59 protein-coding genes, 2 tRNA genes and 4 pseudogenes (1 of these 65 running past the window's edge) are annotated in these 57671 nt (G+C 39.7%); 46 read left to right on the forward strand and 19 right to left on the reverse strand.

Annotated elements, in window-relative coordinates; translation table 11 throughout:
* Window positions 1–55: 55 nt before the first annotated feature.
* From tnpA to G5B32_RS04525, 22 genes and pseudogenes are all read left to right on the forward strand, one after another.
* Window positions 56–469, forward strand: a pseudogene (gene tnpA, locus G5B32_RS04420) (IS200/IS605 family transposase).
* A 221-nt stretch (window positions 470–690) separates the two neighbouring features.
* Window positions 691–911, forward strand: a pseudogene (locus tag G5B32_RS04425) (conjugal transfer protein TraG); the annotation flags it as partial.
* A gap of 94 nt (window positions 912–1005) precedes the next feature.
* Complete coding sequence (locus tag G5B32_RS04430; RefSeq protein WP_165290356.1) at window positions 1006–1530, forward strand: TetR/AcrR family transcriptional regulator; 525 nt, start codon at window positions 1006–1008, stop codon at window positions 1528–1530.
* An 11-nt stretch (window positions 1531–1541) separates the two neighbouring features.
* Window positions 1542–1952, forward strand: a complete 411-nt coding sequence (locus tag G5B32_RS04435; RefSeq protein WP_156307446.1) for a nuclear transport factor 2 family protein — start codon at window positions 1542–1544, stop codon at window positions 1950–1952.
* Window positions 1953–1985: 33 nt separating this feature from the next.
* Window positions 1986–2570, forward strand: coding sequence for a Crp/Fnr family transcriptional regulator (locus G5B32_RS04440; protein WP_156307447.1), 585 nt, complete (start codon window positions 1986–1988; stop codon window positions 2568–2570).
* Between the two features lie 61 nt (window positions 2571–2631).
* Entirely contained in the window at window positions 2632–3747 is a 1116-nt protein-coding gene (locus G5B32_RS04445) for a tRNA-dihydrouridine synthase (RefSeq protein WP_165290357.1), read from the forward strand.
* A gap of 205 nt (window positions 3748–3952) precedes the next feature.
* Entirely contained in the window at window positions 3953–4360 is a 408-nt protein-coding gene (locus tag G5B32_RS04450; protein WP_156307449.1) for a RidA family protein, read from the forward strand.
* A gap of 246 nt (window positions 4361–4606) precedes the next feature.
* Window positions 4607–5482 carry a helix-turn-helix domain-containing protein gene (locus G5B32_RS04455; RefSeq protein WP_165290358.1) on the forward strand — a complete coding sequence of 292 codons (876 nt, stop codon included), beginning with the start codon at window positions 4607–4609 and terminating at the stop codon, window positions 5480–5482.
* A 290-nt stretch (window positions 5483–5772) separates the two neighbouring features.
* On the forward strand, window positions 5773–6414 hold the full coding sequence (locus G5B32_RS04460; protein WP_165290359.1) for a hypothetical protein: 642 nt from the start codon (window positions 5773–5775) through the stop codon (window positions 6412–6414).
* 25 nt (window positions 6415–6439) lie between these two features.
* Window positions 6440–7342 carry an NAD(P)-dependent oxidoreductase gene (locus G5B32_RS04465; protein WP_165290360.1) on the forward strand — a complete coding sequence of 301 codons (903 nt, stop codon included), beginning with the start codon at window positions 6440–6442 and terminating at the stop codon, window positions 7340–7342.
* Between the two features lie 72 nt (window positions 7343–7414).
* Window positions 7415–7867: a DoxX family protein gene (locus G5B32_RS04470; RefSeq protein WP_156307453.1), complete on the forward strand. Its 453-nt coding sequence runs from the start codon at window positions 7415–7417 to the stop codon at window positions 7865–7867.
* Between the two features lie 12 nt (window positions 7868–7879).
* On the forward strand, window positions 7880–8515 hold the full coding sequence (locus G5B32_RS04475; protein ID WP_156307454.1) for a LysE family translocator: 636 nt from the start codon (window positions 7880–7882) through the stop codon (window positions 8513–8515).
* Between the two features lie 19 nt (window positions 8516–8534).
* Window positions 8535–8972: a carboxymuconolactone decarboxylase family protein gene (locus G5B32_RS04480; RefSeq protein ID WP_156307455.1), complete on the forward strand. Its 438-nt coding sequence runs from the start codon at window positions 8535–8537 to the stop codon at window positions 8970–8972.
* A 32-nt stretch (window positions 8973–9004) separates the two neighbouring features.
* Window positions 9005–9601, forward strand: a complete 597-nt coding sequence (locus tag G5B32_RS04485) for a hypothetical protein (RefSeq protein WP_156307456.1) — start codon at window positions 9005–9007, stop codon at window positions 9599–9601.
* Window positions 9602–9612: 11 nt separating this feature from the next.
* Window positions 9613–10050: an antibiotic biosynthesis monooxygenase gene (locus G5B32_RS04490; RefSeq protein ID WP_165290361.1), complete on the forward strand. Its 438-nt coding sequence runs from the start codon at window positions 9613–9615 to the stop codon at window positions 10048–10050.
* A 183-nt stretch (window positions 10051–10233) separates the two neighbouring features.
* Entirely contained in the window at window positions 10234–10902 is a 669-nt protein-coding gene (locus G5B32_RS04495) for a flavin reductase family protein (protein WP_093364784.1), read from the forward strand.
* A gap of 25 nt (window positions 10903–10927) precedes the next feature.
* Window positions 10928–11293 carry a nuclear transport factor 2 family protein gene (locus G5B32_RS04500; protein ID WP_156307458.1) on the forward strand — a complete coding sequence of 122 codons (366 nt, stop codon included), beginning with the start codon at window positions 10928–10930 and terminating at the stop codon, window positions 11291–11293.
* 99 nt (window positions 11294–11392) lie between these two features.
* Window positions 11393–12415 carry an alpha/beta fold hydrolase gene (locus tag G5B32_RS04505; RefSeq protein ID WP_165290362.1) on the forward strand — a complete coding sequence of 341 codons (1023 nt, stop codon included), beginning with the start codon at window positions 11393–11395 and terminating at the stop codon, window positions 12413–12415.
* Between the two features lie 38 nt (window positions 12416–12453).
* Window positions 12454–13302, forward strand: coding sequence for a sigma-70 family RNA polymerase sigma factor (locus G5B32_RS04510; RefSeq protein ID WP_165290363.1), 849 nt, complete (start codon window positions 12454–12456; stop codon window positions 13300–13302).
* Between the two features lie 35 nt (window positions 13303–13337).
* Window positions 13338–13922 carry an FMN-dependent NADH-azoreductase gene (locus G5B32_RS04515; RefSeq protein ID WP_156307461.1) on the forward strand — a complete coding sequence of 195 codons (585 nt, stop codon included), beginning with the start codon at window positions 13338–13340 and terminating at the stop codon, window positions 13920–13922.
* 2 nt (window positions 13923–13924) lie between these two features.
* Entirely contained in the window at window positions 13925–14281 is a 357-nt protein-coding gene (locus G5B32_RS04520; protein ID WP_165290364.1) for a nuclear transport factor 2 family protein, read from the forward strand.
* A 205-nt stretch (window positions 14282–14486) separates the two neighbouring features.
* A pseudogene (locus tag G5B32_RS04525) lies at window positions 14487–15314 on the forward strand (RteC domain-containing protein).
* Window positions 15315–16126: 812 nt separating this feature from the next.
* Here the strand turns inward: G5B32_RS04525 and G5B32_RS04530 are convergent.
* Window positions 16127–16199: transfer RNA gene (locus tag G5B32_RS04530), tRNA-Lys, on the reverse strand.
* Window positions 16200–16357: 158 nt separating this feature from the next.
* Between G5B32_RS04530 and G5B32_RS04535 the strand changes: the two genes are divergently transcribed.
* The gene (locus G5B32_RS04535; RefSeq protein ID WP_165290365.1) at window positions 16358–17545 is read left to right on the forward strand and encodes an MFS transporter; all 1188 of its coding nucleotides are present in this window, start codon (window positions 16358–16360) and stop codon (window positions 17543–17545) included.
* A 6-nt stretch (window positions 17546–17551) separates the two neighbouring features.
* Here G5B32_RS04535 and G5B32_RS04540 read toward each other — a convergent pair whose 3' ends face one another.
* The 5 genes from G5B32_RS04540 to G5B32_RS04560 all read right to left on the reverse strand — a co-directional run bounded on the left by G5B32_RS04540 (window position 17552) and on the right by G5B32_RS04560 (window position 27300).
* Complete coding sequence (locus G5B32_RS04540; protein ID WP_206366788.1) at window positions 17552–18301, reverse strand: LytR/AlgR family response regulator transcription factor; 750 nt, start codon at window positions 18299–18301, stop codon at window positions 17552–17554.
* A 48-nt stretch (window positions 18302–18349) separates the two neighbouring features.
* Window positions 18350–19672, reverse strand: a complete 1323-nt coding sequence (locus tag G5B32_RS04545; protein ID WP_165290366.1) for a RagB/SusD family nutrient uptake outer membrane protein — start codon at window positions 19670–19672, stop codon at window positions 18350–18352.
* A gap of 21 nt (window positions 19673–19693) precedes the next feature.
* Complete coding sequence (locus G5B32_RS04550) at window positions 19694–23026, reverse strand: SusC/RagA family TonB-linked outer membrane protein (protein WP_165290367.1); 3333 nt, start codon at window positions 23024–23026, stop codon at window positions 19694–19696.
* A 20-nt stretch (window positions 23027–23046) separates the two neighbouring features.
* Window positions 23047–25668 (reverse strand): zinc-dependent metalloprotease, encoded by a 2622-nt coding sequence (locus G5B32_RS04555; protein WP_165290368.1) that lies wholly within the window; start codon window positions 25666–25668, stop codon window positions 23047–23049.
* 168 nt (window positions 25669–25836) lie between these two features.
* On the reverse strand, window positions 25837–27300 hold the full coding sequence (locus tag G5B32_RS04560) for a sensor histidine kinase (protein ID WP_206366789.1): 1464 nt from the start codon (window positions 27298–27300) through the stop codon (window positions 25837–25839).
* Between the two features lie 634 nt (window positions 27301–27934).
* On the opposite strand from G5B32_RS04560, the gene G5B32_RS17435 reads away from it, so the two are divergent.
* Both G5B32_RS17435 and G5B32_RS04565 read left to right on the forward strand, forming a co-directional pair.
* Window positions 27935–28063: a hypothetical protein gene (locus G5B32_RS17435; RefSeq protein ID WP_262886424.1), complete on the forward strand. Its 129-nt coding sequence runs from the start codon at window positions 27935–27937 to the stop codon at window positions 28061–28063.
* 188 nt (window positions 28064–28251) lie between these two features.
* The gene (locus G5B32_RS04565; protein WP_165290370.1) at window positions 28252–28452 is read left to right on the forward strand and encodes a hypothetical protein; all 201 of its coding nucleotides are present in this window, start codon (window positions 28252–28254) and stop codon (window positions 28450–28452) included.
* A 68-nt stretch (window positions 28453–28520) separates the two neighbouring features.
* Here G5B32_RS04565 and G5B32_RS04570 read toward each other — a convergent pair whose 3' ends face one another.
* From G5B32_RS04570 to G5B32_RS04585, 4 genes are all read right to left on the reverse strand, one after another.
* Window positions 28521–29162: a DUF6904 family protein gene (locus G5B32_RS04570; RefSeq protein ID WP_206366790.1), complete on the reverse strand. Its 642-nt coding sequence runs from the start codon at window positions 29160–29162 to the stop codon at window positions 28521–28523.
* 90 nt (window positions 29163–29252) lie between these two features.
* The gene (locus G5B32_RS04575; protein WP_165290437.1) at window positions 29253–29639 is read right to left on the reverse strand and encodes an ATP-binding protein; all 387 of its coding nucleotides are present in this window, start codon (window positions 29637–29639) and stop codon (window positions 29253–29255) included.
* Window positions 29640–29642: 3 nt separating this feature from the next.
* Window positions 29643–30272, reverse strand: a complete 630-nt coding sequence (locus tag G5B32_RS04580) for a hypothetical protein (RefSeq protein ID WP_165290371.1) — start codon at window positions 30270–30272, stop codon at window positions 29643–29645.
* Between the two features lie 239 nt (window positions 30273–30511).
* Window positions 30512–30811: a hypothetical protein gene (locus G5B32_RS04585; RefSeq protein WP_165290372.1), complete on the reverse strand. Its 300-nt coding sequence runs from the start codon at window positions 30809–30811 to the stop codon at window positions 30512–30514.
* 473 nt (window positions 30812–31284) lie between these two features.
* On the opposite strand from G5B32_RS04585, the gene G5B32_RS04590 reads away from it, so the two are divergent.
* A complete protein-coding gene (locus tag G5B32_RS04590; protein ID WP_165290373.1) occupies window positions 31285–33300 on the forward strand; it encodes a BCCT family transporter in 2016 nt (671 codons plus the stop codon).
* A gap of 327 nt (window positions 33301–33627) precedes the next feature.
* Window positions 33628–33777 carry a hypothetical protein gene (locus G5B32_RS17250; RefSeq protein WP_317166084.1) on the forward strand — a complete coding sequence of 50 codons (150 nt, stop codon included), beginning with the start codon at window positions 33628–33630 and terminating at the stop codon, window positions 33775–33777.
* A 118-nt stretch (window positions 33778–33895) separates the two neighbouring features.
* Here G5B32_RS17250 and G5B32_RS04600 read toward each other — a convergent pair whose 3' ends face one another.
* The gene (locus G5B32_RS04600; RefSeq protein WP_165290374.1) at window positions 33896–34108 is read right to left on the reverse strand and encodes a universal stress protein; all 213 of its coding nucleotides are present in this window, start codon (window positions 34106–34108) and stop codon (window positions 33896–33898) included.
* A gap of 255 nt (window positions 34109–34363) precedes the next feature.
* On the opposite strand from G5B32_RS04600, the gene G5B32_RS17255 reads away from it, so the two are divergent.
* Both G5B32_RS17255 and G5B32_RS17260 read left to right on the forward strand, forming a co-directional pair.
* Complete coding sequence (locus G5B32_RS17255; protein WP_240898998.1) at window positions 34364–35053, forward strand: DUF389 domain-containing protein; 690 nt, start codon at window positions 34364–34366, stop codon at window positions 35051–35053.
* Window positions 35054–35136: 83 nt separating this feature from the next.
* Window positions 35137–35490 carry a hypothetical protein gene (locus G5B32_RS17260; protein WP_240898999.1) on the forward strand — a complete coding sequence of 118 codons (354 nt, stop codon included), beginning with the start codon at window positions 35137–35139 and terminating at the stop codon, window positions 35488–35490.
* A 68-nt stretch (window positions 35491–35558) separates the two neighbouring features.
* Here the strand turns inward: G5B32_RS17260 and G5B32_RS04610 are convergent, their stop codons facing one another.
* From G5B32_RS04610 to G5B32_RS04635, 6 genes are all read right to left on the reverse strand, one after another.
* Entirely contained in the window at window positions 35559–36236 is a 678-nt protein-coding gene (locus G5B32_RS04610; RefSeq protein WP_165290375.1) for a potassium channel family protein, read from the reverse strand.
* A 16-nt stretch (window positions 36237–36252) separates the two neighbouring features.
* The gene (locus G5B32_RS04615) at window positions 36253–37632 is read right to left on the reverse strand and encodes a TrkH family potassium uptake protein (protein ID WP_165290376.1); all 1380 of its coding nucleotides are present in this window, start codon (window positions 37630–37632) and stop codon (window positions 36253–36255) included.
* A 197-nt stretch (window positions 37633–37829) separates the two neighbouring features.
* Window positions 37830–39143 (reverse strand): mechanosensitive ion channel family protein, encoded by a 1314-nt coding sequence (locus G5B32_RS04620; protein WP_165290377.1) that lies wholly within the window; start codon window positions 39141–39143, stop codon window positions 37830–37832.
* A 147-nt stretch (window positions 39144–39290) separates the two neighbouring features.
* Window positions 39291–39932 carry a dicarboxylate/amino acid:cation symporter gene (locus G5B32_RS04625; protein WP_317166085.1) on the reverse strand — a complete coding sequence of 214 codons (642 nt, stop codon included), beginning with the start codon at window positions 39930–39932 and terminating at the stop codon, window positions 39291–39293.
* 492 nt (window positions 39933–40424) lie between these two features.
* Window positions 40425–41297, reverse strand: a complete 873-nt coding sequence (locus G5B32_RS04630) for a helix-turn-helix domain-containing protein (protein WP_165290378.1) — start codon at window positions 41295–41297, stop codon at window positions 40425–40427.
* Between the two features lie 434 nt (window positions 41298–41731).
* A complete protein-coding gene (locus G5B32_RS04635; protein WP_317166082.1) occupies window positions 41732–42340 on the reverse strand; it encodes an SCO family protein in 609 nt (202 codons plus the stop codon).
* Between the two features lie 189 nt (window positions 42341–42529).
* Between G5B32_RS04635 and G5B32_RS04640 the strand changes: the two genes are divergently transcribed.
* From G5B32_RS04640 to G5B32_RS17615, 11 genes and pseudogenes are all read left to right on the forward strand, one after another.
* Window positions 42530–43174, forward strand: coding sequence for an SCO family protein (locus tag G5B32_RS04640; RefSeq protein ID WP_165290380.1), 645 nt, complete (start codon window positions 42530–42532; stop codon window positions 43172–43174).
* Between the two features lie 179 nt (window positions 43175–43353).
* On the forward strand, window positions 43354–43569 hold the full coding sequence (locus tag G5B32_RS04645) for a hypothetical protein (protein ID WP_165290381.1): 216 nt from the start codon (window positions 43354–43356) through the stop codon (window positions 43567–43569).
* 93 nt (window positions 43570–43662) lie between these two features.
* Window positions 43663–44508, forward strand: a complete 846-nt coding sequence (locus G5B32_RS04650; RefSeq protein ID WP_165290382.1) for a FixH family protein — start codon at window positions 43663–43665, stop codon at window positions 44506–44508.
* A gap of 28 nt (window positions 44509–44536) precedes the next feature.
* Entirely contained in the window at window positions 44537–45409 is an 873-nt protein-coding gene (locus G5B32_RS04655; protein ID WP_165290383.1) for an MbnP family protein, read from the forward strand.
* Entirely contained in the window at window positions 45409–46530 is a 1122-nt protein-coding gene (locus G5B32_RS04660) for a cytochrome-c peroxidase (RefSeq protein WP_165290384.1), read from the forward strand. The genes G5B32_RS04655 and G5B32_RS04660 overlap by 1 nt, the downstream gene beginning before the upstream one ends.
* 5 nt (window positions 46531–46535) lie before the next feature.
* Entirely contained in the window at window positions 46536–47435 is a 900-nt protein-coding gene (locus G5B32_RS04665) for an MbnP family protein (protein ID WP_240899000.1), read from the forward strand.
* 15 nt (window positions 47436–47450) lie between these two features.
* Window positions 47451–48518 carry a cytochrome-c peroxidase gene (locus G5B32_RS04670; RefSeq protein WP_165290385.1) on the forward strand — a complete coding sequence of 356 codons (1068 nt, stop codon included), beginning with the start codon at window positions 47451–47453 and terminating at the stop codon, window positions 48516–48518.
* 10 nt (window positions 48519–48528) lie between these two features.
* Window positions 48529–49479 carry a transporter gene (locus tag G5B32_RS04675; RefSeq protein WP_165290386.1) on the forward strand — a complete coding sequence of 317 codons (951 nt, stop codon included), beginning with the start codon at window positions 48529–48531 and terminating at the stop codon, window positions 49477–49479.
* A gap of 23 nt (window positions 49480–49502) precedes the next feature.
* A complete protein-coding gene (locus G5B32_RS04680; protein ID WP_165290387.1) occupies window positions 49503–49997 on the forward strand; it encodes a c-type cytochrome in 495 nt (164 codons plus the stop codon).
* A 16-nt stretch (window positions 49998–50013) separates the two neighbouring features.
* Window positions 50014–50214: a hypothetical protein gene (locus G5B32_RS17535; RefSeq protein WP_165290388.1), complete on the forward strand. Its 201-nt coding sequence runs from the start codon at window positions 50014–50016 to the stop codon at window positions 50212–50214.
* Window positions 50215–50229: 15 nt separating this feature from the next.
* Window positions 50230–50598 (forward strand): annotated as a pseudogene (locus tag G5B32_RS17615) (superoxide dismutase); the annotation flags it as partial.
* A gap of 280 nt (window positions 50599–50878) precedes the next feature.
* On the opposite strand, the gene G5B32_RS04695 reads toward G5B32_RS17615, so the two are convergent.
* A tRNA-Arg gene (locus G5B32_RS04695) sits at window positions 50879–50953 on the reverse strand.
* 194 nt (window positions 50954–51147) lie between these two features.
* Here G5B32_RS04695 and G5B32_RS04700 point away from each other — a divergent pair.
* The 6 genes from G5B32_RS04700 (at window position 51148) to G5B32_RS04725 (ending at window position 57230) form a co-directional block, all read left to right on the forward strand.
* A complete protein-coding gene (locus G5B32_RS04700; protein WP_165290390.1) occupies window positions 51148–51780 on the forward strand; it encodes a peroxiredoxin in 633 nt (210 codons plus the stop codon).
* Window positions 51781–51841: 61 nt separating this feature from the next.
* Window positions 51842–52156 carry a thioredoxin family protein gene (locus G5B32_RS04705; RefSeq protein WP_165290391.1) on the forward strand — a complete coding sequence of 105 codons (315 nt, stop codon included), beginning with the start codon at window positions 51842–51844 and terminating at the stop codon, window positions 52154–52156.
* Window positions 52137–52394: a DUF6952 family protein gene (locus tag G5B32_RS04710; RefSeq protein WP_165290392.1), complete on the forward strand. Its 258-nt coding sequence runs from the start codon at window positions 52137–52139 to the stop codon at window positions 52392–52394. Before G5B32_RS04705 ends, G5B32_RS04710 begins: the two co-directional genes overlap by 20 nt.
* Window positions 52395–52734: 340 nt before the next feature.
* Complete coding sequence (locus G5B32_RS04715) at window positions 52735–55203, forward strand: PIG-L family deacetylase (protein WP_165290393.1); 2469 nt, start codon at window positions 52735–52737, stop codon at window positions 55201–55203.
* Window positions 55204–55217: 14 nt separating this feature from the next.
* Window positions 55218–55412: a hypothetical protein gene (locus tag G5B32_RS04720; protein WP_165290394.1), complete on the forward strand. Its 195-nt coding sequence runs from the start codon at window positions 55218–55220 to the stop codon at window positions 55410–55412.
* A gap of 105 nt (window positions 55413–55517) precedes the next feature.
* The gene (locus G5B32_RS04725) at window positions 55518–57230 is read left to right on the forward strand and encodes a sodium:solute symporter family transporter (RefSeq protein WP_165290395.1); all 1713 of its coding nucleotides are present in this window, start codon (window positions 55518–55520) and stop codon (window positions 57228–57230) included.
* On the opposite strand, the gene G5B32_RS04730 is transcribed toward G5B32_RS04725, so the two are convergent.
* On the reverse strand, window positions 57227–57671 hold the 3' portion of the coding sequence (locus G5B32_RS04730; RefSeq protein WP_240899001.1) for an N-acetylmuramoyl-L-alanine amidase. 488 nt of this gene lie beyond the right edge of the window; only the last 445 of its 933 coding nucleotides appear in the window; its start codon lies beyond the right edge, outside the window; it ends in the stop codon at window positions 57227–57229. The two genes, G5B32_RS04725 and G5B32_RS04730, sit on opposite strands and share 4 nt — an antisense overlap.

Consider the following 57671-nt stretch of genomic DNA (forward strand, 5'->3'; position numbering starts at 1 on the left):
CTTTTGTAAATATCTCCATTTTCATTGAGAAACATTCACAAAAAACTTCGCTACTATGTCTAAAAAATGTAATTACATCAGCACAAATCGTTCAAAACACTACTTAAAGTGTCATTTAATCTTCGTTTGCAAGTATCGTAAAAAGTTACTTGTCGGTCAGTTAAAAGATGATATGCGTTCTTTTCTCTTAAACATTACTTCTAATTCAGATTTTGAAATTGAAGTGTTTGAATCTGATTTAGACCACATCCATTTTCTTATTCGTTATATCCCTCGTGTTTCAATTACTTCTATTGTTCGCAAGTTAAAACAAGAATCTACTTATTACATTTGGCGTTAACCACACAGGTCATTCTTATTTAAACATTTTTGGAAAGAACATACTTTCTGCTCTGATGGTTATTTTGTTTGTTCAATAGGTGAAGCACCTCCTGATACTATTCGTCAGTATATTCTCAATCAGGGTTAGTCGCTTACATCCCACAGGCTAAAGACCTGTGGGTTTTACGCTCCGTTTTATAAAAAAGTTATCATGTATTGACAAGATAACTTTTTGATTACATATAGGTTGCTACAAAAACAAAAGCCACCCTTTAGCAAGAGAGGCTTTCTTGAAGTGAACTTACTGGTACGAAACTCGAACTCTTTTTTGGAAGATTAATAGTTATTAAACGTACTGAAAGATTATTTATCGTGGTGGATAACGAAAAGGTGTCTGCCGAAACCAAAGCCTACAAAAAGATACCGCAGATATTATCTTTTACCGATGAAGACGGCAACGACAATATGAAGCAGGTCATCGAAGCCAATTACAGGCAGGTCAAAGCGGACCTTGTACATATTGTGGAAAGTGAAATGGAGCGGATTAGAATGACCCCGATTTACAACATTTGATACAGCAAGATGGATAACGGCTAAAATAATGGGTATTCTAAAAAAAGTAAATAGACAGACTTGTCTGTTCATTTATTATTCTATACATTTGCTTTCATAAAGGATATAAACATGGATACCCCAAGAGAAAGAATTATTGATACCGCTTCACTACTGTTCCATCAACAGGGATATAATAGCACTGGAATTAATCAGATTATCAGTGAAGCCAATGTTGCCAAAGCAAGTTTTTACCAACACTTTAAATCAAAAGATGACCTATGTGTTGCGTTTTTAAATGCAAGACATGGATATTGGTTTTCTGAATTGATAACATACGTATCAAAATCGAAAAGCACCAAAAAAAGAATATTGAACGCCTTTGATTTCATTGTTTATATGAACGAAAAGGAAGGTTTTAGGGGGTGCAGTTTTTTGAACATCCTGTCGGAAATATCAAAAGAACAAGGTACTATACTTTCAGTTATACAGGCACACAAAAACGACCTTAGAAAATTCTTTGAAAAAGAACTTGGAGAGGAATTGCTATCCGCTCACATCTACCTGTTATTTGAAAGTTCAATTATAGAAAGCCAACTCTTTAAATCAAATGAGTTGGTCAAGAAATCAAAAAAAATCGTAAACAGCTTAATTTAAGCCTTAAAACAATGGAACAGAAACATCCTTTACCTCCATTTACTTTGGAGACAGCCAAGCAAAAAATCCAAATGGCAGAAGATGCTTGGAATACCAAAAATCCCGAAAAGATATCAATGGCTTATACCATTGATAGTGAATGGCGAAATCGAAACCTGTTTATCAATGGTCGGGAAGAAATTGTAAGATTTTTGACCGAGAAATGGGAAAAAGAATTGGATTACAAGCTCAAAAAAGAGTATTGGGCGCATACCGATAATAGAATTGCCGTTAGGTTTGAATATGAGTACAGAAACAAAGAGGGTAAATGGTTTAGAGCCTACGGAAACGAGAATTGGGAGTTTGATGAAAACGGCTTAATGAAAAAACGGTACGCTAGTATCAATGACCTCGAAATAAAAGAGGCTGACAGGTATTTATAATTACTAAATTGTGAACGAAAACGGAATACTTATATGGTCGAAAATACTTTATTAAAAAACATCTCGAAATATATAGATCTTACGCAGGATGAAATTTCAACTTTCGAGCGTTTTTGGACGGAGAAAACATTGGAAAAGGGGGACTATCTTTTGCATAATGGCGATACCTGTCGTTATGATAGTTATGTCGTTTCGGGAGCATTAAAAGCATTTTACATCAACGCTGACAATGGCAATGAGGAAATCTTGTTTTTCGCTATCGACGACTGGTGGGCTTCTGACTTAGATAGCTTTTCCAAACAGAAGCCCTCAATATACAACATACAAGCCATAGAAAGAACGACCGTTTTACAGATTAGCCACTATTCTTTTCAGCAGTTACTGGCTGAACTTCCCCGTTTGGAGCGGTACTTTCGGATAATATTAGAAAGTTATCTGGGCGCATTGCAAAAAAGAATTATCTATAACAATGTTCAGGATGCCGAAAGCAGATATTATGCCTTTTTGGAAAACTACCCAAACATAGCATCCAAAGTACCCCAATATCTGATTGCATCGTATTTGGGTGTATCAGCTGAATTTATAAGCCGCATTAAGAAAAAAAATAAACCGTCTTGACCTAGATCAATTTTTTCTCCATCATTTACCGTCAACTTTGCTTCATAATATTAAGAAGCAAATGAAACATCATCCTATTTTTCAGAACGCCATTACATGGCAAAGAGAATTGATCAACCGGACGGTAGTTGCCCCCATGTCACGCGTGAGCGCTACGGCGGACGGCTTGGCTACGCACGAAATGAAGGACTATTATTCCGCATTTGCAATTGGAGGATTTGCAGTTATCATTACCGAGGGTATCTACACTGATGTATACGGTAGCCAGAGTTATAACAACCAACCTGCACTTGTAAACGAAGCGCAAAGCGCTTCTTGGGAAAAGGTAACCCGTGCTGTCCATCAATCTCCCTCCCTTATTTTCGCTCAGTTGATGCACGCAGGTGCTTTATCGCAATATAGTGAGAACACCTTAGCTCCGTCTGCCCTAAAACCTGTTGGCACAAAGATGTCTTCCTACGGTGGCGAGGGGACATTTCCTACCCCTAAAGAAATGGACTTGACGGATATTGAAAGAATGAAACAGGGCTTTATCAATGGAGCTGTAAACGCTTATAAGGCAGGCTTTGACGGCGTAGAAATTCATGGGGCAAATGGTTATTTGTTAGACCAGTTCCTCACACCGGAACTGAACCACAGAAACGACCAATATGGTGGCACTATGCAGAACCGTTTCCGTGTTATTGCTGAAATTATTGCTGGTATAAAGGCTTCCGTGCCACAGAGTTTCATTGTCGGTTTACGGGTTTCAGAGGGGAAAGTAAATGACCTTACCTACCGTTGGAAACATGGTATTGAAACAGCTAAAGAACTGGCAGAAGAAATAAAGGTGAGCAAACCCGATTTTGTTCACGTAGCGGTGCAGACGGGCGAATGGGAACGGGACAGCTTTTTTGGAGACGGAATATCATTGGCATTGGTTATCCGGCAGGCAACGGGCATTCCTGTCATTGCCAACGGTGGTTTCCATAATGTTGAAAAGGCGGAAGTTGCCTTGAAGGACAACCACGCAACGCTGGTTGCTATCGGAAAAGCAGCCTTAGCAGATCCCCATTGGGTAATGAAAACCATGAACGGGTTACCCTTGATTCCTTTTCACCGTGAAATGTTATGGCCGGAGGCAACCCTTAGCCATACCCGGAAAATCGTCAAAGAATTAAATCTTGAAAATAGTTAGAAAGAGAACAATGAAAATGAACAGATTCTTGATAATTGGGACTTTACTTTCAGTATAGACATCACAGGAAAAACGTTCGCACAAAGGAACACATCTATAAATCAAATAAATAAAAAATGAAACCTGCTTGTGTCACCATCGAAAAAAGGATATATAAAAATCAACTCAAGCAAGCTTCATTGCCATTAAAAAACAAATTATTATCATGAAAATTTCACAAATTAAAATTACGCCGGACGCTTATGAACCATTCCGTCTGGCTCAGGGACATCGTGTAGGCGATCTGTTGTTTATTTCGGGACAGACCGCTATTGGCAAGGATGGAAAGCTTATAGGCATAGGTGACTTTGATGCACAGGCAAAAATGGCTTTTGAAAATCTGGACAAGGTATTGAGTGCTGGAGGTTCAAGTTTGAAAAACGTGGTTAAGGTCACTATCATGCTCCGTGACATGAAGAACTTTGAGAAGATTGTCGAATTGAGAGGCAAATACTTTACTCCCCCATATCCGGCAGATACTATTTTTGAAGTATCGTCATTGTTTTCGCCGGATGCATTGATTGAGATTGAAGCCATTGCTGTGGCGGATGCGCTGGCAGATTGGGAAAAGTAATACGAAAATAAAACCAGTCACAGTAAGGAGTGGATAAGTAGTATCTACTCCTTGTTTATTTTGGACATTTATATACAACGAAGTATAAATAACCATACATCATCAAATGATAATAATTGCGTATTTTAGTATTTTCTGATATACTAAGTTTGACATGAGAATAAACTTCACATTTCATAATTATTATTTTTCAATCTGGACGGAAAAGCATTCCCAGGATTATACTAATTTTTAGACATCTTCCTTATGATACAAAAACATTCAGATAACTTTGATCTGCTCAGATATTTAAGGTCTCAAAAAAATGATGGCCATATAGCGCCTTATTATCTGGCATCAAAAACGTGTCTTGAAGACTTGAAAATCACCAATCCCTTTAAAAACTACTTTTATACTATCGGTCTGTATTATGGTGAGGGAGCGCGCATCAGGATAGGCACTACCGATTATGATTTAACACGAGGAAGCCTGTTGACGATTGGCCCCGGAATGACCTGTCAATGGCTCAATACCAATTTTCCCTCAAATGACACGTTATTTTTTTATGATGATATTTTTGTAAATAATTTCAGCAGGTCGTTTTTCTATTCTCTCGAATTTTTTTGCCCCGATGAAAAGAGTGTGATGCAACTCACCGATAGGCAATTCGAGGAAATGCAACAGCTTTTCAGCACACTTCGGGCAATAGCTGATAAGCCCGAAGCAGTATCGGGCATACTATATTCAATCCTGATTATTTCACAGAAATATTTCTGGAACCTGTACCGGGGCAATAAAAAGGAACTCAACGGTAAAGAACATACCGTTGTAAAGTTTAGAGAATTAGTTTCAAAGAATTTCTCGCAGTATAAAGATGTTGCTTTTTATGCGGAACAGTTGCATATATCACCAAAATACCTGAGCGAAATATTAGTAGAATACACCGGGCTTTCGGCGAAAAAATGGATTGAGTTTCATATCATGCAGGAGGCCAAGTACCTGTTGAGCTTTTGGAATATGTCTGTCAAAGAGGTGTCGTTTCAACTTGGCTACACAGACTCTTCTCATTTTTCCCGGGCATTCAGAAGCTACGAAGGTCAGCTCCCCACTGAGTTCAAAAATACAATTGAAATTCCTGCATAATCGCGGGTTCTACATCAAAAACAGAAAAAACTACATTTTTTGCCGTCATACTTACAGTATTGACGGCTAGGCTCCTTCATATCTTCGTATGGTATTACAGAAAACGTACAATGAAGTTTAGATAAGATGCATTTCTTTCGTTACGAAAAGACAAGACAAATCACCAACGGAAGAAAATATCCTGAATAGGTTGTCACGTTTTCAGCACTTCATGTGTCCATATTTTAAACAGTGGTTGACTGTAATAATTATCCGACCACAGCCTAACAAAAAGAAATTTGAAGGGAACGATGAAAGAAACAACGAAAATAAAAAACTTGCTGGCCTGCCTGTTTTTCTGCATGTGGTGCTTGCACAGCGAGGCGCAAGTCCCTGTGGAAATCACTGCAGGGCATTCGAGTTACTATTATCAGCATATGTTTTCCGGCAAAATCAATGCGGAAAAGCCGTTTGGATTTTTTAACACGTCTTCTATTTTGCTTCCTTACGACAAAAAGCGGGGGATTGAAGTGATGAGCCAGTCGTATCTTACTTACGAAATAAATAATCGCTGGGCAACCGGTTTGGGTTCTATCTATGCACCGGGAAATCGGTTTGTGCCTTCGGCTTTTGTTTGGTATTTCAATAAAAAAAATGACTTATCGTATCTCATTTTTACGAGAATGGATGTTTGGTCTAACCCCAGTCTTGAGCTGTTCGGTTCTGTGGAATATCAAGGTAGCAAAAATCAGAATTTCAATCTTTATGCGCGTTTGCAGCTTCAATATATTACTTCAATGCATTGGAACGGGCACTTAAAGAGTGTTCAATATGCAAGATTAGGAGTGGACAATAAAGGTGTACAATATGGTTTGGGTGTAAACTTTGACCAATACGGGCCAAATACGGAACACTACAGCAACTTTGGACTTTTTGTGCGAAGAGTATTCTAACAGAACTTTTAAAATACAATTAAATATGAATATAGATAACATCAAAACTGAAATACCTCACAACAAAAGGAAGAGCATAACGGTACTTGGATTGGGTAATATGGGAGCCGCGATAGCCTATACATTTATCAATCAAGGTTATGATACGGTTGTGTGGAACCGTAATGCGGAAAAATGTAAACCACTAGTTGAAGCAGGTGCAGCGGGTATAGAAATACTTAGTGAGGCAGTTGTTGCCAGTAATCAGATTGTGATCTGCTTGTTAAACAATACGGCTGTGGATGAAGTACTCAAACAGGTAGCTGGTGCGGTTGCCGGAAAAGTATTCATCAATTTAACGAGCGGCACACCTGCTCAGGCTCGTGATTTTGCTGAGTGGGCTGAAAAACAGAACGCTTCCTATATCGATGGCAAAATATTGGCTGACCCAATAGACATCGGAACCGCCAAAGCACAGTTATTATTCAGTGGTAAGCCAACCGTTTTTGATGCGCAGTATCCGCTGTTGGAAAAGCTAGGTGCCATTACTTACTACGGAGAAGACGCAGGAGCCGCGGCTGTAGATTTTTTAGCGCAGGTAGCTATTGGCTATGAATTTTTAATAGGTTTTTTGCATACCCTTCAATTGGTGCATCAGGAAGGAGTGGATTTGGCCGCTTTTGCACATCGCGTTGCGGGCACGCTACAGGGCTATGGCCCGCTGCTGTCCCTAATGGTCAATGAAATTAAGTTGGGTACATACCAGCCCGACTTGGGGCCGCTTCAGGTTCAAGCCGCGATGTTTGATGACCTCATCAATCATCGAAAATCAAAAAATGTGGAAACTCTGCGCATGCAAGAAATCAAAAACCTCATGGACCGTAGAATAGCTGATGGGCATGGAGCGCAGGGATTTTCGAGTTTATTCGAACTACTAGGGAAACAATAGCAACTACCAGCATTGACCACAATATTTAAAGGGGATACAAACAAGATATAACTAGAATAAAAAAGGAAAATAATGAAACAGAAAATTTTTAATACGCACAATGATTATACAGGTCTGATCATTCGACTGACAATCGGTATCGTTATGTTTCCACACGGAGCGCGGGCTATGTTGGGCTGGTTTGGTGGCTTTGGGTTTACCCAAACTTTGGAGGGGCTGCAACAGATGGGACACCCATGGCTGGTGGGGCTATTAGTTATATTAATAGAGTTCTTTGCACCCATTTTTATAATAATGGGCTTTGCCTCCCGTTTTTGGGCAATTGCATTGGGTGGACTTTTTATCGGAATAATTTTATTTGGCGGACATCTCGAGCATGGCTTTTTCATGAACTGGTTTGGCGATAAGGAAGGTGAAGGATTCGAATATCATTTGCTGATGCTCGGCTTATGTCTGGCACTGTTCATTCAGGGAAGTGGAAAATATTCACTGGACAATTTGATATCCAAAAAACTCACAGCTTAAATTTAAACAACGATGATCCCGATTCATGAACTTTTGTGGTTTGCTTTGGCTGCCTTCCTGATGGTTATCAGCCCGGGGCCGAATATGATTTATCTTATTTCAAGAAGCATTACGCAGGGTAAAACAGCCGGGCTTGTTTCACTAGTTGGCGTTATCTGTGGTTTTTTATTTCATATCGTCCTGGCAGGATTTGGATTGACGGCTATATTACTGGCTGTTCCGTTTGCTTACGGAATACTGAAAATTTCGGGCGCTATTTACTTGTTGTATTTGGCGTATCAGGCCATTAAACCCAATGGCAAAACATTTTTTGAAGTGAATGAGCATATTGCCAAAGACAAGCCTCGAAAACTGTTCCTGATGGGCTTTTTTACCAACCTGTTGAATCCTAAAATGGCTGTATTTTACCTGTCTTTTTTTCCTCAATTTATCAAACCGGAATATGGCTCTATATTAGGTCAGAGTATGGCATTGGGTATTACACAGATTTCTATCAGCTTCACTATCAATTTTATTATTGTAATGACCGCTGCAAAAATGGCTTCTTTTCTTACAAGAAATCCACTTTGGGTAAGGACGCAAAAATGGTTTATGGCCAGTGTACTGACTTTTTTAGCCATAAAAATGGTGCTTTCAAAAGCTAAATAATGACAAACAAAAAATAAATATGGAAAACAGAATAGACATACAGCAGCTTGAGCCGGATGCATTCAAGGCAATGTTCGCTCTGGAAAATTACCTACACAATTCAGGACTTTCTAAAGCGCATTTCTATCTGATTAAAATTCGTGCTTCGCAAATCAACGGTTGCGCTTTTTGTATCAACATGCACACTACGGATGCATTAAAGCAGGGTGAAACCGCACAGCGAATTTTCCTGCTCAACGCCTGGAAAGAAACCGGATTATTTACCGAGGAAGAGAAAACAATTTTAGCCATAACCGAGGAAGTAACCTTAATCAGCCAAAACGGGTTAAGCGATGAAACGTACAGACAGGCCGAACAACTTTTTGATGGAAATCAAATTGCACAGATCATAATGGCGGTTGTTACGATAAATGCATGGAACAGGATTGTAATCAGCACCAAGAAAACGGTAGTATAAAAAGAATAATGAACTAAAAAAGATACTCAATTATGCAAACAATTCCTAAACCATTCAAAATCCTGGTATCTGTCCTTGTAGTTTCCAATGTCGTGTTGATGATTTGTATTGTCTACCTACATTTAAATAACAGGCCAAACTTTAATGCAGAAAGAATAAATATCAATGATGCTTCGGGAAAAAATCGTGTCGTTATTGCAAACACAGAACACATTCCCGAGCCCATTATTGATGGAAAAACGTATAAAAGAGCTTACGCCCCAGCAGGTCTTATATTCTATGACAAGAACGGCGACGAAAGAGGCGGTCTTGCTATTACCGATAATGAGCAGACTAACTTAAATGCCCTATCATTCGATTACCAGAATGCAGATGCCATTGGAATTCTCGCACAGGATAATAAAAGCGACAATTATTTCAGGGCTGGGCTGGTGATAAATGACAAAGACCTGTCGGGGAAACCCGGACATAATATCAACCGTATCAACCTGATAACGGAAAACGGGAATGCGGCTTTGGTAATGAAGGATCACAATGAAATACCGAGAATTATTCTAAAGGTTGATAGTGTGGGTAACCCGTCCATCGAAATGTTTGACAAAGATGGTAAGCTGAACTGGAAACAATAAACTCAAGTCTTATGAAACAGACATTAAAAACCATCATCCTTATCATCCCCATTCTTATGGCGGTGAATACTTTTGGTCAACATCAAAATCGATTAAAAATGGAACAGAATAACAGAGAAGAACGTACTGTTACGGAACATGTCGCTGTCATCGATAAAATCAGCATTCCCAAAAAAGCTATCGCGGAGTATTCCCAAAAATCGCTTTTCATCAGAAATACACTTCGGCAGCAGCCCGGCTTTGTAAAATATGAAATCTTTCAACAGACAGGCGATAGTGGAGACCTTCGGGTCATTACGGTTGCCACTTGGGCAGACCGACAGCGGATGGACGATGCCAGAGTGGTCATACGGGAGGCAATGCAAAAAGCAGGGATTAAAATGCCCGCCTTTTTAGAACAACATGGTATTACGATGGAAAGGGGTATCTATCAGATGGTCGAGGAGTGAGTCTTATAGATTTATACCAGACTTGATAATTATCTTCAAGAAAGTATAAAACAGTGATGTCTTAATGTCTATAAGAGAACTTGACCGGGTTCCGCAAGAAACGGATTTCAATAGATGCATGGTATCGTTAATTTTAAAAGAAACAGCAAAGCTGAGTAATGAAATCATAAAAGGTATTCTAACATGCACATTAAAAGTTATCCTTCCATTCTGTACTTCGGCACTCCGGTAGTACTTATCAGTACCAAAAACCCTAATGGTACAGATAATCTTGCACCGATATCTTCGATTTTCTGGTTGGGGTGGCGTTGTATCATTGGTCTTGGGGCTTCCTCCCAAACTGCCAAAAACCTTTTGGTAACCAAAGAGATCGTATTAAACCTGCCTTCGGTAAACGAGGCAAAGGCAGTGAACCTACTGGCCAGAACCACGGGTTCTAATCCAGTGCCCCAATCTAAAATGTTAAAGGGGTATCGTTTCGAAGAAAATAAATTTGAAATAGCAGGATTGACGGGAACCCCTTCCGAAACCATCAATGCCTGCCGGGTGAACGAATGCCCTGTACAAATGGAAGCTGTTGTCATGGCCATTCATAAATTGGCAGAGGATGAACCATTAGAGCAGGGCAAGATCATCACATTTGAACTAAAGATAAACAGGGTATATCTCGATCAATCAATTATTATGGATAATTATACAAACCGGGTTGATCCCGATAAGTGGAAACCTCTCATTATGAGTTTCCAGGAGTTTTATACACTTGGCGATAAAGCACATGAATCGACGCTCGCAGAAATTCCTGAAATTTTATACAATACCAACGATAGAAAATCAGCACAGGAGGAAGTTTAGTGAAAACAAAAATAATGACTAAGAAATGATAACAAAGGACGAAATTTTAAATCTCGAGAACACACTTTACGGAGCCATCCAAAATAGGGATACGGAAGTGCTCGACAACCTATTGCATACTGATCTGCTTTTTATAATTCCCGGCGGTCAGACGATAACCAAAGAAATGGATTTGCAAACGTATCGTGAGGGAAACTTAAAAGTAAACGAAATCACTCCCAAAGTAGAAGAACTGCATATCATAGCGGATCTGGCAGTTATTACTTTGCAGATGGAGTTAAAAGGGAATTATAATAACGAGCCTTTTGAAGCTAAATATAAATATATCCGTTTTTGGAAAAAGTTTCCCGAAGGCATAAAAGTAGTTGGCGGAAGCGGAATGGCTATTTAATCAAAAGCCTGTATAAGACACAGGAAATCGGCAAAACAGTAAAGATTTACAAAACAGGACGATGCGATTATGCTTCTATTTGCATTGTATATAAATAAGATGAAAGAAAAGTTCCTCATAACCTTGATAATTACCTCAATCAGCTGGCAGTTTTGTACAGCCCAAATTAATTCCATCAATGAATACAACCGTATTGAATTAAATGGTGCCAGGCACAGCGTATTTATTAAAGGGGAAAATGCCCTGAACCCTGTTTTGCTCATATTGCACGGTGGCCCTGGGTTTTCTGATTTTTATTTTTGGCAAACACACAATAAGGAACTGGAACAGCGCTTCACGGTGGTTACCTACGACCAAAGGGGAACGGGTTTATCCTACAACGATACCCTGCCTCCCGGAAGCATCACTATTGAACAGCTGGAAGATGATGCGCTAAGTTTAATACATATTCTTAAAGAGCGTTTTAAGAAAGAGAAAATATATTTGGTTGGTTATTCTTTTGGTTCTATTATGGGTATGCATCTGATTCAAAAGTATCCATCGCTATTTCAGGCTTATATTGGCGTGGGACAGGTTACCAGTATGTATTTGAATGAAAAGGTTTCGCTCGATTATTCAATTCAACAGGCCAGGTTAAAAAAAGACAGCGTAGCAATGGCTCAATTGCAAAAACTCCGTAAGCATTACCCGTCCCGCTCAAAAAATGAAATATCATACCTGTATTTATCAAGAAAATGGCTCCGGCACTTTCATGGTGATTTTTGTGAAGGTACCAATGTTGGCCAGCTCTATAAAAATATGGATTCCTTTGCCAGGCAATATTACAAAGATAGCCTGATAGCTAAGGGACAAGCCTTCACAATGAATGCCATGTGGGATGAAGTAATGCAGGTAGATTTATTTAAAACGGTTCGGGAAGTAAAAGTCCCCGTTTACTTTATCGCAGGGCGGTGTGACTATAATACCCCCTCCACACTTGCTTATAAATTTTTCAGGAAACTAAAAGCGCCTCAAAAACAATTCATCTGGTTTGAAAACTCAGGGCATTATGCAGCTTTTGTAGAACCGGAAAAATTTAATAGGATTATGGTGCAGGAAGTTCTGGCCGATAAAGGAACATAAAGCCTGAAATTTGCTAATATCAAAAATAGAATAAAAAGATGGAGAAACATTATAATAAGTTATTGACCTATGCCTACAATATTGTCGGTTCTTATGAAGATGCGAAAGATCTGGTACAGGATATACTGGAAAAATACATTACATTGGATAAATCGAGCATCCGCCACGAATCCAACTTTCTGATTAAAAGCACGATTAATCATGCTATAAATTTTAAAACCCGCCAAAGCAAAAAAGAAGTTTTCGGCGAATGGCTCCCCGAACCTGTTTCATTTGATAATGCCGATGCAAAACTTATTAGGGACGAAACGGCAAGCTATACCATGCTCGTGCTGTTCGAGTACCTGAACCCAAAAGAAAGAGCGGCTTTCATATTGAAAGAGGGCTTCAATTATTCACATGCTGAGATAGCCGAACTGCTTGAAATAAGCACCGAAAATTCACGCCAGCTATTGAGCAGGGCCAACAAACAATTGAAAGACAGTAAATACTCAAGTTATAACCCACATTTGGGTCACTCATTTGAGACTGTAGGCAGGTATCAGAAAGCGTTGGCTCAGGCTGACATCGTGGAATTGCAGAACTTATTGGTAGACGACATAAAACTCAGTGCTGACGGAGGTACGAAGGTGCAGGTAGTGAGCGGTTCGGAAATAGGGAAAACAGCTACGGCCACTTTATTGGTTTATGTACAGCAGCATTTTCTTATGGGAAAAACATTTACCTTTCAATTTTTCAATCATCAACCTGCTGTCTGCTTTTGGGAGCATGAAAAGCTCCATAACTGTCATATACTCCAATTAAGTGAAGATGGATTGATCCAGGAAATATATTCCATTGTAGACCCGGATAAGCTAAAAAATATTACCAAGCTGTCACATATTTAGTACTCAAATGGTCTTCCATAGAAAGAGTAAAAAAGATGAAGACATTATTGAGAATTGACAGTAGCTTACGTTTAAAAAACTCCTATTCCCGCAATGCGGGAGACAATTTTGTACGGGCATGGAAAGAACTGAATCCGGAAGGGAGCATCAGTATACGGGAAGTAGGCACCTCCCACATTCCTCATCTTGAGCAGGAAGTACTTGAGAAATTTTATACTGCCGGGGATACTTCAGACCGCCTAAAATTGTCTGACCAGTTGATAGCAGAACTATTCGGGTGTGATGAAATCCTTATCACAGTGCCTATGTATAATTTTGGCATACCCTCTTCGCTGAAAGCGTATTTCGACCTTGTGCTGCGGACAGGTAAAACTTTCAGATACGACGAGGACAAAGCAATCGGATTGCTTCAGAATAAAAAAGCATACGTTCTCTCCGCTATGGGGGAACTGGATTCAGCTTTGCCCAATCTAGTGGAAATGCACCTGCAGCAGATATTGAACTTTATTGGCATTAGTGAAATTTACTATTATTCATTGGACGGTACGGATGATAAAGAATCTGTCAAACAACAACTAAACCATCAAAAAGAATTATTTACGAACATCTTAAACAAATAAAAATGGAACAGGTAGAAAAAGCAATCGAAGCATTTGTAAAAGCTGGCGACAATCGTGATGTAGCAGCATTGGAAAGTATCTTACATCCCGGCTTTCAGAATATACAGGACGGGTTTTTCGATGAGAAGGGGATTTTTGTATTCTCGAAATCTGACTATATCGAACTCATCCGTACCAAGCGATTCGGAGGAAGCCCAAGGAGCTTGGTGATAAACAACATAAAGCAATCAGACCATATGGCTATTGCACACACGACGTTGGAAAGTGAGTTTCTTATCTTTCATTCATTGATAATATGTATTCGGGATAATGAGCATTGGAAAATAATAAATAACACACCCACAATCCATGTGAAGTAGTTTTCAATGATGGCTGAATAAAATTCAGCCATCTTAAATCATCTTGAAGAATAATTTTTTTAATGCCTTATTTCTGCATTCTAAACAATTATTCTCCAACCAATAGGGAACCGTCTAAAATTATGCTAATGGGTTAACAAATACTAACGTAAGAGCGGATCGGCACGCTCCGGTCGGAACTCAATAGGAGAATAAATGCGAGTAAATGGATAAATTTTACAATGATAAGTTACACAAACTGGAAACAGTCATCAATGACTTCGAGATTGAAGCAGATTGTTCCATACAACGGATAGAAACCGTTATACACCATATTCTTGAATGCCTGTCCGAAATGAAAGGGTATGTCCTGAAAAGAGGGTTTAAGAATACTGATGAAGAAATCCGCTTTTTCAAATATCAGAAACCTGCCATTGTAGCTAAACTCATCTACTACAATGCCATTTACAAAATCGAGACAAAAAAGCCGTATGGCGCAAAACCTATAAGGAAATACCTCAACAAAGAACTGAAAAAGCTAAAAAGATTCTTTGACAATAATCTCGATTTTTATAAGTATTACCGGAGCAATAATTCGTTCCTTGACGAAAAAATGTTTTTACGGGGCAAGCATGATATAAAGCTGTGATTGGACACTTATTATTTCCAGTCTGACCAAACCTTTTCCACCTCACATGATTATAAAGTCGCCAAGATAATGGCCAATGATTTGATACAGGTTTACATCGAAGACCAGTTATATAACAAATTCCAAAAAGACAAATCGAAAGCCCAAAAGAAGCTGAAATGGACAGGTAGCAAAGTGGCATTGATAGAACTGATTTATGCCCTGCACTATCAAGGCGTGTTTGACAACGGGAACAATGACATAAGGGAAGTAGCCCAATATTTTGAAAGTACCTTTGGTATTGATTTAGGCAACTTTTATCAGACTTATTTGGAGTTGAGAAACCGGAAGATGAACCGTACAAAATTCCTTGATGCGCTTCGGGAGGAACTTATACGAAGAATGGACGAGCAGGACGAAAAGTAAAGTTCAATTTAATAGGTTCTAAAATAGTTATGCGACCGACTTCGGAGGGTGTTAATATCACCTGCAAGGGCAAGTAGTTTTGAGGCACAGAATGAGTTTCGAGTGCCTCAAAACACAACTTGCTCTGTTCAGGTGAACATTTTTTGAGGTGTAGTATATATTTCGAGCACCTCAAAACATAACTTGCTCTGTTTAGGCGAACAGAAAGTTTCTGAGTTTTTAAGACGGCCATCAGCCGAGCCTGCTTGCGTTCAAGCCATACGACTGCCTTGATAGATAGAGGGCAATATTGCAGGAGGGCATGACGGCTTTCAATATATCAGTCTGACCTAATTAACTTCTTTTGATTTATTCGGTAATGAGAGGAGGTGCTGTTTTGTTTCTCTATCACTACCATTTATTCGTTCAAAGGTCGGAGTATGCTATGTTTCGTTTCATGGGCTAAAAAGGTCAGTGTTTAGCTGAAACAAGGTTTTGACTGAAAAATACTATCCGCAGGTTGGAGATTTTTTAGCAAACCGAAGGCTCGACCTTGTAAAGCGTAAAGGACACTGATTTACCTTTGCCCTTGAAAATGGAACGAATAGCATACCGACTTGTGATGAAATTCATTAAATAGCTGATAAACAATAGTATTACAAAAGAAAAATTAAAAACGGGTTCGATCTCCCCTAAATTTAGGTGATTTTATGAGACACAACATCGAACCCCGAAGATGATTTTCAAGTCAACGTATATCTATCAGAATATCAGTAAATTATAAGGAAATAAAAAAGGGACAAGTTCGCTATTTTTGAACTTGTCCCAAGAAGTGACCCCGGAGAGATTCGAACTCTCGACCCACTGATTAAGAGTCAGTTGCTCTACCAACTGAGCTACGAAGTCTTGTGATTTAACGAGTCAAATGTAAGGCTCATGAAACTTAAAATCAAATTCTTTTCGTGTATAATTTCCACCAACCATTTTTAATTACACAAGGGCGACAATGGAAATATTAATATGACAATTCTCTTTGTAACTTTGCATCCGCAATAAAATTAGCCATGCAACAAAATACTTCTATTCCTATCGAAGATCCATTGTATTCCAAACGTAACCGCATCCGTATCGCCGTTTCGTTATTTTATTTTTGTCAGGGATTAGCTTTCTCCTCCTGGGCAAGTCGTATTCCAATCATCAAAGAACGCTTACATCTTACAGAAGCTCAGCTGGGTACTATCTTACTAATGTTACCTATAGGCCAGTTAGTTACAATGGCTTTGTCGGGCAAGTTGGTTACAAAATACGGTAGTGCTAATGTTTTGCGCATTACGGCAGTTATATACTCAATTGTACTTTGTGCTATTGGCTTTGCGACAAATGCCTATCAGTTGGGAGCTGTGTTGTTTTTGTTTGGCGTAGTGGGAAATATGTGTAATATTTCCGTAAATACACAAGGAGTAGCAGCAGAAAAGATTTTCCAAAAATCAATAATGTCGTCGTTTCATGGTGCTTGGAGTATCGCAGGATTTACCGGAGCATTAATTGGTTTGATGACGATGAATATTGGCATTGACACCGTACAACATTTTTTTATTATTCTAGTATTGGTGTGTGCTAATACCATTTCCAATCATAAGTTTTTGGTGCAAGGAAAAGCCGATCAATCGGAGAAAAAATCCTTTTTCTCCAAGCCAGAAAGTTCCTTAGTTCAGCTCGGTATAATTGGATTTTTTAGTATGGCGACTGAAGGCGCGATGTTTGACTGGAGTGGTGTTTATTTCAAAGATATAGTTCACGCACCTGCCAATTTCATTATTGTGGGCTATGCTTCCTTTATGGTGATGATGGCGACAGGACGTTTTATTGGCGATATTGTCATTAGCCGTATAGGTCGCAAGAAGACTTTACAAGGGAGTGGTATCCTAATGTTTACTGGGATGATGCTTTCGGTGCTGATGCCTCAATTTTGGATTTGTACTTTTGCGTTTATGCTCGTAGGAATTGGTGTAGCTTGTAATGTTCCAACCGTATATAGCCTGGCGGGTCAAAATAAAAAAGTGCCTTCAGGCGTGGCTTTAGCTATGGTTTCCAGTATCAGTTTCTTAGGTTTCTTAATGGGACCACCGCTGATTGGTTATATCGCAGAAATCTTAGATTTACGTTATTCTTATGGACTTTTTGCTTTCTTTGGCTTGTTGATGTTTGTGATGACAAGTAAGTTAAAGATGTTTAGAGAAACCGAAGATTAAATCTCCCTATGAATTCAACCAATTTTGAAAGTCAGTGGAGCGGTCTTCACTGACTACAATTTCCAAATCTTTGGGTTGAGCTGCCATATTTAATTTAATACGCCCACGTGCGATTTTAACCATTTCTTGGATGGCATTGATATTTATTATAAACTTTCTATTAATCTGAAAAAAGTTTTCGGGAGTCAATTTAGGCATAAGCCAACTGAGGGTATCATCAATAACCACTTGGTCACCTTCGAAAGTATAGCCAAAAAGAATTTTATCATCCGCCATAAAGAAAGCAATATCCTGCACAGCAACGGTCTTCATTTTATTTCCAAACTTGACTAAAAAACGTGATTTATAATTCACAGGCTCTTCCGCTTTCGTAAAAACAAAATCTACTTTGGCAAGCGCCGCTTGCAAATCTTCGAGTTCAAAAGGCTTGAGCATATACGCATAACCTTGATTTTTGAAAGCTTCTAACGCATAATTGTCATATGCCGTAGTAAAAATTACAGGAACTTCGACTTTCGTCTTTTTAAAGATATCAAAACTCAGCCCGTCCGCCAAGTGGATATCCATAAATACCAAATCCACATTATGTTTGTGAAGATATTGCGTCGCGTCGCGAACAGATGTTACGCCTTCTATGATAATTCGGTTTCCAAACAGTTCGGTAAGCTGCTCGGATAGACTTTCAAAAGCCCATTTTTCGTCTTCAACAATTAGGATTTGGATTTGCACAAAGGCAAAATTACCAAAAATCCCCATTCTTTTTCAAGAACAGGGATTGTAACAATATAAACACCGATTTTACTCTTACAAATTAGGATTGTTTTGTATTGCCTCACGCGGGAATTTAATCGTGTAACGTGGGTCGTTTTGCTGCAACAAGTAATCTTTACCACCAAACTCATGTATAATTTGAGGTTGTGTAGTACGTTTAAGATCAAACCATCTTAATCCTTCAAGTGCCAACTCACGTGCACGCTCTTCGTAGATTTCTGATAATAAATCCGCTTTATTCAAGCCGTTTACTTTTGCTTGGTAAGCTTCAAAAGCTGTAGCAGTTAATCTGTTTTTAGCCAATTTCAACAAAGAAGACTTCGCTGACGTTAAATCATCAGTTTGTACCGCAGCTTCCGCTATATTTAATACCAACTCTCCATTACGGAAAGAAGTATTGAATTTATCATTTCCTCCTTTGATGGAAACATAACGACTTCCCGATTTTTGGAAGTATTTTTCTACACGCAAGTCACCTGCGGCATCATACTTGGCAATAAATTCAGGTTTTACGTATGTCGAACGCACTACCATATTATTACCTATATTTTCCAAAGCTTGGATCATCTCTACAGAAGTAAATTCATTTGGTAATACCGCACTAACATTCAAATCTTCCAAGTTATCGTTAATAACTAAAGCTTGTTCTGCGTACGCTTTCGCTTCTGCCCACTCTGCTCTGTATAAGTGAATACGTGATTGCAACGCGAAAATTGCAGATTTGCTAAATCTGTAACGCAAAGTAGCACTAGTTGGTACATTCTCTTTTACTAAACTTTCCGCTTTTGCTAAGTCCGAAAAGATCAAGTTGTAGACTTCTTCAACAGTTGCCAATTTGAATTCTTGTTCCAAATCAACTGCTGTAGAAAGCGCAATACCTTTATCCGTTGCAGCTGTAGCTGCATTGAATTTAGGCGCGTACATATTCAACAACTCAAAATGCGCATAGGCACGAATAGCGTATGCTTCTGCTTTGATTTGATCATTCTCCGCAGAATTTCCCGCTTTCTCATCGATTTCTGACAAGATATGATTCGCGTAGAAAATACTACGATAAAAATTTTGGTAAGGATAAGGAGTCGTCGTAGGATCAGGATTTTGATCGTTCCACAAATAAATATCCTTGATCGCCGACAAATCTTCCGAATACTCGTCCAAATACAATTCATCCGTACGTAGATTTAAGTACGATTTGTGTGCTGGGAAAATACTGTATGCTGTTGCCAACAAACCACGGAAATCCGAAGTAGTTGTTGGAATAACCGCACCTACAGGTTTTATATCTAAATATTTGTCACAAGAGCCAAACATCGTGCTTGCAACCAATAGTCCAATGTATACTATTTTATTTTTCATTGTATTAATCAATTATAAGAACTAAAATGATGCGGATAAACCAAAAGCAATAGACTTAGAAATAGGCTGCGCATAGAAATCACCGTAAGTTTCTGGATCCAAGAAACCCTCATGACCATTGCTGAACACAAATAAGTTACGTCCTTCTACACTGAATCTAAGATTTGACATCTTTAGCTTCGCTAAAGATGCTTGAGGTAATGTATAACCTAAACGCAAGCTGTTGACACGCACGAAGCTTTGTTTTTTAGCCCAGATATCGTAATAGTTGTACGACATTGCTGGATCATTATCCGCCATCCAGCTGTATGGCATCCAACGATCATTTGTCAATACATCTGTACCTCCAATAGCAGGAAGAACGCCTGTGCCAGCATTCAAGATATCTTTCGAATAGTTCATACCAGCATCAACACGCGCTGGATTGTAGCTTGGTGTTCTCAAACGCCATTGGTTCAAATTGAACATCGCTGAAACTGTAAAATCAAAGTTGGCATATTTGAATCTGTTCGTCATACCACCTGAGAATTTAGGATCTAAGCTACCTTTGTATTTAAATTTAGAACGGTAAGAAGCTTCGTCTCCCTCAGAAGCCAACATATAGCCTGGGAAGAAATCAGCCCAAGGATCGTACAATTGGTAGAAATCTTCGAAAGAAACAACTTCTCCTTCTTCATTATAGAATTGCATCAAGCCTTTATCATCCAAACCAGCAGTTTCCAATACGAACAAAGAATTGATTGGGTAACCTTCTTTTCTATCTGGCATATAAGCAGTAGGTGAAGTCTGTACGCGAGTCAATTTGTTTGAATTGTGCGCGATGTTGAATTCTGTAGACCAAGAGAATTTAGAATTTTGGATATTACGAGAAGTAATGCTTAATTCCACACCTTGGTTAGTAACTGAAGCCCAGTTTCTGTTTAAGAAATCAAAACCATTTTCCAACGACAGGTTACTTAAACCGATCACATCCGAACTTTTACGGTTGTAATAATCTACCGTAACATCTAATCTGTTGGTGAATACAGAAATGTCTATACCCGCGTTGAACGATTCTGTTTTCTCCCATCTCAACTTATCGTTTGGAGGAGTTTCAATTTGAATTGCACTTTCATTACCACCTGGTAGGATAGTTACATTATCGTATTTTCCTACCACGAAAGGATAGGTATTGCGGTCAATATTACCTTGTGTACCGTAAGAAGCTCTTACTTTCAAATTATTGATGAAAGACTGCTCTTTCATAAAGTCTTCTTCCGTAACGTTCCATGCGCCTGACACAGACCAGATCGGTAAGAAACGGTATTTTGGATCTACACCAAACATATTCGAACCGTCGTAACGGATACTTGCAAATACATTATAACGGCGGTCATAGGTATAACCAGCATTTGCGAAGAAAGCAGCATATGCTGTTTCGCCAATTGATTTTTGGTATTGACGGAAACGTGCTTCATTTGCAAAAGTGCTAGAAGGGAAAATAACAGGTTGTGTAGTCAAGGTATTTTGATCATAACCAAAACCTTTTGTACTCACAATCGTGTTATCCGATCTTCTAAGTTCTGTACCTGCCATAACTGACACTTCATGTACATTGAAGTATTTGTTGAATTCTACAAACGATTTCCAGTTGTATTGGAAAGCACTTGTATTGTTATTTTCGATTACACCACCTTCGGGAAGGAAGTAATCGTAATCTTTTATAGCTGAGTTGTAATAGCTTGAACGCAGTCTGTATTTACGTCCGTAATACGAATCTTTATCTGCAAAACGCTCTACTCCAGTTTCGTCATATTGCAAACCTAATTCCGTGCGTAAAGCTAACTCAGGAATAAAGTTGTACGATAAATTTAAGATAGCTTTTAAAGCTTTGTTATTTAAACCATATTTTGTGTTTTCACGTTCTTCGATAATATTGAAAGGAATATAAGTTCCATCTAAACCTTGAATATCTTGGTCATATGCAAAAGAACCATCTGCATTTCTTACAGCAGTATATGGATTCGCATGTCTAGCGTAATAACTCGGGTTTGTAAACGCATCAGCATCCGAAATAAAGTTTCCTCTATCCGTTGTCGAACCCAATAAACTCAATCCCCCTTTGAATTTCTCCGAAAATTTGAAGTTGTTATTTACAGTCAACGAATAACGACGCATGTCCACACCTTTAGTTGTAGCTTGCTCATCGTAAAAACCACCTGAGATGTAATAATCGTGTTTATCAGAACCTCCAGAAATAGAAGCTGTATATTGTTGGTTTAAGGCATTGCGGTACAATTCTTTTCCCCAATCTGTAGATCCAGAACGCAAAGCATTTATTTTATCTTGCGTAGCTGCTGATAAAGCATCAAAACCATAATCCTGGTAATCCCATAATTCACCGTTTTCATTTAAGATACGTGCAATAGCACCATTCCCAACACGGTAAGTTAAATCATATCTTCCAGCTAAGCCTAATTCGAAATCTACCTTCTCATTGCCATTCATCAAGTTCAACTTGCTGAAATCAGGTCTTTGTGATACGAAAGTATTCGCTGAGATAGAAACTTTAGCAGCACCTGCTTTACCTTTTTTTGTTGTAATCACAATCACACCGTTTGCTGCTCTTGCACCATAAATCGCTGTGGCAGCAGCATCTTTCAAAACCGTAATATCTGCGATATCATCTGGGTTCAATCCAGCGATAGGCAAGTTAGTTAATGTATTTAATGTTTCTTTGTCAAACGTATTTGGCAATGCTGTACCTTCAATAGGCATACCATCCAACACCCATAATGGATCTTGCGTACCATTGATAGATACCGTTCCACGAATGCGGATTTTAGGCGCCGAGTTCGGACCACCATTCAGATTCGACAATTGCAAACCCGCAACTTGTCCTTCCAACATTTGGTCAATACCCGACACACCTGTTTGACGTACATCATCCAACTTCACTTTATTGTAAGCTGTAGTATTGTTTCTTTTCTTAATGTCCGTGTAACCTGTAACAATTACTTCGCTGATTACCGATTCATTTGAAGTCAAATAAATCGTTTCTTGCGCAGGAGATACTTTCACGCGTACCGTTTCGTAGCCCATATAAGCTACCGAATAAGAAGCTAAACCCGCTTTTACAGCTAAAGTATAATTACCTTTTGCATCCGTAACTGTACCCAATGCAGACTGCTGGATTTGTCCATTGATATTGGTTACCTCACCCACTACGGAATTGTCGATAAAAACAGAAGCTCCTGCAATAGGTTCCTTTGTTTTAGCATCCAATACGCGTCCCTGCACCTTAATTTGCTCCTGTGCATGAACTACCATTAGTTGCGAAATCAACATCCACACTACAAACAATAGTTTTTTCATTAGTTTTAAGTTAAGTTGTTTTATTTTTTATTTATTGTGTATTCAATTCTCAATATTAAATCTTGGTAGTGCGACTTCGTCAAATGGTCACCGCCTTTTGCTTTTTTCAAAATATCCAAGACAGCCATCAGTTCTGCACGCTTCGCAATCAGCATATCACTTGTACGTGCCATACCATCCACACGCATATTTCTGAAGCTGATATCATCCGGTTCTTTTTTAGCATGATTTACACCATGAATACCACACAAATCCAAGCGTGTTTCCGCTAAAATTTGGTCTACTAACGAAAGTTTACGAGTATATAATCTATCCATTGTTTTATTATTGCTGACCAACAGAATGTCGACATAGTTTTGCTGCAACATACGGCTGTTGATATCCAAATTCGCACCCGGTAATGTCTTTTTGAATACCTCTTTGCGGAATGCTTCCAAATATTCGGTTACCGTCCAAGTTTTAGCTTTTCCAAATAATAGTTCCGCTTCTGTCATGCGCAATAAACGCTCATCACTCAACATCAAATGCATCAAGGCACTTTGGAATTCGCGTTTCAAGCTGTTAGGTGCTTGTTCGTAAGGCCCCATTGGCGAATCTTTCAACGCAAAAGTTTTAGTCAATAACGCTTTATCAAATAACCACTCTGGCATTTCCAAAGCTTGGTTTTTCATAAAGTCGAAAGCTTCGATTTGTGTAGCACGTGGAACAGGCGTATAAGCATTCTTATTATCGCCCAATACTGGATTTTCTAAATAAAGTCCACCAATATTATTCGCGACATGTTCTGCATAGGTATACCATTGTCCGATTACACCCCAGTATAAACGACCAGCTTTGTAATAACTTTCGCCTTTCTCTGTAGTCCAGTTGATGATTTGAGGCATCATACGTTTCAGATTACGAATACCGTATTCGCCCGCCAACATCGCATTATCCCCTAAATCTTCAGATTGGGCTCTTGGATCGATGACATTACGCGAGTCTTGTTGCTCACCGTACCAATAATGTGGATCGTGTTGGTGTTTCTCGATTTCTGCTCTTAGTTTTGGCAATTCTGCCCAAGGAGTTGTTTCAGGAAACCATCTGTACCCCCAAGCAATCGCATATTTATCGTACAAACCGATTTTTGGCGTTAATAATTTAACACCATCACCAGGCTGGGTAATGTAGTTGAAACGCGCATAGTCCATAATAGACGTCGCTGTTCCGCCCATTTTCTCCGTAAACGCTGGAGAACGCAATGAGTCTACTGGAAAGCTAAACGAAGAACCCATATTGTGCATCAAGCCCAACGTGTGACCAATCTCATGCGAAGACACAAAACGGATAGCATGCGCCATTTTCTCTTGGTCAAACACATTTCCACGAACGGTAGAATCAACAATACCCGTCTGAATACGCATCCACGAATTCAACGCTGTCATCACATTGTGCCACCAAATCACATCGGCTTCCAAGATTTGTCCCGAACGCGGATCAACCACCGAAGGCCCCATAGCATTCACTTTTGGTGAGGCGATATAAGCAATCGACGAATATTGCGCATCATCGATATCAAAATCCAATGAATCTGGCACTTCCTTGGCTATAATGGCATTTTTGAAACCTGCAGCTTCAAAAGCTAATTGCCAGTCGTGTACACCATTGATGATTTCTTGACGCCATTGCTTTGGTGTAGCAGGGTCAATATAAAAGACAATAGGTTGAACTGGTTCAACCAATTCTCCTTGCAAATAACGTTGTACATCTTCTGCCTTTGGCTCCAACTTCCAACGTGTAATTAATTCTCTTTTTTCTAACTCTTGTTGTTCATCCGAAAAATACCAACGCGGAATGGTAAAATAGCCGATACGTGGATCCGCGAAACGTGGTTTCATCGCTTGCTCTGGCAACTTATAAATATTGCTTGTTACACCGATACTCACCGGAACCGAACTGTTTCCTTCGGTCACGCGTGTCGTCAATACTGACTTCACGACAACATTCGCGTCAAAACTTTTAATCTGCTCTATCACAGATAGGTTTGTATTCGGCGAAGTACCTAGACCTAAATCTTTGAATACATCATTGAAACTATTTGCTTTCCCGTCGAATACTTTATTTATATTAATCAATACCGAAGAGGAATCTTTCGAATAACCTTCAATCTTAAAGTTCTCAATAAAAGAGCTCGTAAAATTAGCAGCTACTGATTGTGCAATAGCAGAGCCAGGGGTAGATTCTACCGTAGGTTTTACTTCACTTACCCACACTTCCGAACGGTCTTTTTGGATGAAAAAACGAATAACTTTATTGTCGCTATTGATCCCTTTATTGACGCCGGCTTCGTTTAATTCAATCGGCACAGAGGAAATTTTGTTTATCAACAAAAAGTCTTTTCCCATCAGGGCTACAGGAATATCAAAATAGAAGTCTTTGCCTTTTTTAATGACCTGAAACATGCCACTATCTACCACGGCTTTTTCATACACTTTAAGATAGCTTCTGTTTGTCGTATCGACTTTAACCGTATCTGTGACACTTGTCTTTGTCTCCTTACCCTTGTAAAGTCCAACATATTGGATAAAATTACACGAGTGAATTGCAGGAGCTAATAATAAAAAGGGTAAAACCTTGAAGGTGCTTCTAGCTAATAATTTCATTAAAAATTTAAATTTTTCTGAGGCAATTGCTTTGCGCCTAGTTTTGAGTGTGTTACTTACAGGTGCAAAAACGCATTTAAATTGCTCATAATTAAAGCATCAAAAAAATCAAACTCCGCCAAAGTGTGATATTAGGGAGTGAAAGCGCAAATGAATGGAGTAAAGAAATCAGGGGGTGTCGATAAAAGGAAGATAAACGCTATATCGATCCGCATTCTCTTCTATATGAAAGTCCGTAATCCTGTAATGTTGATAAGTCCTTTGCAGGAAATTTGTACCGTACCCTTCTGAATCTTCGCTGTCCTGACGCAAGTTCTTCGTGTTCGAAACATATATCCCTGTCGCGGTCGTAGTCACCTCAATATTGACAGGTGTTTCGTCACTTAAAATATTATGTTTTATTACATTTTCGACGAGTATTTGTAGACTTAGAGTTGGTAGATGTTTGCCTAAAAGCGCTGGATCTATAGCATAAGAAATGGGTAATTTAAGATCCCCAAATCGCAGCTGTTGTAAAAATATATATTCCTGAAGGATATCCAACTCCTCTTGAAGCGTGGATACTCCGTTCGGAGGCAAATTTAAGAGTTTTCGATAGAATTTAGATAATTTAACCACATAAGTTTTCGCTATATCAGGTTGCTTCTGAATCAGTTGTTGTAATGAACCCAATGAATTAAACAGAAAATGCGGGTTCATCTTCTCTTTCAGGTTACTGTATTCCAGAATAGTTTTTTCATTCAGAAATTGCAGATTGCGCATCTGCAAATTATATTGTTTTCGGTCTTGTCTGACCGTAAAAACCACCAAAATAAAAATAGCCAAAAGACCTATAAACCAAAGCCCCCAAATTGGCAAACTCACTTCCGTGAATACTTCATCGCCTTTTAAAATGGGAACGGAAATCAATAAGGTATGACCGCGAAGGTTTTCGCTTTCGAAGGAATATTGGCGCACATCCAACCCTAGAAAATCGGACAAGACAGTTTTTCCCATCTTATCGGTAAATTGAGGTTTTAGTTGCGGAAACATTTTCCCAATTTTCGAGGAATCTACCCCTATGATATAACGATATTGCGAATCATATACCTCTACATAAGCAGATTGTCCTATTTCTTCATTCCAAAATCGTTCGTTGAGCTTTTGAATATTGACTACAAAATGAATATTAGCTACACTATCAACAGGTTGCCATAAAGCATACAAAACACCATCTTTTGAAAGAAAATATTCATTCTCCGATACAATATTGTCATCTAATGCACCATCCCAAATTTCATTTTGACTAGATTGCCCGTGAAAGTAATTATGTGTCAGACCACTTTTCCTATCGACAAACACATAGCCAGCCACGACATCACGATAACCACCCTGTTGAATAAGGGTATTCAACAGCTGTATTTCGCCGATTTCAGCCAGAGATCCCAGAAATTTAAAGGAATTATTAAGCGATTCTAACTCTTTATTTACAACAGCATTCTTTTCGTTCGCAATATTCTTTAGCGATGTTTTGTCAAAATGATGCAGTTTGCTGTTAATAATAGATACTGTTACCCCACCTAATACAGCAAATAAAACTGTAATAGCCAAAAGTTTGTAAACAAGTTTACCTTTTATCGGAGTAATAGACATCCTGCAAAGGTAGGAAAATGGAAATTTTAAATTCTGTCCAAAACCCGATAAATACTAAGTTGATAATTTCATTTACTATTTTAGAGTTTCCCTAATCAATTTTTATGTGGAGGTTTATGAAAAAAACAAATATTATGAAAATGATAATTTTCACAATCCTCAGCTTAATGTTTGCGCTTTCTACATTATATAGCCAAAAAGGAATAGATTTTAATTTAAGTTATGGAGCTGGGAGGAGTCTCGAAATGTTTGTTGACAGTGCTGCCAAAAATGTTTACTATGGATTGCAATTTTCCAACTAGCCCAATACATCTTTTAATTTCTTACCAGATGTAAACCATATCAACCTTCGATTTAACTTCAAAAAGACGACAGACATTGCAGCCTACAGATATACAATCTTAATAAATGACAATCCCATAGAAGTAAACAAGACTTTCAACCTCACTAAAATTTTTAATACACAACGTCCCAAAAACACTCCTTTTAGGAATGATCTTGAGGAAGTTAACTCCATAAACCTTGGAAACTTCCTAATAAAAGGAAAGTTATTAAGATTTTAGCATATAGTGTAGAAAAACCATTAGATATATATACCTATATATTTTACGCCAAATCCATTCCTAAAGCTGAAATGACCGGTCTTGGAAAACGTTTCACCGTTGAAGAAGGCATACAGTACAAGTATATCCATGATTTCAAAGAAAACATTGACCTAAGTCTTACCACCAAAGACGATGAAATCACAATTGTCAAGGATTAGACAGAAATAGACTATCTCTATCATGTGTTGATAAAAAACAAACGAACTACAAAATAATTTATGAGTCTACATCTTGGCAATATGGTGGTCATCTTGATACTGCATACCAACACGGTTACTTGATTAACTTGACAAAAGGTTTTGATAACTCTACGCTATTAAAAAATAGAGTGAATTAATATAAGGCTATGGAAACGAATATTGAACAATTAAAATATGATAAAGGCGAAATACTTTCATTTTACCTTACTAAAGGCAATATTGACGACCGAAACCTAAAACATATGATGGATAATGAAAAAGCATTACATAACCTTCCTATACATTTATTCACTCAGACTAATTTTTATTTGCCTATTACGGCAGATTTTGGAGGAATGGCAAAGTGATTATTCCGAACAAGTATGGTCCGGAATATTCATAAATTATATCCCTCGAAGTGATCCCAACTGTAGTTTTACCAATTTAGGTTTTCGTAATCAAAATCATCGTCACTTAGTTCAAGCTCAGATATTTCGCAGTTCAATTTTTTAGCTTCTGTTTCTAAAAACTTTTGATAATCCCTGTATTCTTCCGTGTAATAAACGCCCCGTTTTAAAAGATCGGGAAGTTTCCGGAAGGCTTTCTTTCCGCCTCCCAAAAGGAAGAAATCAAGATTAATGCTTCGCATACATTGGTAAATGTGGCCATTCCCTCCATAAAGTCCATCTTCTATGAAACCTATCAAAGCTTGTGCCCCGACTTCGTCATAGCTACACATTGCTTTTTCCAGCCAAAATTCGATCAAGAGAATTTGTGAAATGTCGAATTTATTGGTTTCAGCGTACCTCATATTGAATTTTAAGGCCGTCAATGAGAACAGGAAATGAACCCAGGATATTTGAACGCCCAAATAGTCTTGTTCCTCAAACGAAAAATGGCCACCCTTTAGTTTCAGCCGGTTTCCATCCTTTGCCTTGCGTATTTCGTAAGAAAAGCCGCTAATCAAAGTATCCCTATTGTCGAATCCTTTTTTATCCGCTTTATTCTCGTCATTCCAAAACTTTCCAATAACTTCATAAAAGTTATTCAGGTCGTCATAGGTTCCCCAAATTTCCACCCCCCAAACCTCTTTTTGTCGGAATTATATATATCATTGTGAATCGTGTCTATTTTAAAATTTCACCTACAAGGCGCACATATATCTTAGTCATTTGTGGCCGTTTCGGCCCTTTAAAACATATCTGGTGCCGCGGCTTGTTGTTCCTACTTTTTCAATCAACTGTTTTTCGCTTAAATCTATTAACTCCGTAGTCGAAAAGGTTTTCCCAAGATTGTTTAATTTTTGGTATGCGGTATTGGTAATACTGCCATGCTCCTTGATAAATAGTATTGCCCTAATTTGCCTTTCATTAATATCCAAAGTCCGCAAATGTACCTCCGTATAAATATCTTTCAGTAACGTAACCATGACACCGCCCCAAGACTCCTCAAATATCGGCTCAGGCAATCCGGCTTCCTGAAAAGCGGTCAGCATTTTCTCAATGCCCCGCCCCCAGGATTCAATATAACCGGCACGGAAAAATGTATCTGCAATATGCTAATTTCTTGGGCGAGATGGATGTTTCTTCGTCAATCTTTCCAAAGGAATATCAACAGGCAGCTTTCCCGCATTCCACAACATCAGTTTATCATCATACACGCTAAGCTGGATCGTGGTGTCGGTATAGTCCTTATGGACGACGGCGTTCAATATAGCTTCCCTTAATGCCGCTTCGGGAGATTCCAGCTTTTCAATCCGTTGTATACCCTCATAAGAAATGTGCGAAATCAGGTATCTGTCTTTAAGTAACTGTATAACCTTATCCACCATCTCAAAAACACTTCCCTCAACCGTATCCTGGAATTTAAGGTCTGCATCAGACATGCCGAACTTCCCGATTTTGAAATAGCTATGTATAAAATAACGCTGCGGTCTTTTACCAAACAAAAGGACGGCTGCAGACCTTAGTTTGTTTTCCGGCGTTATCAAATCCAGGTTCTGCAGCAAGGTAAGCAAGTCATCCTTGTCAGCATTGTGGTAGATACGCCCACTTTTGATACTGGCTTTCAAAAAAGATGTTACTGCACTTTCATCTATGTCCTGCAACGTCGCTCCGTCAACTATCGTATCATCCCAGGTTCTGCCAAGTTTTTTGTAGAGAAAATCCTGTAAGGCAATACCTTTCAATTCCTGTTTTGTACTACCACTCCGGTAATGGTCTAGCCACACTTAGAGAGCTTAACTGGATAGATCAACTCTTTAACTTGGTGCCATACAGCCGCAGGCTTTAGCCTCGCTACGGTATGGCTCGCTGAATATTACGGATGTAACCTTGGAGGGCGAAACACCTTTCCACCACCAACGTGGATCGGCCAATATCTCCGCCAACTACTACCGTACTGATGGCTTCAATACCGACCCGAACTTTATGTCTGGGGGTACCACCGCACCGCCTTATGATGACTATACAAGTGTGCGCTTGGGATAGCAAAAAGAATATATCCGGATGCATCAAGGGCTTTGTCCAGATCATTTGTTGCCACGACATAAGGTTTGTTGAACGAGACAAAATTCAGATAATCCGGGTTAGTGCCATTCTTATTGACAGCATCGGCCTGCTCTTCCCGACGAAGATACCAGGTAAAATGAACTTTATTTTCAGCTAAAATTTTGACTAACGCCGTAGCCCAGCTACAGCCTCCTATAACACTTACTTTTTTAGACAAAATGTGTTGATTTTTTCGTTTAAGAAGCCCTTCTGAGCAGGGCTAAAGACCAAGAATTAGGACAAAGGTAGGGAAAAACAAACGAAAAGGCCAAAGTTGGCCTGTGGGCGAGCAGGCAAACGGATCAAACTTATACCGTCATTTTTATAAGCCCCTTAGTCCGGCACACTTACTTTGATAGAGACAGTTTGTGATGATATTTGCCTGCTTCGCTTGTAAAAAATCCCGTCAAAACGGTCTATTCTTCGGCTTTTGTGCCCCGATCTGAAGTCTGAGGTTAAGACTGTTCGTATTTTTTGATTACATTTGTATAGCTATTTTTCCAAAGTGATGATCTTATCACTGCATACCCAAGGAATCTCGGTTATAATCACGATAATTTGTTTTGTCTTTTATATAATCATTGTATAGGAGATCCCGGGATAAGGCTTTCCGTTTTTTATTTCGGAAAATCAACTGTTTGAAAGTACGATATGATAAAATTTAGAAGTATAAAAACCACACTCAGCAAAGGCGTAACCGTTCCCAGTTTGATCTTCATTACAGGTATTTGTTTGCTGTCTGCCATTTATCCGAAATTGACAGAAAACCTGCTCAACACTGTTAAAGATTTTATTTTTGTCAACCTGAACTATGTGTATGTCTGGTCGGTAACGATTTTCGTCCTGTTTTTAGTTTATTTGATGTTCAGCAAATACGGGAATATCCGTTTGGGAAGAAACGACAGCAAGCCTGCTTATTCTTTCTTTTCATGGATCTCCATGCTGTTTGCCGCGGGGATGGGGATCGGATTGATGTATTTTAGCGTTGCCGAACCGATGCAACATTATTCCAATGAGGTATTTTCAGGAAATACCGCCATCCAGCGCGCTAAGGATGCACAGCTCTATACGTTTTTCCATTGGGGCATTCATGCGTGGGCGATTTACGGTATTGTGGGATTGTCTTTAGCTTATTTTGCTTATCGTTATCGTTTGCCACTTTCCTTGAGAAGCTGTTTTTATCCTTTGCTGAAAGATAAGATTAAAGGCACTTGGGGCAATACGATCGATATTTTTGCCCTTTGCAGTACGTTTTTCGGGATTACCACTACGTTGGGTTTTGGCGTAGTGCAGATCAACTCGGGGCTGGAAACATTGGGTGTCTTACCGGGGAGCAGCTTTATTTATCAGGTATTGATTGTAGGTGTATTGGTCTCGCTTTCCATTATTTCTGCCGTGAGCGGTGTGGACAAAGGCGTCCGGATATTGAGCAACATCAACATTGTGAGTGTTGTTGTGCTTTTGCTGTTTGTTTTGGTTCTTGGTCCTACCGTATATCTAATAGGTAGTTTTACGGAAGGCATCGGGAACTATATCAATAATTTCTTTAGCCTTACTTTTAACACGCACGTTTATGAAGCCGAAACGCAACCGTGGTTTTACGACTGGACGATATTGTATTGGGCTTGGTGGATTTCCTGGTCTCCTTATGTGGGGCTGTTCATCGCCAAGATTTCCAAAGGACGAACCATACGTGAATTTATTGCGGCGGTCTTAATTATACCTACCCTGTTTAATTTCATATGGATGTCGGTCTTCGGGAACAGTGCGATCTGGTTTGACCTGAATATCGCAGACGGAGCTTTGAGCCAGCTTGCCAGCAACCCGGATGCGCTGATGTTCCGCTTTTTGGAATATTTGCCTTTGACCGAGATCATCAGCTTCTTGGTCATTGCTATTATTATTATTTTCTTCGTGACTTCTGCCGACTCCGGAATGTTCGTCATGAACAGCATTGCTAGCAAAAACGCACGGATTTCACCAAAATGGCAAACAATCGGTTGGGGAATTTTACTTGCTACGCTTGCCTTAATCTTGCTGAACGCGGGCGGACTGAACGCATTGCAGAGCATGACATTGATAACCGCTTTACCGTTCTCGGTTATTATGCTGTTATTTATCGTTAGTCTGGTCAAGGCCTTGGCGATCGACCAAAAATATTATGAACGTGATTTTTCAGCCACGACCATCCCATGGTCGGGAGAGTCCTGGAGACAACGATTGAAACAGATCGTTTCCTTTAATGATAAAAAATCTGTTAGCCGTTATATCGACACCACGGTAAAGGAAGCCTTTTATGAACTGCAACAGGAGTTTGCAAAAAATAATATTGATGCAACGATCAATTCCTATGAGAAACCTCAAAGAATAGAGATCGAGATCAAGCATGATGTTGTAAATAACTTTGTCTATGGTGTAAAGAACGAGAAAAGGGTGGTATCCGACTATCTGCTCAATGAAGAGAATCTACCCGATGTGGATGACAGCCAGACCCACTTTCCCAAATCCTATTTTGGGGATGCCCGTGAGGGGTATGATGTACAGCTTTTTACAAAAAACGAGCTGATCTCTGACGTACTGAAACACTATGAAAGATTTATCGAGATCATTGTGGAAAAAAGGAACGAAATGTTTATCAGCAGTAATGCCAACCGAAGATTAGAATGAACATGTACCACTAATCTCATAGCTGTTTGCTACGCAAATAGGGTATCAACTCTTTGATTGTGTAACGGCATATATTACTCCGATTACGAGTAAGGTAGCCCACACTTTTGATATTTGTTTAATTTTGTAGCACTAATAAATAAGTTAGGCATAATGCTACAAGCTACAGTGTAAACATAGACTGAAAGAAAATGGACGACAATAACAATACTAAACGACTTTCACGACTAACTGCAATTTTGACAATTTTGCAAACGAAACGACTTTTGACAGCTTCGGAATTAGCGAATAAATTTTTCAGTTAGTAACAGGACAATTTATAGAGATATAAAAGCATTAGAACAAGCAGGTGTCCCTATTTTGACCGAAGACGGAAAAGGCTATTCTTTAATGGAAGGTTACAGAATACCACCAGTATTATTTACCGAAAGCGAAGCCAATGCCTTAATTACAGCCGAACAACTCATTTTAAAATAAAGACACTTCATTTGCAAAAGAATATTCAGAAGCTATTAACAAAATAAAAGCGCGTCTTTAAGATAATCTCTCACTATAGACGTTCTTATTTCTACTTTGCCGGCATTGTCCAGTTTTTCTAAAAAATCCGTCCTCCGCTTTTGCGCTTCGATCCTGCCTGTTGGGCTTCGGTTTCATTGGCAAGCTGCCTTTGAAAGACAGAATAAAGCGGTCTATAGGCGTGGATAATGTGTATATCGGCGTTTAAGAGCTTGGCCAGTCCCAAGGTATAGGTGGTTGCAACAAATGCATTGTTTGAAAAATCAGTAGGAACTAATAAGGTTCGTCTCATGATGTCGTTTTTATGCTAAAAAAAGTTCAATAGATCACTGGACTATGACCAACTCTCAAAAGAAACAAAAAACAAGAGAAACCAAACAAACTATATTTAATGTATATATATATTTGTTATTTAAACTAATTTTTGGAAACCGTCATGAACAAGCTGTTTAATTTTTTTGACCTGCACAAAGACGAAGACGAAAAGGAAAAAGTGCTGTAGAATGTCATCAGCAATATTTCTTTCAGGGGTGCTAATGCCTGGATATTGGCCTGTGCGATAGTCATCGCTTCTGTGGGACTGAATGTCAATTCAACAGCGGTTATCATCGGTGCCATGTTGATTTCGCCATTGATGGGCCCGATCTTAGGGGCTGGTTTCGCCTTAGGGACATTTGATTTCCCGCTGTTGAAAAAATCTATCAAAAATCTTTTGATCGCGACATTGATCAGCCTGGTGGTATCGTTTCTGTATTTCCTGCTAAGCCCGTTCAAAGACGCCCAATCCGAGCTACTGGCCCGCATATCGCCCAATATTTATGATGTGCTAATTGCTTTTTTCGGCGGACTGGTCGGTGTCATTGCGATTACACGGGTCAATAAGGGCAACCCTATCCCCGGGGTGGCCATCGCTACCGCTCTGATGCCTCCGCTCTGTACAGCCGGATATGGACTGGCGATAGGCAATATCTCCTTTTTTGCCGGCGCTATATATCTATACATCATCAATTGCGTTTTCATTTGTCTGTCTACCTTTGCTATCGTCAAATATCTGCGGTATCCCAAGGTTCATTATGTGGACAAATTGCGGGAAAAACGGATCGGGCAAAGCATTACCTTACTGACTATCATATTGATTGCTCCCAGCCTGTATTTTGCATACAACCTCTTGCAGGAAAAGAAATTCAGTGACCGTATCAAGCAATTTGTACGGCATGAATTTGCCGAAAAAGGCTAAACTATCGTTTATGAAAAAATACAGTTCAATAAAAATCCGAAACGTTTGGAGCTGGCTTTCCTGACCAAAAAAAATTTCAGCCTGTGGAAATCGAACAGCTCCAAAACTCATTGGCATCTTATGGTGTCGAAAATACGGAGCTCATTATCAAACAGGACAGCGTAGATCTCAGGTCTGCAATATTGAGCGAAATAGACAAGCATACCGTCTCCGTTAATGAAAAAGATCTTACGATCCGTAGCCTGAACCAGCGCCTTTCCCGCTATGAGCTGGCAAATGTCCAGCTTCGTCTTGATATGGCTATACTGTTCCCGCAGATAGCACATTATAGCATTGGTGTGCAACAGTATTACAATACCAGGGACAGCCTGGTCAATTACATAGCATTTGTCTATCAGGCTAAGGACGACTTTCCCGAAGAGGAAGAGCAGAAATGAAAAAATGGCTGTCTGTCCAGTTTCCCAATGACAGCCTGGCAATCGTGCCTACCAGCGCAGAAAGCAAACTATAAAAAAGATTTGATATGGTCATTATATCCATAGATAGCTAATATATCGCCCTGTTCCAGTACGGTGTCCGGTTTAGGTATACCGTGGAGTATCGTCGTAACCATACTTTTTCCAAAGGTTGTTTTCTGTTCTTTGCTTTTTAAAATGGTCAATACCAATAGCTCGTATTTTTCGCGGAAACCGATCTCTTGAATACTTTTACCCACATATTTATCCGGCACGACGGCTTCGACGATGCTGTAATTACTGTTCAGCTCGAATGAATCCACCAGCCCGGTCATGCAAAGCTTCTTTGACCAGCGTTCGGCAGATTCTTCCTCGGGGTGGGCAATCTCGGATATTCCTAGAGCGGTCAACACTTTTTCATGAAGCCTGTTGACCGCTCTGCTGATCAGGCGTTTGACCCCGGCTTCTTTACATAGGGCTGTCACCATGATATTGGCGCCTTCATCTTCTCCTATTGCCACTACGACTACATCCGTATTCCTCAGGGGCAAAGTATAGAAAGCGGCTTCATCAGTAGCATCCAGACAGATACAATGTGTTATTTTTTCCTTTAGGGCAGTTATCTTTTCCATCCGTTGATCCACTCCCACGACTTCGTTGCCCTGCATCGTTAATTTCATGGCCAGAGAGGCGCCGAAATTACCCAAACCTATAATGATAAATTTCATGATGTTGCGTTATTTATTAATAAACCGTTAGCTCTTCCTGCGCATAGCGGTAGTGCGTATATCTTGTTTTTTTGATAAAAGCAATGAGCACCGACAAAGTGGTCACACGGCCAATGAACATCAAAAAGATGATGACAATTTTGCTTCCCAACGCGAGTTCAGGGGTTGCTCCCAGCGACAGCCCGACTGTACTATAGGCCGAAAAACACTCAAAGGCAATGTCCACCAACGGGCGCTGTGGTTCAAAGAATGATATCGCAAATACCCCCATGCCGATCGTCATAAGGGATAAAAACATCGTCGCAAAGGCCCGTTGCTGTGATATCCCGCTGATTTCCCGCCTGAACACTTCGGTACGGTCCTTGCCACGGGCCAGGCTCAATACATTCAATATGGCTACAGCAAATGTACTCGTCTTGATTCCGCCTCCGGTAGAATTCGGAGAAGCACCAATCCACATCAGCAGGATTATAAACAGCACGGACGAGAATTGCAAAGCTCCAAAATCGACACTGTTGAATCCGGCCGTCCGTGGCGTAGTTGCTGTGGTAAAGGCAATAACTAACTTACCGATACCGCGATGTTCTGAAAGCACATGGCTATATTCATTAAAAAAGATAATAAGCGTAGCAATACCCGAAATAGCAACGGTAGTAACCAGATTGATTTTACTATTGATATTCAATACCCAGGGCCGGTATAGGTCTTTCTTAGATGTCCATTTGCCAATAAGCCGGTTTATAATATGCTTTAAATAGGTCAATATATTGACTACAATAGGAAATCCCAGGCCACCAAATATATAGATCAAAGCTATCACCAGTTGCAGGTTATAATTGAAAACAACCGTTTCATTCATCAGTCCGTCCGGTAAGAGGGAAAAACCTGCATTGCAAAAAGATGAAACAGCATGAAACAGGGAAAAGAAGACCTTTTTGATGCCTAATGCTGACATTTCATCTCCAATACTGCTGTAAATGGCGAGTGCGCCTACAAGCTCAATACCAAAAGTAATCAATACTGTATGTTTTAACAGATCAAAGACTTCAGACATTTGTTTGGTGTTTGAGAACCCTCCGATAGTCAATTGGTCTTCATATGAGCTTCCTCCCTTTAAAAAATAACTAAACAGACCGGCAAAGCTCAATATGCCGATACCGCCCGCCTGTATCAAAAGCATGATAATCAATTGTCCCCAAAACGTAAAATGGCTCGCAGTATCCACAACTACCAGCCCCGTGACACAGACAGCACTGGTCGATGTAAACAACGCGTCCGTCCAAGCCAGCGGTCTATGAAGGGCGAAAGGTAATTTTAGCAAGAGCGTGCCCGCAACGATCAGCATAAAAAAACTAAATACAAACAGCTGGGCAGGATTATACAATCGCTTTTTCATTCCGGATAAGTATAATAAAAACAGCAGTAAAACTATAAAATATTTTCAGGACTTATCCACCGTTTATAGATGTTTAACAAAAACCTTTCGATCCTCCTGACATTCCTACCCGCAGGAATACTTGGCTATTGTTTCCGAGGGCTAAAAAGAAAGGAAACCGCTGATAAAAGCATACTAGCCGACTGACCTGTCATTAATTATTGAATTTCTTGCACCCGCTTGTCTAATAGATGGCGTAGATCATCTGATGCAGGTAGCTCGAAGACTTCCAGGTCAAAATATTTTATCGCCGCAAAGAGGTGATCGAAAATATCGGACATGACATCCTCAAAAAATGCCCATTCCGTCCCCTTTGTAAACATGTAGAGTTCCAGCGGAAGTCCGTTTTCAGTGGGATCCAGTTGACGGACCAGCAAGGTTAATCCTTGATGTATATTGGGGTTATGCAGGGCATAAGCTTTTATATACGCCCTGAACAGGCCTACGTTTGTCATTCTGCGCCCGTTGACCAATACCTCTTCGTCAACATTGTATTCATTGTTATATTTCTTGATTTCTTCTTCTCTTTGTGCGATATATGGAGCCAGAAGTGCGATTTTCCTCAGTTCTTCTATTTCGCTGTTATCCATATATCGGATGGTTGATATCTTGATATGGATAGCGCGCTTGATTCTTCGCCCACCACTTTCCTTCATCCCCCTGTAATTCTTAAAAGAATCACTTAACAAGGTGTAAGTAGGTATGGTCACAATCGTCTTGTCCCAGTTTTGTACACTCACGTTATTGAGATTGATTTGTAGGACATCTCCGTCAACACCATATTTGGGCATTTCTATCCAGTCCCCGACACGTACGGAATCATTTGCAGAGACCTGTATGCTGGCCACAAAACCAAGTATCGTGTCTTTGAACACTAACATCAGGATAGCAGATGCCGCGCCCAGAGAGACGAGAAAAGACCATGGCGAATTGCCTGTAAGAATAGAAACGATCAGGGTGCCGACAACAAATATGAGGAATATTTGAAAAACCTGAAGATAGCTGTCCAAAGGCTTGTCCACAAACGCCATGGAAGATCGCAGGATATCCCGCGCAGTCTTTAAAACACTGTTTACCAGCCCGTAAACCGCAAATATAACCAGTATGCTCAAAAATTTGTCGAGAGCCGTTACAAAAGAGGGAAACCCAACAAAAATCAGCGGTAAGAATTGCTGTGAGACAGCGATGAGAATAAGACGGCTTAGGTGTACATGTACTTTGTTGTCAAGCAGATAGTCGTCCCAGTTACTTTTCGTCTTTTTGATCAATCGTGTAACGATCGAATTAAAAAAACTTTTCAAAAGAAAGTCAAGGAGCGCCAACAGGATAAAGGCGACAATCAGAAAACCGGCCGAGGTAAGGATATGCGCAATTCTATCCTGCACGCCTGCAGTTTTTGCAAGTTCAAATGTCCATTGGTAAATCTGACTGGTTGTCTGTTCGGTCGTGTTAATGATGTTTGTTTTTTCCATATTAACAAACAAATGTACAAAAAATAAACTAAATGAGGCTAGATAGGCTTCTAATGGGTACACAGCCCCTATTTTATCTTTTGCTTTTCCCTTAGTGATCCGGTATAGCTGTTGCTCCTTATAGCTCCTTTTCGTCCATTTCTACTGCTATTTATCGCCAATCTGCGGGGGATTGGCCTTAGCCGTACTAAACCTGTTCATCAATAATGCGACCATCGAATCTCCCGACACATTGGTCGCTGTCCGGAGCATATCCAATGGTCTGTCGACGGCAAATATCAGGGCGATACCGGCTGGATTGACTCCGATAGATTCCAGTCCGATTACCAGCATCAGGATACCGGCTCCCGGCACGGCCGCGGCACCGATAGAGGCCTGCGCAATAAAGATGGCGGCGACACCTTGATACAGACAGGTACCGTCCATTTTGATCGTGGCTCCTATGGGCAAAACAAAGCTCAGCACATCTTTTCGTATATGCAGGTTCTCTTCTGCACACTCCATCGTTGCAGGTAGCGTAGCCGCACTTGAGCTGGTCGAAAACCCCAACAGTTGGGCGGGCAAAATAGCCTTGAAAAATTTGACGGGGTTCATTTTGCAAAAAAAATAGACAAACATCGTGTATACGCCATATACCAAAACCAATAGCCCGAGTACAACGGTAACAGCGTACATTGCCAAAGCTTTGAACATATCAATGGAAGGTGCCTCTGCAATGAGCGTAACAATAAGAGCGAATACACCATATGGAGCAAACATCATCATGATATCGACAATCTTCAATATGATGGCATTTCCGGTGTCCCGTCATGGCACCTATTGTCGTTGTTATGATAAATGCTACCTTCATTTTACTATAAATAAGGGTATCCCATTTAGTATCTGTAACTTGATCTGGAGGGGCATTCTTCACTCCTTTATACTCCAACCAGGTGATATAGGGAATAAAACCTACAGCAAGGCCGTGGTTAATCATAACGTGGATGATAGCGATGACCGCTATTAAAAACCGTTCGTTTAACCAGTCCAAGTGGAACATTGGAAAATCCATAAATCTCTCTCGTTTATTTTTTTTGACAAAATTCCGACATTATGGCGAAGAGCGGAGGAAATATAGGTGCGAATGGCTTCTGTTTTTGGAACAGAATTATGCGGTTTATAGGATAATAGTTTAGCTATTCGTAACTGCTTTCATTTTGGAGAAATGGATTGCCGCATATAACAAAAAAGCAGTCCCAACTAACTGGAACCGCTTAAATTAATTCAATGGAGATATTACCTCTATCTCTGTGTCTTTCTAAACTCTTCTGGGCTAAGTCCATGCTTCTTTTTAAAAAAAGTAATGAAGTAAGAAGAACTGTCGAATCCAAGTTCAAATGATATTTCCGATACCGTTTTGAACGTGTGATAGAGCAACCTTTCTGCCTCCATGAGTATTCGGTCTCTTATTATTTCTCCGACACTCCTGCTCCGCCGTTCTTTACAGATACGGTTAAGGTAATTCGTTGATATGTTCAACTTTTCGGCATAAAATGAAGGGAATCGTTCTCTTTTGTAGTACTGTTCCAACAATTGTTCAAACAGTCGTACTTTACTCTCTTTCTCTCTATTGTAGGGAGCATCAACAGCTATACCATTGTGTCTCTCCATAATACCCAATACGATATTCAGGTAGGAGCGCAATATCGTTCTTGAATCAGCTCCTGAGCGCTTGAATTCATCGTACATTGCATCCATCATCATGCGCCAACGGGGCATATCTTCCGTATACTCCAACTGTTTACATACGCTATTGCTTTTTAGAAATGAAAAATCGTATAAAACATTGTCGTTATATCGCTTTGAAAAAAAAGCGTCCGTAAACAATACCATCCAGCCTTTGGCTTGTTTATCTATTTCAAATGTACAGACACTGGTAGGGCTTACACTCAATACTTCTCCTTTATGGATTTGTGTAGAAGACTGATCTACAACAAACCTTCCGGCTTGATCTTCTAAAAAGATTATCATGTAAAATCTTCTCTGGTTTGGCAACGAGAAAAGACTACAGTAATGCTGATTATAAGATTGGAGCGAAGTGATGAAAAAACCTAAATCGGGACTTTCAAAATCTTCCAGTGTCAAAACTCTTATTTCTTCTGTCTTGACAACCATAATAATATTACCTTATTTAAATAATCGATAGATCAATTGAATCAGGCAATAGGCGGTTTGAAGATAGAAAAGCAAAACCCATCTGATAACGGGTCAGTAGAAACCGATTGGGTTAATAGGTCTCCAACATCCTTTTGAATAGGCAGCGTATTGTTCAAAGTGAAGACTGATAATATCATTGTTACTTCCAGCAACTTAAGTTTCACAGGTGCATCATTATGCTGCTGGTCCTCTTTAATTTTTTCCTCTAGATAACACGACCCTTTACATACTGGAATAGTATCAAATCTATTGATACACAACTGGCTTTCTATATAGTCCCGGTTGAGCTGAAAGCCTACAAAAATCCACATACTACTCGTTGACTGTATCAATACAGCCACAAGCAACGATATGTACATGAATCTTTTCAAAATGGTGCGAATGTATTAAATTTATTTCTCTTTTCGTAAAATATCAATATCTGCTAATAACCTCTTTGTTTCATCCTGCGAAGTTCCGTCGTATACACCCCGGATATGTAAATCCTTATCGACCAAAAGAAATCCACCGCTGTGTGTAAACCCGCCGGGAGCCGTACTATCCGGATAGGCAATAGCATAATAGGATTTCTCAGCAAGATTTAATACATCTTGTGGGCTTCCATATAGAAAATGCCATTTCTCTCTTTTAACCCCGATCTTGTCAGCGTAGGCTTTCAATGCCGGAATGGTGTCGCGTTTAGGGTCAATACTGAAAGAAAGGAGAACAATATCTTCCATTCCCATCGTTTCATCGTACACTTCCTTCATCTGCGCGTTCATTTGCGGACAAATGGTTGGACATGACAAAAAGATAAATGAAGCAATATGGATCTTACCGATCAGGCTCTGATCAGAGATGGGTATACTGTCCTGATCAAGCATGCTAAATTCATCGATCTTAGGATAAATTAGCTCACTCCCTTCCGTAACCGGATTGCCGAGATAGGGAAGTTTTTTTTGTTGACAGCCCATGGAGCATATAGTCAAAACTAAGAATAAGGAGAAGCTTACATATTTCATTGAGATAAATACTATCCTATTTTAAATACCAAATATACATTTTATTGCTGTTAAATATCGATTGAATACCTTAAGTGTCCCTTACAACATCCGATATGCACGAAAACCTAAACACGTCGCACGCTTATGTAAACCACGAAAGCCATATAGTGTGGTAACTTTGCAAAGTTAATAAAGCAGCAGAGAGCAATGTCTTTTCAAATTTTCAAAATCCTGCCATTGGGCATATTATTTCTCGCCTCTTGTGGTCAACAACGCGATGATAAGGATCTTCCTATTATGGGCGAGAAAGAAATCGTTTCAATGGTGAAAGATGGCAAGACGGTTAATGACACGATCTACCACAGCATACCTGAATTCCGTTTTGTGGATCAGGACAGTGTATGGATTTCCAATGAAGATGTTGCTGATAAGATCTACCTGGCGGATTTCTTTTTTACACGCTGTCCGACTATATGTCCGCTACTTGCTAAAAATATGTTGACCATCGCAAAAGAGTTTGAAAACGAGGAGCGTTTAGTGATATTATCGCACACCATTGATGCGAAACACGATACGCCGGCTGTGCTAAAAGATTACGCCACTAAACTTGGCGCACCGTCAAACTGGCACTTCTTAAATGGCCCACAGGAGGCTGTCTATCATATTGCAGGAAAAGAGGGTTACTTTTCGTATGCGGAGGAAAACCCCGACATTCCCGGAGGCTTTGATCATAGCGGTGCATTTACATTGGTAGACACTAACGGACACGTAAGAGGAGTTTACGATGGCACCCGTGAAGATGAAGCGAAAAAGGCCATAGAAGACATTCGTAAATTATTAGCAAAATTTTAAAGATATAAACTAAATTGAAAAGGATCATTACATTCCTACTACTTGTATCCCTCGCTTACCAATGTTTGGGAAGTATGGGGGTATTTGTGTGGTTTGAAAGCAACCGATCCTATATCACAAACGTATTGTGTGAAAACAGGGCAAAGCCGGAAATGCATTGCAATGGTCAATGCGTACTGATGAAAAAGCTCAAAGCATTGGAAGAGAAATCATCCGATAAAAGTCTTCCGCAGAACGCAAAATACGAAACTTTTCTCTGCGTGATGCAGGAATGGCTGGTGATGCCCGAAAGCATATCCATCCAGTTAGTGAACAAATACGTATCCTATTATAAAGCTTACTACAGTTTTATACATTTCAAGAATAACTTCCGCCCTCCTCGATTCAACGCCTAATTTTTTCTATAATAATTAATAGTGCTGTATTGACCTAAGAGGCTTTATACTCGGTGGGTAATACAGCGATTTTGGCATTTAATAAAATCGAGAATGAAACCATTTTACTTTGGAAAGTCATCCATGCTTTTAAGCATAATGGCTATGGCATTGATATACAGTTTGACCGGGTGCGGAAACAGTACACATAACCAACAGCAAGAAGGCGCGGTTGACACGGCAGATGCTTTGGTTGATATAACCGCTTTGACAAAAATAGCAGATACGACACTGACAGACAAAAAGATCAGCGTACTGGTACAGGACAGCCTGACCAGCAAAAACGAAACCATCTACATTCAGATCACGGATCTTGAAGGAAATCCCGTCACAAACACGAATCTAGATTATAACGTGATCATGGACATGGGGATGATGTCCCATGGTGGACCTTACTATCCTTTGGTTGATCTGGGCGATGGTATTTATAAAGCGGAGGCAGTCTTTATCATGGCCAATATGAAGGATATGGGCAAGGGTTGGATATTGAATGCTGTCCTCAATAAAACAGATAGTTTATCCTTTCTGCTGCCCGTTTCAGAGGCAAAGTTTGCAAGGACGATCCCCGTTGGCACCAAAGAAGACGGCCGTGTGTTCGTTAGTCTATTACTGCCAAATGAAGTAAAGACCGGGAGCCAGACCATTGACTTCACACTGCACAAGATGGATCAGGAGGCTTTTCCACCGCTGGATAACTATACGGTAGAAATAGAGCCTTTTATGCCGGATATGGGACATGGTTCTCCAGACAATAAGGCTGCCGTAAGCAAAGGTAATGGACGGTATAGTGGGACAGTCAATTTCACCATGAAAGGCCCTTGGACAATCAAAGTGAATCTGTTCAAAAAAGGAGAAAAAGTATCACAGGAGGAACTGGTATTTCCTGTAGAAGTTAAATAACAAATCAATATATACAATTACAAGAAAAATGAAAAAGCAGAATTTATTTTTTGCAGCCGTTGCTGCGCTGGTATTCACATCCTGTGAAAAAACCGAAATTAAAGAAGTTGAAAAGATTGTCTACGCAGACCAAGCGGGATCTTTATCGTTGACATTTGATGCCAAATATGGCGATTCAGATTTTGAACTAAATAAAAAATATCCTTATCAATTAATTAATTCGAGTGGAACCTATGATATGGAATTCGAATTTAGCCGTCTACGTTATTGGGTGAGCAATGTCAAATTGATCGATAAAGACAATAAAGAACATGCGATACCGGAATCTTATTATTTGGTGGAGGAAACCAATGAAATCGCTGTACAGCATTTGGTTAATGGTGAAAAGTACCCCGCAACAAAGCGCGAGGAAGTGACGATCAAAGATATCCCTTCAGGAGAATATAAGGCTATCAAATTTTCTATCGGTGTCGATAAAAAATATAACGACAATATTGCTTTGACTGCTGGCGAACTGGGTTCGTTGAACGGTATGGGAGTTAGTGACGGTTGGATGTGGTTCACAAGTTACAAATTCCTAACCGTCGCTGGAACTATTCATTGGGAAGGTGGTACGTCAACTTCAAAAGCGCTGTCTTGGGAAACGGGTTCAAATGCTTTGTTTGATGGTGCTGATAAAACCGTAGAGCTGACTACGCCGCTAAAAATTGATGCCCAAAATTCTGGAAAAATCACTTTCAACGTGGACGTAAAAGAATTGCTATCGGCGACCGATCTACCTTGGGTCAATAACAGTATCAGCCAAAATAAAAAAGACCTCATGATAGCTCTTCGTGATACGTTTTTGAGCAAATCGTTGACATTTAAAGAAGCAAGTTCTGTTTCCGTGGAAGCAAATTAATGCATATAAGAATAACAAAAATACAGATCATTGGAGTCTTCGCCTTTTTGGTGGGATTGTTTGTCCTATTCTCCTGCACTAAGGATAATGAACTTTCTGTTACCGAAGAGGAGGAGACTCCTTTTGTTTTTCGTCAGCCTGCATTCTTTCCTAAAGCTGTAGAATCCGCTATCGACCCCAAGACTGGTTTGCCATCCAATCCACTGACCAAATCGGGGGTGGAATTAGGACGGAGACTTTTCTACGATCCTATTCTGTCAGCTAACAAACAAGTGTCCTGTGCAAGTTGTCACCATCAAAACAAGGGCTTTTCCGATGGAGTAGCACTAACCACTGCTGGTGTATCGGGTAAGCCTTTGGAGCGGCACTCGCCCACGTTGATCAATCTCGCATGGACAGACAAGGGTTTCTTTTGGGACGGTGGATCAACCAATCTGGAATCTCAGGCATTTGGTCCGCTGACGCATGCCGACGAGATGGGTATGTATTTACCTGTTCTGGTGGAACGTTTGCGTGCGGATGCTACTTACGTGGGGTTATTTCAGAAAGCCTTTGGAGAACTACCAAGCGAACATCGAACAGCTATGGCGCTATCGCAATTTCAGCGCATACTGATCTCGGCTGACTCCCCATACGACCTATACCGAAGAGGAGAAAAGCCAGAGGCATTATCTCCCGAGCAACTTCGTGGGCTAAATCTGGTACGTCAAAAGTGCAGCAGTTGTCATGCAGGAGAATTATTTACCGATAACGCATTTCAAAATAACGGAATAGACAGTGACTTCGGCGATGGATCGCATGAGGGTATTTATTGGGGCAGATACCGCATTACCTACAACCCACTGGACTTGGGCGCTTTCAAGACGCCTACATTACGTAATGTGATGGTGAGCGCTCCTTATATGCATGACGGGAGATTTAAGACCATTGATGAAGTACTGCATCATTATCGTTTTGGCATCAAAGACACACCTGTTACCGCTACTGCATTATACCAGAACAGTAACAAAGTAGGGATACCCATGACAGACCAAGAAGTCGAAGAGATTAAGGCTTTTCTACATGCGCTTACTGATGAAAAATTCTTAAACAACAGGGAGTTTTCAAATCCCTTTAAATAAAAGATATGAGAGAGAAAATGATAAAAAAAGACTGGAAGAATATGGTGATCGCATGCATAACGTGTTGCCTACTGCTATCAGCCTGTAAAAAGGACGATGATATTATCGATGAAAATAAGATGGGCGAGTTTTCTATTGAATTTGACCACATCGTCGGTGAAGACCGGTTTTATATCGATCCCACCTATCTGTATAGAAATGCTAAAGGCGAGCAGTTTAGTATACGAATCTTAATGTACTATATCAGCAATATCAAACTTTACAAAGCAGATGGAAGTAGCTATACTGTACCACAGGATGATAGTTATTTTTTAGTGAATGCAGATGATCGAACCACACGTTTTACTAAGGTCAGGGTTCCGGAAGGCGATTATACAAAAGTCGAGTTTATGATCGGTGTCGATCAGGAACGCAATATGATGCCGATGGAGCGTAGAACGGGCGTGCTTTCTTTTAATCCCGGAGAAGGACATGCAGGTATGTTCTGGACATGGAGCCAGGGATATATATTCTTCAAGTTGGAAGGGAATAGTGATGTTGTATCAGACGATCAGCAAGGTGACCCTACAGGAAATAAGCAATTCAAGTATCACATCGGTGGTTTTGGATATCCATTTGATGATCCAGAAGCGATGAATAATATTAAGGTTATAAGCGTCGACCTTACGAAGACAAGCGGTGATCATTTGGCTCATGTAAGGGAAGGATTAAGAAGCAATGTGCATCTGATGGTGGATGTGATGCAGATATTTAATGGTCCGAACCAATGGAGCATTGCGAATAAACCCAATGTGATGTTTAACAAAGAAGATAGCGGTAAGATTGCCGGGAATTTTGCATCCCTGTTTACACACGACCATAGTGAAAACTATGTGAAAAGTGAGGCAGAGCTATCGGCTAACTAACAATATTAAAACGAGATGAAGAAGATATGGGTACTTACTTTAATTCTAGGCCTGATATGGGCCTGTAAGAAAGGAAATGATATGATAGAGGAAGAGGACATATTTGCGGGTTTTGTACAACCTTCCAATTTTCCGAAACCTGCTTATGACCTTTCTCGAAATCCAGTGACCAAAGACGGTTTTGAATTAGGGAAAAAGTTGTTTTATGAACCACGGCTTTCCCGCAACAATACCATTGCTTGTGGAAGCTGCCATATACAAGGTGCCGGATTTACGCATCATGGGCATGATGTAAGTCATGGGATCGATGACAGATTGGGAACACGTAATCCAATGCCCATCATGAATCTAGCCTGGCACACGGAGTTCTTTTGGGATGGCGGTGTATTTGATTTAGATTTTTCTCCCGTAAACGCGATACACAGTGCAGTAGAGATGGACGAGACTGTAACCAACGTCCTGCTAAAATTAAGGGCACGTCCGGAATATCCCGCTCTCTTCAAGAAAGCTTTTGGAACAGAGGAAATTACCGACGTCCTGTTTTTTAGAGCACTCTCACAGTTTATGCTGATGGCGACGAGCAGTGATTCCAAATACGACAAGGTGATGCGCAAAGAAGATGGTGCATCATTTACAGAGTCGGAAGCACGGGGTTACCTGTTCTTTAAGAATAACTGTGCAAACTGTCACAAGGAACCTCTTTTTACGGATCTGAGCTACCGCAACAACGGAATTCGTCCCAACCGTAGTGACGACAAAGGACGAGCAATCGTGACTGGTAATGTAAACGATGAATATAAATTCAAGGTGCCCTCACTGCGTAACATCTCCTTCACAGCACCGTACACACACGATGGACGCTATCTGACCGTGAGCAGGATGCTTGACCATTACCGTCATGATATGGTGGATTCGCCTACATTGGATCCCTTGTTCCGTCAAGCTGACGGTAGCTTGGGTATCACCATGACCGAAGAAGAGAAAGCAGATCTGATGGCTTTCCTAAAAACACTGGAAGACCCGACCTTTCTGTCAAACAAATTACTCGCAGAGCCATTTGGTTCTGATTTTATCGTCAATTAATGATTAGGATATGAAAAAGAAAATTATACTATTGGTTTTGTCCACTGTTGCACTTTTTGCAAATATACCGCAGTCGGCAGCCTGTGATGTCTGCGGATGCGGTGTAGGAAGCTACTATATGGGTATCTTGCCGGACTTTAATAAACGTTTTATTGGCTTACGTTATCAGCAGAATAGGTTGCAGACCCACTTGGGTTCAAACGGCATCCGTACGCCTAATTCAACGAATGAGACATATCGTACAATGGAACTTTGGGGGGCTTGGAACTTTGGGGAGCGCTGGCGCGTGATGGCGATCGTTCCGTATAGTTTTAACGAGCGTACTATCGGTAACGGGAACACCGAAACGGGAAGTAAGAACGGTCTCGGAGATGTTGTTGTGATGGGGCATTACAAACTTTTGGATGATGTCCGCACGACGGGTTCCAACAAACTGCTGATGCAATCCCTTTGGATCGGTGCTGGAATCAAGACACCTACAGGCGAGTATGATACCAGCGAGCAATCTAGTGCAGAGATGGGGGCACCAAACAATTTCCAGTTAGGGACAGCGAGTACCGATTTTATGATCAACGCCGCTTACGACATCCGGTTGATGGATGCCGGTATCAACGTGAATGCGACCTACAAGATCAATACCGAAAATAAGCACGAATACCGTTATGCCAACAAGTTTACAGTAAATGCTTTGGCGTATTATAAATTTAATATTCAGAACAAGGTACGGATTTCTCCCAATTCAGGTGTACTCTATGAAACACAACCAAAAGACGTGCTTTACAACCGTTTTGATGTAGCCCAGTCCGGTGGACACTCCACCATGGGCATTGCAGGTATAGAGGTCAATGTAGGCAGATTATCTATTGGCGGAAACTTTCAGACACCGATCAGCCAAAATCTTGCAGATGGACGTATAAAAGCGGAGAATCGCTTTATGACCCATGTATCGTTGTCCTTTTGATTTCACTACTAAAATAAACAGATATGAACAGATTAAGTGTTTTATTAGCCGTTGGTGTTCTCGCTACGGCTATTGCCTGTAACAACAATCCGAATACAAACAGTTCGGAAACTCAATCAGAGTCGAATACAAAGGACAAGCCCAAAGAAATGGTGATCCATGATTATCTTAAGGAGGGAAACAAAGGGATCGGGCCTATCACATCTTTTGCACAGCCAGTTTTTGACCAAGCTGTGGCAGATGAGGGCAACAAGCTGTTTATCGTTCGATGTACCATGTGCCACGAATACGGCGAAGATAAACTCGGCCCGGCGTTAAAAGGTATAACGAAGAAAAGAACGCCAGAATGGATTTTAAACCTGATGCTGAATACCGAAGAAATGTTCGAAAAAGATCCGGATGCATTAGTCCTAAAAGACAAGTATGAAAGCATGATGGTCAGTGTAGGTCTGAACGAACAGGAAGCGAAATCCATATTGGAATACTTAAGACAGGAAGACGCAAAAACGAATTTATAACAAAACTCTATTTATCATGAAAACCACAAATAGAAGAAACTTTGTAAAAGGAAGTTTAACACTCGCTACGGGTCTATTACTGGCCAATAGGTCATTTGCAGATAATATTGTAGGGGCAGCGGTAAACAGTAATTTTAAGTTCGAGCTCGCAAAGCTTACCTATTCCTTTAATGATCTTGAACCTGTGATTGATGCATTGACTATGCAGATCCACTAATAGCGTCACTATGGTGCCTATGTGAAAAATGCCAATGAAGCGATATTGGAAGAAAATATATCGGTTACCGATGCAAAGGATCTGTTTTCGCATATATCAAAATATTCGGCAAAGCTCCGCAACAATTCGGGAGGCGCATTCAACCACGAATTATTTTGGTCTATCCTCCGTAAACCGTCACAGAACAATCTGCCGACCGGAAAACTTACCGAAGCAATCAACAGCAGTTTTGGATCTTTCGAGTCGTTTAAAGAAGAGTTTTCCAAAGCCGCATTGGGTCAGTTCGGCTCAGGATGGGCATGGCTGGTAAAAGACGGCAATCAGTTAAAAATCGGATCAACACCCAATCAGGACAACCCGTTGATGGACGTGTCTCCTCCATAGCTCTCACGGCAAGTGTCGAACCTTGACGGAGGCGTTGGTTTTGCCATGAAATTCGCCCTTGAATTACCTTTAAAGTGGGTTTCTGCCGACTATAACACCAAGAAGCGTATACAGTTTCTGCTCTTTCCCGAGGGCATTACCTATAGCAAGAAAACCGATGAATGTCGAACCCCGAGGATAAATTCTGTGTTTTCGTATATCGCTTATTTTCAACAAATTGCAAGCAATAAAAAAAGAGGCATACTAGAATTAGGACTGGATTTTGCCTCTTTTGCAACTTTGGTAGCCCCGAGCAGAATCGAACTGCTATCAAATGTTTAGGAAACATCTATTCTATCCGTTGAACTACGGGGCCAGCTAAGAAAATATACTGTTCAAAAATATAAAACGCCCCTTTCAAAATCAACGTCAATCCAAAATAAACCTCATAAAATCTACCAATATTTATCGAATTAAAATATAGAGTATATCAATACTATATAAGCAATAATTATACTTTAATATACTACTATTGATTACCTTTGCATCACATTAAAAGAAGATACTATTATGAGTTTTACAGGTAAAAATTTCCCTAACATTACAGTTGATGCTATTGATTACTTAGGTGACTATATTTCACTAAACATTTTCGAAAAAGCACAACAAGAAAACAAAAAAATCTTATTATTCTGGTACCCAAAAGATTTCACCTTCGTTTGTCCTACTGAATTACACGCTTTCCAAGCTGAGGTAGCGGAATTCGAAAAACGTAATACAATCGTTATCGGTGCTTCTTGTGATTCAAACGAAGTTCACTTTGCTTGGTTAAATACACCTAAAGATAATGGTGGTATCGAAGGTGTCGAATACCCTATTATCGCTGACACAAACCGCAACTTATCTAGCATCTTAGGTATTTTGGATGTTAAAGAAGTTGAGCACCCAGAATTCGGTTTAATCGCTGAAGGTTCTGCTGTAACATACCGTGCTACTTACTTGATCGACGAGACTGGTAAAGTATTCCACGAGTCAGTAAACGATATGCCTCTAGGTCGTAACGTAAAAGAATATATCCGTTTGATCGACGCTTACACTCACGTTCAAAAACATGGTGAAGTTTGTCCAGCAAACTGGGAAGAAGGTAAAGAAGCAATGAACGCTACACGTGATGGCGTTGCTTCATACTTATCTATGAACTAAGAAATTAGTAAATCAGAGAGGTGGAGTACTTCCACCTCTTATTCAAAAAATCCTTATTATTATGTTGCAAGAATTAGAAAACGACACATTACAAGACGTTGTAGCAAACAACGAAATCGTAATGGTACAATATGCTGCTTCATGGTGCGGAAACTGCCGTATTATGAAACCGAAATTCAAAAAAATGGCTTCTGAAAACGAGAATGTAAAATTCTTGATCGTAGATGCAGAGAAATTCCCTGAATCTAGAAAATTAGCTAATGTAGATAATTTACCTACTTTTGCGGCGTTCAAAAATGGCCAATTGGTAAATCAAGTACAAACAAACAAAATCGACGGATTAATCGACTTATTAAATGAAGTTACCAGTAATTAAGCACCTTACGGAATTCATCGAACAAAACGATGCAGATTACGTATTGGAAACTATCGAAACATTAGAAGCGCTTACAGAAGTGCCTTCATTGAAAGATGAAGAATTGGATGTAATCGGCGAACTGATTTCAAATATGTACGGTGCGATCGAAGTTGATAAATTAATCAAAGAAGGTACACCGAAAAAAGAAGCTTTAAACATGTTTATGAAACGTGTTTTAGGGTCTATCGACAAATAAACAATATTAAAAAATTGTTCCAATCTTACTTGAAAAAAGATTTCCAGATTGCACATGTGTAAAACTCCTTCAATGTGGAAATTTTTTTTTACCTGAATAGATAGGAATTCAATCTTTTATACTACTTTTATAGTAGAGCTAAAATAACTCTCGCAGAGTTTACATCACATTCTATAAAATTGTGACTAGAACGCCAAAGATTTATTGAAGCACACTATTTAAGACTAAAAGATTTTTAATTGTTGTTGAAAAAGAGTTGAAGTAATATTTCAACTCTTTTTTCATTTTAACAATTCTGTTTCAATTTGTAGATTTTGCGATAAACCGATTATATTTAACTATGCGAAATATTTCCAATTACATCACCCTTATAGCTTTCCTACTCTTTCATTTTCAATCGGCAAAGAGTCAGACTGCTTCTAAATCCGCTAGTGATATTCAAATCGGCCTTCAAAAACTCAATACGTTAGGCTCGGTCTTGTATTTTGCAGCGCATCCTGATGATGAAAACACCAGATTGATCGCTTGGCTTGCTCAAGAACAAAAATATAGAACAGCTTATTTATCGTTGACCAGAGGTGACGGCGGACAGAATCTTTTAGGAACAGATTTGGGGATTAATTTGGGCTTGATTCGTACGCACGAATTATTGGCGGCTCGTTCAGTTGACAAAGGTGAACAGCTCTTTTCTTCGGCTTATGATTTTGGTTTTTCCAAAACCCACGAAGAGACTTTTCAATTTTGGGACCACGAGACAGCTTTACGTGAAGCGGTATGGATTATTCGTAAGTTCCAACCCGATATCATCATTACACGTTTTCCACCAGACAAACGTGGCGGACATGGCCATCACCAAGCCTCGGCCATTTTAGCGCACGAAGCTTTCCTAGCAGCAGCTGATAAAAACAAATTCCCTGAGCAACTAAAAACTTTAAGTACCTGGCAATCAAAACGATTGATTTGGAATACCGCAAATTTCGGCGGACAAAACAATACTTCTGAAGATCAACTGAAGATCGATATAGGGCATTACAATGCTATTCTAGGTCAATCGTATGGTGAAATAGCCGCACACAGCCGGTCACAACACAAAACACAAGGATTTGGCTCTGCGTCTTCGCGTGGTACTTCCTTTGAATATTTTGAACATGTAGCAGGAAGCAAAGCAAACAAAACTTTATTGGATGAGGTCGAAACATCTTGGCAAAGAATTCCCAATACGCAAACTATTCAACAGCTAATTCGGAAGTTAAATACGGAATTTGTATCTGCACAACCACAAAAATCTGTTAATGATTTAATTAAACTTAAAAAAGCTTTGGAAGCTTATGTTATCGATACCAAAAATCCTTCAGCAGCCAACCATCGCTATTGGATAGCACAAAAGAAACAAGAAGTTCAGGACTTGATTATTGCCTGTGCAGGAATTTGGTGGGATGCATACAGCAATCAAAATCAACAAGTCGTAAATAAAGACTTCTCTTTTCAGGCAGAAGTAATTGTTCGCAATCCCGATATTCAGGCGGAGCTTGTTAAAGTGAACGACCAAGATGTCAATCAACCATTACAAACCAATAATCTGTGGAGAGGCAATGTCAAAACAATCTACAAAAGCACTTCGCAGCCGTATTGGTTAGTACAACCGAACACTTTAGGAAAATTCAATATTCCTATTGAGTCAGTAGGCTATCCGACAAATCCTGCAGCTCCAAAGGCAACTTTTACTTTCAAAATTAATGGTGAACCTATTGCCTTATTTCAGGAAATCCAGCATCGTTATGTAGATCCGGTAAAAGGCGAAGTACATGATCCACTGGTAATGCTGCCCGAAATAACTGTAGAGGCTGCTTCTAATATTATTTTAAGCAAGAATCAAGAGGAAAGAAGCATTGAAATTACCTTCACACGTCACGATAATAGTAAATCACAATTTGAGGTGCAGCTTGCTCCAATCCAAGGTTGGAACATTTCAGCTAGTAATTTGACTCTTGATTTTGGGAAGGAAAATTCTATTACTAAAACTTTAATCTTAAAACCTACAGCTGCAAATAGCGAGAAAGTTGTTTTGACATTTAGTCACAGTGGAGAAGTTTTAAGACATATCAAAACACTTTCTTACGACCATATACCGACCATTACTTGGTTTCCTACCACTGAAATTATTTGTCAAAATGTACAATTGGAAAATTCGGTTAAAAATGTAGGATATCTTGCTGGCGCAGGCGATTTAGTAGCAGAATCTCTTCCTCAAATTGGCATCAACGTGACTACATTATCAGACAAAGATCTAACACTTAGCAACCTAAAACAATATGACGCTGTAATCATTGGAGTGCGCTATTTTAATGTAGCTAAGATTAGTGGAAATAACATGAAAAAACTTTTAGATTATGTAAAAGAAGGTGGTGTTGTTCTCTCGCAATACAATGTAAACGGCAGATTAGCATCAGATAAGCTGGGACCTTATGATTTCAATATTGGGAGAGAGCGTGTCACAGAAGAAGACTCTAAATATAACTTCGATGTTGCTGATCCTGCTTTTTCTTATCCCAATAAAATCAACAGCAAAGACTTTGAAGGTTGGGTACAAGAACGTGGCTTGTATTTTGCTGAAAATATAAACAACAATTACAGAACTCCATTAAGTATGCATGATAAGGATGAAAAGCCTCATAATGGTTCTTTACTTATTGCAAAATACGGAAAAGGTAAATTTGTTTATACTTCCTTGTCGTTTTTCAGACAATTGCCTGCTGGAGTACCCGGAGCTTACAGATTATTTGTAAATTTGTTAACAAACGAAAAGTAAATTATCACAATAACATGGAAAATCAAGTAAACGATCAACCTTTAAATGTAAAAGGTCTTATTTTATTAATCGGAACTATCTTTGGTGCATTAATCTCTTTTGCAGCTTGTGGTTCTGTCTTAAGCCTTATTGGCGGATTAGTAGGCGGATTAATCGTAGCTACAATCTTTATTTCTGTAATTCTTCCACATAAAGAAAGTGATAGATAACAATATGCCACCTTTTGCACGTAGTTGGCGACAATTTTACTGGATAGTGGTTGTCTGGCTCGTGCTGTGCATATTAGGAATGTATCTATTTACACAATATTTCTCATGAGTATTATCGATTGGATAGTACTCTTTACTACCCTGCTTTTGATAGTTCTGTATGGAATCTACAAAAGCAGGAATATTAATAATATTGAAGGATTTCTACTTAGTAATCGCGAATTACCTTGGTACAATGTAGGACTTTCGGTCATGGCGACACAGGCTAGCGCCATCACATTTCTTTCCGCTCCAGGTTTAGCTTTTACTTCGGGAATGAGCTTTGTCCAATTCTATTTTGGACTGCCGCTCGCAATGGTTGTTCTCTGTGTCACGTTTGTCCCCATATTTCATAAGCTTAAAGTTTATACCGCCTATGAATTCCTTGAAAAACGCTTTGACATCAAAACCAGATCTCTTACCGCTTTATTATTTCTTATTCAACGAGGCATTTCGACGGGAATAACAATTTTTGCTCCTTCCATTATTCTGTCCTCAGTATTGCATGTAGATGTATTTTATACGACTTTACTTATCGGCGGAATTGTCGTGTTATACACCACTTATGGAGGTACTAAAGCTGTTTCCTATACCCAATTATTGCAAATGGGTATTATCTTCGGGGGGTTGCTTGCTGCTGGAATGATGGTAATACATTTTTTACCTTCAGAAGTAGGCTTTGTAGAAGCGCTGCACATTGCAGGGGCATCCAATAAAACTAATGCTATAGATTTTACACTTGATTGGAACAATCAATATACGGTTTGGACAGGTTTAATCGGCGGCTTCTTCTTACAACTTTCCTACTTTGGAACAGACCAAAGTCAAGTAGGTCGCTATCTAACAGGATCATCAGTCCGTGAAAGCCGTATGGGTTTACTGATGAATGGGCTTCTAAAGGTCCCGATGCAGTTTTGTATTCTGTTAATTGGGGTATTGGTTTTCGTATACTATCAATACAATTCCGCTCCGCTATTTTTTAATCCAACCGAAATACAAAAAATTGAAAACAGCGCGTATGGAGAAGAATACAAAAAATTGCAAGCAGAACAAGATTTACTAACTCAGCAACGCGTACAAATATTAAATAATCTACATCAGGCTAAATCTGAAAACAAGGAAGAGCATATAAAAGAAAACCAAGAACATTTAAAGTCTATAAATAAACAATCAAATGCGTTACGCGAATCCGCAATAAGTTTAATTAAAGCAAATGACAGCAAAGCAGAAACGAATGATAATAACTACATTTTTCTTTCCTTTGTTACTTCTGTTTTCCCCAAAGGCTTAATCGGATTGCTCATCGCCATCATTATGCTTGCATCCATGGGAGCCACATCCAGCGCAATTAACTCGCTTGCATCTACCACCGTTATAGACATCTATAAAAGACTTATCAATAAAAATGCTTCTGAAAAAAATTACTTAAATGCTTCACGATTGTGCACATTTGGATGGGGCGTTTTTGCTATTATCGTCGCTTTATTCGCAAACAAACTGGGCAATTTGTTAGAAGCAGTTAATATTTTGGGATCCCTGTTTTACGGGACTATTTTAGGAATTTTTCTAGTCGCTTTTTACTTTAAGAGAATTCGTGGAAATGCGGTATTCTGGGCAGCAGTAGGTACAGAAATAATCGTGGTCCTTATCTGGTTACAGGACTTTATAGCTTTCCTTTGGTTGAATTTGATTGGCTGTGTACTGGTTATTTTATTTGGATATTTTTTTGAAGCGATATTTTCAAAGAAAGCTACAGTAACGAATTCGGAAGTAGACTAATAATACTTCCTATACAAATCGTATAAAACAGCTCTATCTCTAGCCGTCAAAACACCATTTACTTCCGTACGAATAAATTTACGTTTAAAAGCACGAATAGCGGCTTCTGGATTGCTCATATCGTAACCAATAATCTTGAGTGCGTCCGTGGGATTAAAAGCAGTAGGAGGCTCAGGAAGGAAATCTTCATTATACCACACACCGAATCCTTTTTCTGCTAATATTTTCCAAGGGAAATTGACATTAGGATCATCTTTACGTGTTGGCGCAATATCCGCATGACCGATAAAGTTTAATTGAGGTATTAGATATTTAGATTTTAGGGTATCTAACAACACCAAAAGCGAATTAATCTGTGCTTCGGGAAAAGGTTCTCGACCATTATTATCCAGTTCAATCCCCAGTGACACCGAATTCATATCCGTAATCGTACCCCATTTG

Origin of the sequence: Sphingobacterium sp. SGL-16, assembly GCF_011043515.1 — a bacterium.
In the GTDB taxonomy this organism is placed as follows: domain Bacteria; phylum Bacteroidota; class Bacteroidia; order Sphingobacteriales; family Sphingobacteriaceae; genus Sphingobacterium; species Sphingobacterium litopenaei.

What these genes read in the sequence shown, in the direction of transcription:
- G5B32_RS17535 (WP_165290388.1), top strand. Translation starts at nt 50,014, where the DNA reads ATGAAAACCACAAATAGAAGAAACTTTGTAAAAGGAAGTTTAACACTC.
- G5B32_RS04465 (WP_165290360.1), top strand. Translation starts at nt 6,440, where the DNA reads ATGAATATAGATAACATCAAAACTGAAATACCTCACAACAAAAGGAAG.
- G5B32_RS04440 (WP_156307447.1), top strand. Translation starts at nt 1,986, where the DNA reads ATGGTCGAAAATACTTTATTAAAAAACATCTCGAAATATATAGATCTT.
- G5B32_RS04445 (WP_165290357.1), top strand. Translation starts at nt 2,632, where the DNA reads ATGAAACATCATCCTATTTTTCAGAACGCCATTACATGGCAAAGAGAA.
- G5B32_RS04450 (WP_156307449.1), top strand. Translation starts at nt 3,953, where the DNA reads ATGAAAATTTCACAAATTAAAATTACGCCGGACGCTTATGAACCATTC.
- G5B32_RS04510 (WP_165290363.1), top strand. Translation starts at nt 12,454, where the DNA reads ATGGAGAAACATTATAATAAGTTATTGACCTATGCCTACAATATTGTC.
- G5B32_RS04725 (WP_165290395.1), top strand. Translation starts at nt 55,518, where the DNA reads ATGAGTATTATCGATTGGATAGTACTCTTTACTACCCTGCTTTTGATA.
- G5B32_RS04435 (WP_156307446.1), top strand. Translation starts at nt 1,542, where the DNA reads ATGGAACAGAAACATCCTTTACCTCCATTTACTTTGGAGACAGCCAAG.
- G5B32_RS04560 (WP_206366789.1), bottom strand. Translation starts at nt 27,300, where the DNA reads ATGTCTATTACTCCGATAAAAGGTAAACTTGTTTACAAACTTTTGGCT.
- G5B32_RS04620 (WP_165290377.1), bottom strand. Translation starts at nt 39,143, where the DNA reads ATGGAAAAAACAAACATCATTAACACGACCGAACAGACAACCAGTCAG.
- G5B32_RS04555 (WP_165290368.1), bottom strand. Translation starts at nt 25,668, where the DNA reads ATGAAATTATTAGCTAGAAGCACCTTCAAGGTTTTACCCTTTTTATTA.
- G5B32_RS04645 (WP_165290381.1), top strand. Translation starts at nt 43,354, where the DNA reads ATGAAAAAGCTCAAAGCATTGGAAGAGAAATCATCCGATAAAAGTCTT.
- G5B32_RS04475 (WP_156307454.1), top strand. Translation starts at nt 7,880, where the DNA reads ATGATCCCGATTCATGAACTTTTGTGGTTTGCTTTGGCTGCCTTCCTG.
- G5B32_RS04480 (WP_156307455.1), top strand. Translation starts at nt 8,535, where the DNA reads ATGGAAAACAGAATAGACATACAGCAGCTTGAGCCGGATGCATTCAAG.
- G5B32_RS04460 (WP_165290359.1), top strand. Translation starts at nt 5,773, where the DNA reads ATGAAAGAAACAACGAAAATAAAAAACTTGCTGGCCTGCCTGTTTTTC.
- G5B32_RS04490 (WP_165290361.1), top strand. Translation starts at nt 9,613, where the DNA reads ATGAAACAGACATTAAAAACCATCATCCTTATCATCCCCATTCTTATG.
- G5B32_RS04565 (WP_165290370.1), top strand. Translation starts at nt 28,252, where the DNA reads ATGGAAACGAATATTGAACAATTAAAATATGATAAAGGCGAAATACTT.
- G5B32_RS04485 (WP_156307456.1), top strand. Translation starts at nt 9,005, where the DNA reads ATGCAAACAATTCCTAAACCATTCAAAATCCTGGTATCTGTCCTTGTA.
- G5B32_RS04615 (WP_165290376.1), bottom strand. Translation starts at nt 37,632, where the DNA reads ATGAAAAAGCGATTGTATAATCCTGCCCAGCTGTTTGTATTTAGTTTT.
- G5B32_RS04640 (WP_165290380.1), top strand. Translation starts at nt 42,530, where the DNA reads ATGTCTTTTCAAATTTTCAAAATCCTGCCATTGGGCATATTATTTCTC.
- G5B32_RS04550 (WP_165290367.1), bottom strand. Translation starts at nt 23,026, where the DNA reads ATGAAAAAACTATTGTTTGTAGTGTGGATGTTGATTTCGCAACTAATG.
- G5B32_RS04455 (WP_165290358.1), top strand. Translation starts at nt 4,607, where the DNA reads ATGATACAAAAACATTCAGATAACTTTGATCTGCTCAGATATTTAAGG.
- G5B32_RS04720 (WP_165290394.1), top strand. Translation starts at nt 55,218, where the DNA reads ATGGAAAATCAAGTAAACGATCAACCTTTAAATGTAAAAGGTCTTATT.
- G5B32_RS04700 (WP_165290390.1), top strand. Translation starts at nt 51,148, where the DNA reads ATGAGTTTTACAGGTAAAAATTTCCCTAACATTACAGTTGATGCTATT.
- G5B32_RS04545 (WP_165290366.1), bottom strand. Translation starts at nt 19,672, where the DNA reads ATGAAAAATAAAATAGTATACATTGGACTATTGGTTGCAAGCACGATG.
- G5B32_RS04515 (WP_156307461.1), top strand. Translation starts at nt 13,338, where the DNA reads ATGAAGACATTATTGAGAATTGACAGTAGCTTACGTTTAAAAAACTCC.
- G5B32_RS04535 (WP_165290365.1), top strand. Translation starts at nt 16,358, where the DNA reads ATGCAACAAAATACTTCTATTCCTATCGAAGATCCATTGTATTCCAAA.
- G5B32_RS04430 (WP_165290356.1), top strand. Translation starts at nt 1,006, where the DNA reads ATGGATACCCCAAGAGAAAGAATTATTGATACCGCTTCACTACTGTTC.
- G5B32_RS17435 (WP_262886424.1), top strand. Translation starts at nt 27,935, where the DNA reads ATGACCGGTCTTGGAAAACGTTTCACCGTTGAAGAAGGCATACAGTAC.
- G5B32_RS04495 (WP_093364784.1), top strand. Translation starts at nt 10,234, where the DNA reads ATGCACATTAAAAGTTATCCTTCCATTCTGTACTTCGGCACTCCGGTA.
- G5B32_RS04655 (WP_165290383.1), top strand. Translation starts at nt 44,537, where the DNA reads ATGAAAAAGCAGAATTTATTTTTTGCAGCCGTTGCTGCGCTGGTATTC.
- G5B32_RS04470 (WP_156307453.1), top strand. Translation starts at nt 7,415, where the DNA reads ATGAAACAGAAAATTTTTAATACGCACAATGATTATACAGGTCTGATC.
- G5B32_RS04665 (WP_240899000.1), top strand. Translation starts at nt 46,536, where the DNA reads ATGAGAGAGAAAATGATAAAAAAAGACTGGAAGAATATGGTGATCGCA.
- G5B32_RS04650 (WP_165290382.1), top strand. Translation starts at nt 43,663, where the DNA reads ATGAAACCATTTTACTTTGGAAAGTCATCCATGCTTTTAAGCATAATG.
- G5B32_RS04600 (WP_165290374.1), bottom strand. Translation starts at nt 34,108, where the DNA reads ATGAGACGAACCTTATTAGTTCCTACTGATTTTTCAAACAATGCATTT.
- G5B32_RS04500 (WP_156307458.1), top strand. Translation starts at nt 10,928, where the DNA reads ATGATAACAAAGGACGAAATTTTAAATCTCGAGAACACACTTTACGGA.
- G5B32_RS04675 (WP_165290386.1), top strand. Translation starts at nt 48,529, where the DNA reads ATGAAAAAGAAAATTATACTATTGGTTTTGTCCACTGTTGCACTTTTT.
- G5B32_RS04630 (WP_165290378.1), bottom strand. Translation starts at nt 41,297, where the DNA reads ATGGTTGTCAAGACAGAAGAAATAAGAGTTTTGACACTGGAAGATTTT.
- G5B32_RS04590 (WP_165290373.1), top strand. Translation starts at nt 31,285, where the DNA reads ATGATAAAATTTAGAAGTATAAAAACCACACTCAGCAAAGGCGTAACC.
- G5B32_RS04660 (WP_165290384.1), top strand. Translation starts at nt 45,409, where the DNA reads ATGCATATAAGAATAACAAAAATACAGATCATTGGAGTCTTCGCCTTT.
- G5B32_RS04610 (WP_165290375.1), bottom strand. Translation starts at nt 36,236, where the DNA reads ATGAAATTTATCATTATAGGTTTGGGTAATTTCGGCGCCTCTCTGGCC.
- G5B32_RS04705 (WP_165290391.1), top strand. Translation starts at nt 51,842, where the DNA reads ATGTTGCAAGAATTAGAAAACGACACATTACAAGACGTTGTAGCAAAC.
- G5B32_RS04670 (WP_165290385.1), top strand. Translation starts at nt 47,451, where the DNA reads ATGAAGAAGATATGGGTACTTACTTTAATTCTAGGCCTGATATGGGCC.
- G5B32_RS04540 (WP_206366788.1), bottom strand. Translation starts at nt 18,301, where the DNA reads ATGGGGATTTTTGGTAATTTTGCCTTTGTGCAAATCCAAATCCTAATT.
- G5B32_RS04520 (WP_165290364.1), top strand. Translation starts at nt 13,925, where the DNA reads ATGGAACAGGTAGAAAAAGCAATCGAAGCATTTGTAAAAGCTGGCGAC.
- G5B32_RS04715 (WP_165290393.1), top strand. Translation starts at nt 52,735, where the DNA reads ATGCGAAATATTTCCAATTACATCACCCTTATAGCTTTCCTACTCTTT.
- G5B32_RS04505 (WP_165290362.1), top strand. Translation starts at nt 11,393, where the DNA reads ATGAAAGAAAAGTTCCTCATAACCTTGATAATTACCTCAATCAGCTGG.
- G5B32_RS04635 (WP_317166082.1), bottom strand. Translation starts at nt 42,340, where the DNA reads ATGAAATATGTAAGCTTCTCCTTATTCTTAGTTTTGACTATATGCTCC.
- G5B32_RS04680 (WP_165290387.1), top strand. Translation starts at nt 49,503, where the DNA reads ATGAACAGATTAAGTGTTTTATTAGCCGTTGGTGTTCTCGCTACGGCT.
- G5B32_RS04710 (WP_165290392.1), top strand. Translation starts at nt 52,137, where the DNA reads ATGAAGTTACCAGTAATTAAGCACCTTACGGAATTCATCGAACAAAAC.